A 57,671-nucleotide genomic window follows, 5' to 3' on the forward strand; every position below is an offset into this window, starting at 1 on the left:
GCGCCCCGCGTCATGCGCAGTACGGGGCGGCTCGCCGACGGCGGGGTCCGCCCCCGCGTCATACGCCCTACGGGGGCGGCACGCCGACGGCCGACGGCCCGTGCCCGTCCGGCGGGAGGCGCCGAGCGGCCGCGCCCGTCATCCGCGAGGGCCGTTCCGGCGGTCGCCGGCACTCACCGGTCACGCCCCGCGCCGCACCGCGCCCGGCGGCCCGGTCCGGGCCGCCGGTCAAGGCCGGTCAGGGCCGGTCAGGGCCGGTCGAACCGGGCGGCCACGGCGTCCAGGACCCACTCCAGACCGGTCGTGAAGGACGTCTCGGGGGTCACGTGCGTGCCGTCGTGCACCATCCTGGCCAGCGCCGGGAAACGGCCCGTGGCCAGCAGCTTCGTCACATACGGGCCGAAGGCGCGCTGCCACTCGCGCTCGTTCAGGCCCGTGGCGCGCTCGGCCCGCAGCCTCGCGATCTCGCGCCTGATCGCCCCGATGTAGTAGGAGCTGACGGTCTCCACGGCGCGCAGCGCCGTGTCGATGTCGGCGAGGCCGTCCAGGGCGGCCAGCGTGGCCTCGGCCACGGCGAGGCCGTTCGGACCCAGCGTCGGGCGGCCGCCGAGCAGGTCGGCCAGCCACTCGTGGCGCAGAGCGGCCCGCCTGGTGCCGTGGGCGAGGCCGCGCAGCGCCTCCCGCCAGTCACCGGGCGGCTCCGCGGGCAGGATCTCGGCCTGGACCTCGTCCACCATCAGGTCGAACAGTTCTTCCTTGGTGGAGATGTACCGGTACAGCCGCATCGGGCCGGCGTCCAGCCGGGCGGCGACCTTGCGCAGCGACACCGCCTCCAGCCCGCCCTCGTCGGCCAGCGCGACGGCGGCGGCGACGATCCGCTTCCGGTCCAGCGGCAGAGGGCGCGCCGGCGGCTCCGGCCGGTCCCAGACAGTCATGGTCACACCGTACCGTTGCGATACACCGTATCGACCAATACGGTGTATCGGCATGAGACAACGTATAGCCGTGGTCGGGGCCGGCCCCGGAGGCCTCGCCTTCGCCCGTGTCCTGCACCGGCACGGCCACCCCGTCACCGTTCTCGAACGCGATCCCGGCCCCGACGCGCGGCCCCCGGGCGGCACGCTGGACCTGCACGAGGGGCTGGGCCAGCTCGCGCTGGACAAGGCGGGGCTGCGGGCGGAGTTCCGCGCGTCGTCCCGCCCCGAGGGGCAGGCCATGCGCATCCTCGCCCCGGACGGGACCGTGCTGCGCGACTGGCGGCCCCGCCCGGACGAGCGGGCCCATCCCGAGATCGACCGCGGGCGCCTCCGCGATCTGCTGCTCGGCCCTCTCGACGTCCAGTGGGGCCGGGGCGTGACCCGGGTGACGCCGGGGACCCCGGACGGTGCGGTGGTCCATTTCGAGGACGGGCGGCAGGAGGCGTTCGACCTCGTGGTCGGCGCGGACGGCGCCTGGTCCCGGGTCCGCCCGGCCGTGTCGCCGGTGACGCCGCACTACACCGGCGTCACCTCGGTCGAGACCTCCCTCGACGACGTCGACACCCGCCACCCCGATCTCGCCGCGCTGATCGGCGACGGTTCCGTGGCCGTCTACGGCGCCAACCGCTCCCTCGTCGCCCAGCGCAACAGCGGCGGCCACGTCAAGGTGTACGCCAAGTTCCGCGCGCCGCTGGACTGGCACGCGGACCTGGACATGGCCGACGCCGAAGCCGTGCGGTCGGCCCTGCTGGCCCTGTTCGACGGCTGGGCCGCACCCGTCCTCGACCTCCTCCGCCACGGCGCCGCGTTCGTCCACCGCCCCTTCCACGTCCTGCCCGTGTCCCACACCTGGACCCACGTCCCCGGGGTGACGCTCCTGGGCGACGCCGCCCATCTGATGCCGCCGCTGGGAGCGGGCGCGAACCTCGCGATGCTGGACGGCGCCGAACTCGCCGAGTCCCTCGCCACCGGCACGGGAGAACCGGACGAGGCCGTGCGCGCCTTCGAGGAACGGATGTGGGCGCGGGCCGGCAAGTGGGCGAAGATCACGACGGCCGGCCTGGAACGCCTGGTGAGCCCGGACCCCGCCGAAGCCCTCGCCGTCTTCGACCAGGTCCAGCCGGCCTGACGGGACGGCGGGACCGACCTGGTCGGAGTGCCGCGTCCGGCGGGGGTGTCGCGTCCGGCGGCGCGCCTCACGCCGCGTGGCCGCCGTCCACCGCGAACTCGGCGCCGGTGACGTAGGCGGCGTCGGCGCTCGCGAGGTAGGCGACCATCGCCGCCACCTCCTCGGCGGTGCCGAACCGGCCGAGGGCCGTCAGCGCCGCCTGGCCGGCCGCGAACGGCCCGTCCGCCGGGTTCATGTCCGTGTCGATCGGGCCCGGGTGGACGATGTTCGCGGTGATCCCGCGCGGGCCCACCTCCCGGGCGAGCGCCCTGGTCAGACCGATCAGGGCGGACTTGCTCATCGTGTACAGGGTGCCGCCCGGTCCCGGCACCCGCTGCGCCATGCAGCTGCCCACGGTGATGATCCGGCCGCCGTCGCCCATCCGCCGCGCGGCCGCCCGGCAGGCCAGGAACACGGCGCGGACGTTCACCGCGAGGACCCGGTCGGCGTCCTCGGGCGACAGCGTCTCCACGGGGCCCAGCACGCCCACCCCGGCGTTGTTCACCAGCACGTCGAGCCGCCCCAGCTCGGCCACCGCGCGGTCCACCGCCCCCTCGGCCTCCCCCGGGTCCGCCGCGTCGGCGCGCAGGGCCACCGCCCACCGCCCGAGCCGTCGTACCTCCCGTACGACCTCCTCGGCCGCTTCCTTGCCGTTGACGTAGGTGATCGCCACGTCGTGGCCCGTGCGGGCCAGCCGTACCGCCGTCGCCGCACCGATCCCGCGACTGCCGCCGGTCACCAGGGCCACCGGGGCTCCGCCGCCCGCCGCGGACTCGGCGCTCTTCTCGTTCGTGTCGGTGTTCGTGACGGTGTTCGTGTGGATGCTCGTGTCGATGTTCGTGTTCGTCTCCGAAGTCATGCCCACCATCTCAGCGGCCGGGCCGCACGGACGCTGGCGGCGAACGGACACCGAGGTCGCGGCCCTCTCACTCCGCCTTCACGCGGTCGGCGACGACGAACAGCACCAGGGCCAGCACGAGCAGACCGACACCGGCCCAGACCTCGTGGCCGTGGAGGAAGGGAACCCGCCACACCAACCCCGCCCGCCAGTGGGCGAACCGATGCGCCAGAGCGAGCGCGCCCTGCACGAGAGCGAGGAATCCGGCCACTTCCAGTGCTTTCTTCATGGTCACGACCCTCGCCCCGCGCGCCCGCCGCGCACATCGGCCGCCGGCCGCCCGGCGCGCGCCGAAGGTATGCGGTCGCACCCGCGGACCGCGCCGGCCGTCGCCACCGCCGTACCCCAAGTCGCCGCCCCCGCACCGGAAGTCGCCGCCTTGGCGACTCAAGTAGCCAGTCCGCCGCCGAAGGTCGCCGATCCACCGAACGGGCGGCCGGGACGCGGAGGCGCGCGCGTAGATTCGTGGACCGTGACGTACGACGGGACGACGACCGGGGAGACGCCGCCCCGCACCGGGCGGCGGTGGTGGCTGCCGTCCGCCGTGGCCGACCAGCTCGACCTCGACCCGGACCGGGACACGGCCCCCGGCCCCGCCCCCGGCCGGCGGCCACGCCGCTCCCGCCGCACCGCGCGCGACTGGATCGTCGACGTCTTCTGCTTCCTGACGGCCGTCGTCCTCGCGCTCGTCGTCGTCAGCGACATGGACGACGCCCCGCACATACCGCCCGCCCTCGTCGTCGCCGACCTGGCACTCGGCGCGCTCGCCTGCTGCGCGCTGTGGCTGCGCCGCACGTACCCCTTGACCCTGGCCGCCGCGATGGTCACCGTCGGCCTCGTCTCCACCACCTCCGCCGTCGCCGGTCTGCTGACCCTCTTCACGCTCGCCGTGCACCGGCCCTTCCGGTACGTCGCCTGGGTCGGCGGGGCCTCCCTCGCGGTGCTCCCGCTGCTGTACTGGCTGCGTCCGGACCCCGGCCTCACGTACGCCGCCGGCATCGTCTTCACCGCGCTGCTGAACCTCTCCGCCATCGGCTGGGGCATGTTCGTCCGGGCCAAACGGCAGCTCATGCTCAGCCTGCGCGACCGCGCCCGGCGAGCCGAGACGGAGGCGCGGCTGCGCGCCGAGCAGGCCCAGCGGCTCGCCCGCGAGGCCATCGCCCGGGAGATGCACGACGTGCTCGCGCACCGGCTGACCCTGCTGAGCGTGCACGCGGGCGCACTGGAGTTCCGGCCCGACGCGCCCCCCGAGGAGACGGCGCGGGCCGCCGGGGTGATCCGGGAGAGCGCCCACGAGGCCCTTCAGGACCTGCGGGAGATCATCGGCGTGCTGCGTGCCGGCGACTCCGACGACGCGGGGCGGCCGCAGCCGACGCTCGCCGCGCTGGACGACCTGGTCGCCGAGTGCCGTGCGGCCGGGATGAAGGTCGTGGCGGCCGGGATGCCCGCCGCCGCGGACACCGTGCCCGCCTCCGTGGGCCGCACCGCCTACCGCATCGTCCAGGAGGCCCTGACCAACGCCCGCAAGCACGCCCCCGGCACGGAGGTCACCGTGACCGTCACCGGCGCCCCGGGCGAGGGGCTGGACGTGCGCGTGAGCAACCCGCCGCCCGACGGCGAGGTCCCGCACGTCCCCGGCTCCGGACAGGGCCTGATCGGCCTCACCGAACGGGCCGCCCTCACCGGCGGCACACTGCACCACGGCCCGACACCGGACGGCGGCTTCGAGGTCCGGTCCCGCCTGCCGTGGGGATGACCGCGCCCGGAACCGGCACGGTGCCGACACCGACCTGGCCGGCCACCGTCGTCGGCCGTCTGCGGTGCCATCGCGCGGTGGCGCAGGGCCGTAGCAGCGGCCGGTGGTCCACAGCCGGGTCACCACGCGGCGACGCACCGCCGTAGCAGCGGGCGGCGGTGAGTCGCCGGTGCCCTCGCAAGGCGCCTCCCGGCCGTGTCACCGTGCCTGGCGCCCCGCGTACGTCCCGCCGCGCGGCGCTACGGCGCTGCGCCGTAGCGCCGTGCGGCGTTCGTGTCCGGGGTGCCGCACGGTGGCCCGCGTCCGTGCCACCCCGCACCGGATCAAGGGCGTAGCACCGCGCGGCGGCCGTGCAGCTCGCCGCGCTCCATGCGGTCGTGCAGGCGTGCCGCCTCGCTCATCGGGTGCAGTTCCAGCGCGCGTGGCCGTAGTCCGCCCGCCGCCAGCCGTTCGTTGACCGCCTGCGCCGCGCCGGCGAGTTCGGCGACCGTGGCGTGGGAGATGACGAAGCCGCGTACCGAGCCGTCCTTCATGTAGAGCGGGCCCACCGGCAGGACCGGCTCGTCGTGGGCGCCGGACATCAGGACGATCCGGCCGCGCCGGGCCAGCAGGGCGACCGCGGTGCGCAGATCGTTGCGGCCGGAGGTGTCCACGTGCACGTCCACCCCGCCGGGCGCGAGCGCCGACAGCCGTCCGAAAAGGTCCGGCGCGCGGTAGTCCACGACCTCCGCCGCGCCCAGGGACCGGACGTGCGCGTGGTCGCGCGGCGCGGCCGTGGCCAGCACCCGCGCCCCGGCCCGCGCCGCGAACTCCACCAGCGCGCCGCCCACGTTCCCGCCCGCACCGGCGACGAACACCGTCTCGCCCGGCCGCAGTCCGCCGTGCGCGAAGAGGGCCAGATGGGCGCTGGCCGCGGGGTGCAGCACGGCCACGGCGTCCGCCGGGCGCACCCCGGACGGCAGCCGGTACAGACGGTCGGCCGGCACCGTGGCCCGTTCGGCGGTCGGCCCCTGCCGCCCGTCGTGGCCGAGGCTGTCGCACCACACGGCCTCGCCCGCCGCGAAACCGCACGCGGGGGAGGCCACGACCCCCACGAGATCGCGCCCGATGACGAAGGGGAAGGTCAGCGGCGTACGGAACACCCCGGACCGTACGAACGTGTCCACCGGGTCCACTGCGGTCGCGAGCACGTCCACCAGCACCTCGCCGGGACCGGGCACGGGCGCGGGCAGCTCGCCCCAGCGGATGACGCCGGGCGGGCCCAGTCGCTCGATGTACGCGGCACGCATCGCCGTCAGTCTTCCACGCGGACCGACCCGCCACCACGGCGGCGAGCCGGTGTGGCCCGGGCGCGGGCCGTTTGGTTGGCTGAGGGCCATGACGCCGATCCGACTGCTCCTCGTGGACGACGACCCCCTGGTACGCGCCGGGCTGTCCTTCATGCTGGGCGGCGCGGACGACATCGAGATCGTCGGCGAGGCGGCCGACGGCGCCGCCGCCGAGGACCAGGTCGAGCGCGTCCGGCCGGACGTGGTCCTGATGGACGTCCGCATGCCCGGCGTGGACGGGCTGACGGCGACGCAGCGGCTGCGCGCCCGGCCCGAGCCGCCGCAGATCGTGGTCCTCACGACCTTCCACGCCGACGAACAGGTGCTGCGGGCGCTGCGCGCCGGCGCCTCCGGTTTCCTGCTCAAGGACACCCCGCCCGCGCAGATCGTGGAGGCGGTGCGCCGGGTCGCGGCCGGCGACCCCGTGCTCTCGCCCGCCGTCACCCGCCAGCTGATGCGGCACGCGGCGGGCGGCGCGGCCGGGGACCGGCGCACCCGCGCGCGGGAGCGGGTCGCGGCGCTGGCCGAGCGGGAGCGCGAGGTCGCCCTGCGCGTGGGCCGGGGGCTGGCCAACGCGCAGATAGCGGCCGACCTGTTCATGAGCGTGCCCACCGTCAAGACGCACGTCTCGCGCATCCTCGCCAAGCTCTCCCTCGACAACCGCGTGCAGATCGCGCTCCTCGTCCACGACGCGGGCCTCCTCGACGAGGACGCGTACTGACTTCCCGCGACCTGACTTCCCGCGACCTGGCTCCCCGCGACCTGACTTCCCGCGGCCTGGCTCCCCGCGACGGGGACGCGTACCTCCTCGGCGGGGACAAGCACTGACCTCCCCCGGCGGGGACGCGGACCGCACCGACCCCTCGTGACAGGTACGCGTCCTACTCCGGAGCCGAGTCCGCCCGGCTGGGCCCGGTCTCCGGCCGGTCCGGGGCGTCCGGGATCTCCGCCAGGGACACCGGCCGGTGCTCGCGGCGGGAGAGCTCGCAGGCCTCCGCGATGCGCAGGGCCCGCAGCGCCTCGCGGCCGTCGCACGGGTTGGCCCGCTCGCCGCGCACCACCTCCACGAACGCGCACAGCTCGGCCTCGTACGCCGGCCCGAACCGCTCCAGGAACCCGGTCCACGGCTTGTCGGCGGCCGGCGGCCCGGTCGGTTCGGTGGACGCGATCGGCGTGCGGTCGTCCAGGCCGACGACGATCTGGTCCAGCTCCCCGGCCAGCTCCATGCGGACGTCGTAGCCCGCGCCGTTCAGCCGGGTCGCCGTGGCCGTGACCAGGGCGCCGTCGGCGAGGGTGAGCACCGCGGCGGCCGTGTCCAGGTCGCCGGCGTCGCGGAACATCGCCGGACCGGCGTCCGACCCGGCGGCGTACACGTCGACCACCTCGCGCCCGGTCACCCAGCGCACCATGTCGAAGTCGTGGATCAGGGTGTCCCGGAACAGTCCGCCGGACAGCGGCAGCCAGCCGGCCGGCGGCGGTTCCCGGTCGGAGGTGAGCGACCGGACGGTGTGCAGCCGGCCCAGCCGCCCCGCGAGCACGGCCTCCCGCGCACCCGCGTACCCCTTGTCGAAGCGGCGCTGGAAGCCCATCTGGAGGACCGTGCCCGCCCGGTCCACCTCGGCGAGCGCCTGGAGCGTGCCGGGCAGGTCCAGGGCGATCGGCTTCTCGCAGAACACCGGCAGTCCCGAGCGGGCCGCCCGGCCGATCAGTTCGGCGTGCGCCGACGTCGCCGTGGTGATCACGACCGCGTCCACGCCCCAGGCGAAGATCTCGTCCACTCCCGGCGCCGCCGTCTCGCCGAGCCGCAGCGCCAGCTCCTGCGCCCGTGCCGGATCGGCGTCCGTGAGGATCAAGGAGCCGACCTCGCGATGACGGCTGAGCGTCCTCGCATGGAAAGTGCCGATACGGCCCGTACCGATGACCCCGATGCGCATGGCAACAAGGTGGGGGCGAAGACCGGACGCTGTCAATCCTTATGTCAGGACAATCGGACTACACGACTTCCCGTCAACCTGCCACCGGACTACCCTCGGGGCCGTGCCGAAACCACAAGCGGACCCGACCGCCTCCCTCGGGCTCCGGGTCGACCGGGGCTCCCCGGTGCCGCTGTACTTCCAGCTGGCGCAGCAACTGGAGGCGGCGATCGAGGAGGGCGCCCTGAGCCCCGGCAGCCTGCTCGGCAACGAGATCGAGCTGGCCGCCCGCCTCGGTCTGTCCCGGCCCACCGTCCGCCAGGCCATCCAGTCGCTCGTGGACAAAGGGCTGCTGGTGCGCCGCCGCGGGGTCGGCACCCAGGTGGTGCACAGCCAGGTCAGACGCCCCCTGGAGCTGAGCAGCCTCTACGACGACCTGGAGGCCGCCGGGCAGCGGCCCACCAGCCTGGTCCTGGTGAACACGCTGGTGCCGGCCGACGCCGAGCTGGCGGCCGTGCTCGGAGTGGCCGAGGGCGACGACGTGCACCGCGTCGAACGGCTCCGGCTCGCGCACGGCGAACCGCTGGCGTACCTGGTCAACCATCTGCCGACCGGTCTGCTCGACCTGGACACGGGCCGGCTGGAGACCACCGGTCTGTACCGGCTGCTGCGCTCCGCCGGGATCACCCTGCACAGCGCCCGCCAGTCGATCGGCGCCCGCGCCGCCGCCCCCGCCGAGGCGGAGCGGCTCGACGAGCCGGAGGGCGCCCCGCTGCTCACCATGGAACGCGTCACCTACGACGACACCGGCCGCGCGGTCGAATCCGGCGCCCACACCTACCGGCCGTCGCGCTATTCCTTCGATTTTCAGCTCCTCGCGCGCTCCTGACCGGGGCGCGCCCGGTTCTCCGCGGGCACCTGGCCCGGGCCGCAACTCCTCGCGCGCTGCCGGACGTTGCGCACACCGAGCCGCGTGGCACCCGCCGCGCCCCATCGCCGTCCACGTCACGATGTCCTGACAAGCGAAGACGCCGCGGCTCCCCGCCGACGACCTCTTCCGCGTTCGTGTTCGATAATGGGAGGTTGGGGCCTGATGGATTTCCATCGGCCCCGCACGTACGTTCGAAGACGAGAAGGGCACGGCCTCGTGGCACGGTTTCCAACCTGGGCAGTCATCGCGCTCGCAGGGGCACTGTCGTTGTCCCTGGCGGGGTGCAGCAGCACCGGCGGCAAGCGGGCGGAGGACGCCCGCAAGGCCGCGGCCGCCCAGGGCAGGTCGGCGGTGAACACCCCCCGCTGGACCTTCGCGATGATCACCCACTCCGGTGACGGCGACACCTTCTGGGACATCGTGCAGAGCGGCGCCAAGCAGGCCGCGATCAAGGACAACATCAACTTCCTGTACTCGCACGACGACGAGGCCCAGCAGCAGGCGCAGCTCGTGGACGCGGCGGTGGACAAGAAGGTCGACGCCATCATCGTCACCCTCGCCAAGCCCGACGCGATGAAGGCCGCCGTCGCCCGCGCCGAGAAGGCCGGCATCCCGGTGATCACGGTGAACTCCGGCTCCGCCGAGTCCAAGGCCTTCGGCGCCCTCACCCACGTCGGCCAGGACGAGACCGTCGCCGGTGAGGCCGTCGGCGACGAGCTGACCAAGCGCGGCAAGAAGAAGGCCCTGTGCGTCCTGCACGAGCAGGGCAACGTCGGCCACGAGCAGCGCTGCGCCGGCGTCGCCAAGACCTTCGACGGCAAGGTGGAGAACCTGTACGTCAACGGCACCAACATGCCCGACGTGCAGTCCGCCATCGGGGCCAAGCTCCAGGCCGACAAGTCCGTCGACGCGGTCGTCACGCTCGGCGCCCCCTACGCCGACACCGCCGTGAAGGCGAAGACGGACGCGGGCAGCAAGGCCGAGATCGACACCTTCGACCTCAACGCCAAGGTCGCCGGCGAGCTGAAGGACGGCACCCTCGGCTTCGCCGTCGACCAGCAGCCCTACCTCCAGGGCTACGAGGCTGTCGACCTGCTGTGGCTCTACAAGTACAACGGCGACGTCCTCGGCGGCGGCCGGCCGGTGCTCACCGGCCCGCAGATCGTCACCAAGGACCAGGCGGCCGCCCTCCAGGAGTACGCGGAGCGGGGCACCCGATGAGCACCACCACCGGCAGCGCCGGGACCGGCGCCGACGAGCGCGCCCCGCACGGCTCGCCGCTGCACAAACTGCTGTCCAGACCCGAACTCGGCTCGGTCGTCGGCGCCGTCGCCGTCCTGGTCTTCTTCGCCTTCGCCGCCGACGGGTTCCTGCGCGCCTCCAGCCTGAGCACCGTCCTGTACGCGTCCTCCACCATCGGCATCATGGCCGTGCCGGTCGCGCTGCTGATGATCGGCGGCGAGTTCGACCTGTCCGCCGGCGTCATGGTGACGTCCTCCGCGCTGATCTCCTCGATGTTCAGCTACCAGATGACGGCCGACGTCTGGGTCGGCGTCGGCGTCTCCCTGCTCGTCACGCTGGCCATCGGCGCGTTCAACGGCTTCATGCTCACCCGCACCAAGCTCCCCAGCTTCATCATCACGCTGGGCACCTTCCTGATGCTGACCGGCATGAACCTCGGCTTCACCAAGCTGATCGACGGCACCGTCTCCACCAAGACGATCGGCGACATGGAGGGCTTCCCGGCCGCCCACGCCGTCTTCGCCTCCACCATCGGCATCGGCGGCGTCGACTTCAAGGTCACCATCCTGTGGTGGCTGGGCCTGGTCCTCCTCGCCTCCTGGATCCTGCTGCGCACCCGCACCGGCAACTGGATCTTCGCCGTCGGCGGCAACCAGGAGGCGGCCCGCGCGGTGGGCGTCCCGGTCGTCCGGACCAAGATCGGCCTCTACATGGGCGTGGCCTTCGGCGCCTGGATCTCCGGCCAGCACCTGCTGTTCTCCTTCGACGCCGTGCAGTCCGGCGAGGGCGTCGGCAACGAGCTGATCTACATCATCGCGGCCGTCATCGGCGGCTGCCTGATCACCGGCGGCTACGGCAGCGCCGTCGGCTCGGCCGTCGGCGCGCTCCTGTTCGGCATGGTCAGCAAGGGCATCGTCTTCGCCGAGTGGAACCCCGACTGGTTCAAGTTCTTCCTCGGAGCGATGCTGCTCCTCGCGACCCTGCTCAACGCCTGGGTCCGCAAGCGGGCGGAGGCCGCCAAGTGACGCAGACCGAAGCACGTACGGCGCTCGTGGAGCTGTCCGACGTCAGCAAGCACTACGGCACCGTCCGCGCCCTGGAGGGCGTCTCCCTGGAGGTGCACGCCGGGGAGATCACCTGCGTCCTGGGCGACAACGGCGCCGGCAAGTCCACCCTGATCAAGATCATCGCGGGACTGCACCGGCACGACGGCGGCACCCTGCGCATCGAGGGCGAGGAGACCCGGCTCTCCTCCCCGCGCGAGGCCCTGGACCGGGGCATCGCCACCGTCTACCAGGACCTGGCCGTCGTGGGTCTGATGCCGGTGTGGCGCAACTTCTTCCTCGGCTCCGAGCCCACCAAGGGCGCCGGGCCCTTCAAGCGCATGGACGTCGACCTCATGCGCCGCACCACGCACGAGGCGCTGCTGCGCATGGGCATCGACCTCAGGGACGTCGACCAGCCCATCGGCACCCTGTCCGGCGGCGAACGCCAGTGCGTGGCCATCGCCCGCGCCGTCCACTTCGGCGCCAGGGTCCTCGTCCTGGACGAGCCCACCGCCGCGCTCGGCGTCAAGCAGTCCGGCGTGGTCCTGAAGTACGTGGCCGCGGCCCGCGACCAGGGCCTCGGCGTCGTCCTCATCACCCACAACCCGCACCACGCGTACCTGGTGGGCGACCGCTTCGTCCTGCTGCGGCGGGGCGCGATGGCGGGCAACCACACCCGCGACGGCATCACCCTGGACGAGCTGACCAAGCAGATGGCGGGCGGCGCGGACCTGGACGCGCTGGTCCACGAACTGAAGCGCGGCTGAGGGACGCGGTCGCCGTCCGGCGGCTCACACGACGGCTCACACGACGGCTCACGCGTCGGCCCACTCGGCAGCCCGCGCGCGGGCGGCGTCGTGAGGCACGCGCGCGTGCGGGGCAGTGAGGCTTCGGGTACGCGCGCGTACGGCGCCGTGCGGCCGTCGGCACGCGTGCGTGCGGTGCCCCGGCGTACGGCGCCGGTCACGCGGCGTGTGCCCGTCCGGCGCCCGGCATGTGGCGTTCGGCACGCGGCGTGCCGTATTCCCGGCCGCGTCCGGCAACGATCGCGTCCCCTTTCCCGTCCCCGGCAACACCCCTACCGCCGGTGAGGCAGAATCGACCAACGATGAGCACCTACCGCGACCTCACGGCCCCCATCGGCTCCCGCAGAGCCACGGTCCTGCGCACCGTGGGCACCCGGGAGCGCCGTTCGCACCTCACGGCGCCCCGTGTGCCCACGGTCGGCATCGACATCGGCGGCACCAAGGTGATGGCGGGCGTCGTGGACGCCGACGGCAACATCCTGGAGCGGCTGCGCACGGAGACCCCGGACAAGTCCAAGAGCCCCAAGGTCGTCGAGGACACCATCGTCGAACTGGTCCTGGACCTCTCCGACCGGCACGACGTGCACGCGGTCGGCATCGGCGCGGCAGGCTGGGTCGACGCCGACCGCAACCGCGTCCTGTTCGCGCCCCACCTGTCCTGGCGCAACGAGCCGCTGCGCGACCGCATCGCCGGCCGCCTCGCGGTCCCCGTCCTGGTCGACAACGACGCCAACACCGCCGCCTGGGCCGAGTGGCGCTTCGGCGCCGGGCGCGGCGAGGACCACCTGGTCATGATCACGCTGGGTACGGGCATCGGCGGCGCGATCCTGGAGGACGGCCAGGTCAAGCGCGGCAAGTACGGCGTCGCCGGCGAGTTCGGCCATATGCAGGTGGTGCCCGGCGGCCACCGCTGCCCGTGCGGCAACCGCGGCTGCTGGGAGCAGTACAGCTCCGGCAACGCCCTGGTCCGCGAGGCCCGCGAGCTGGCCGCGGCCGACTCCCCGGTCGCCTACGGCATCATCGAGCACGTCAAGGGCAGCATCGGCGACATCACCGGCCCGATGATCACCGAGCTGGCCCGCGAGGGCGACGCCATGTGCGTCGAACTGCTCCAGGACATCGGCCAGTGGCTCGGCGTCGGCATCGCCAACCTCGCCGCCGCCCTCGACCCGTCCTGCTTCGTCATCGGCGGCGGCGTCTCGGCCGCCGACGACCTTCTGATCGGCCCCGCGCGGGACGCCTTCAAACGCCACCTCACCGGCCGCGGCTACCGCCCCGAGGCCCGGATCGTCCGCGCCCAGCTCGGCCCGGAGGCCGGCATGGTCGGCGCCGCCGACCTGGCCCGGCTGGTCGCCCGCCGGTTCCGGCGCGCCAACCGCCGCCGGGTGGAGCGTCACGAGCGCTACGAGCGGTACGCGGAGGCCCGGCGCACCGCCGGGGAGGCGCGATGACGATGTCGCTGCCGCGGCAGACGGCGTCCCCGCACCAGCCGGCGCCCCGGCGGGTCGAGACCCGCCGGCAGCGCAACCGGCGCCGGGCCATCACGCTGATCACCATCGTGCTGCTCATCGGCGTACCGGCCGGCTATCTGCTGTGGTGCGCCCACCAGAGCCGCAGCAGCGGCCGGGACAAGGCCGCCAAGTACGCGGCGACCGGACTCACCCCGACCTACCCGGCCAAGGTGCAGCGCCGCCTCTACCAGGTGCCGGTGCCGCACCCCGCCGACCGGCTCGCCTCCTACGAGACGAACAACTGGCGCACCAGCCGCCTCTACGTCCAGTTCCGCACCACCCAGGCCGGCCTCGACACCTTCCTGGACGCCATGGGCGTCAAGCGGAGCGATCTCAAGAAGGGCGCCGTCACCTTCAGCGCCCGCGACCGCCAGGTCACCGGCTGGAACTTCCAGGGCCCCGGTGCGTGGTGGGGCCTCAGCCACAGCCAGAAGAACCCCGCCCCCAGCCAGGACGTGATGGTCAACCTCGCCGACCCGGTCCTGCCGATGGTCTACGTCGTCTCGCGCACCGTGCCGTAGCCGGCGGCCCGCCGCGCGGGCCGTACGGCCGGCCGTGGACCGCCGCCGGAGCCGATTGTCAGACCCCGCCCGTAGAGTCGAAGACGACTGACTCGACCAGCGAGCGAGCGGAAGACGGCAGGAGGTGACAGGGGTGACGGCACGGATGAGCGGGACGGCGGCGGGGACGACCACGACCGGTGCGACGGCGACCGCGGACGCGGGGATGATCGGGGCGGCGCGTACCGCCGGCGCCGCACCGGCCGGTGCTGGGGCCGCCGGTGGCGCGGACGCGGTGTCCGTGCGGCTCGCCGCCGTCTTCCTGCCCGCGCCGCTGCCGCGCGACAGCCGCATCGCCTTCTGGGACCCGGACGGCGAGACGTTCCCGCACTCGGCGGGCACCGACGCCGCCGAGGGCGGCGGCCTCCCGCCGTGGAACGGCCCGGACGGCGAACCGCCCACGGAGACGGACCTCGCCGCCGCCGGCCCGCCCGCGCCCGGGGACCTCACGGGCGCCGACCGGTCCGAGGCGGGTGGCCTCCCGGCGGATGGCCGGTCCGCGGCGGATGCCCCCTCCAGCGGCGGTGCGCCCGCCGGGGGCGGCTCCCCGGACGCCGACCGGTCTGCGGCGGGTGGCCTTCTGGCGGACGGCCGGTCCGTGGCGGAGGACTCCTCCAGCGGCGGTGCGCCCGCGCCCGGGGACCTCACGGGCGACAACCGGTCCGCGGCGTTCGGCTCCCCGGACGACGGCCGGTTCGTGGCGGGCGGCTTCCCGGCAGACGGCCGATCCGTGGCGGAGGGCCTCGTCGGCGGCGGTGCGTCCGCGGCGGTCGGTTCCCCGGACGAGGGCCGGCTCGTACGCACCCGGCTCACCGTCGTCCGCCCGCACGGGACGGGAGTGCGCCGCAGGACCGCCCCGGCCCTCACCCTGCCCGTCGGCGACGCCCTGCCCCACCTCGTGCGCGCCCGACGCGACCCGGCGGCCCACCCCGCCACCGCCTGCTGGGGCGCCGCCGCCCTGCACGCGCTGCGGCTCACCGCCCGCGGCCGCCTGCTGCCCGGCCTGACCGCCACCGGGCACGACGCCTGGCGCGCCGGCCCCCTCGACCCGGACGACATCGCCCACCTGCGCGCCATCGCCGCCGCGCTGCCCCACGAGGGCCACGCGGTCCCGCTGCCCGGCCCCGGCCCCCTCCGGCTGCCCGAGCCCGAAGCGCTGCTGCGCGCCTTCCTCGACGCCGTCGCCGACACCCTGCCCCGCACCCCGGCCGCGCCGCACACCAGCGGGAAGCCCTTCGCGGACCGCCGCCCGCAGCACCTGCCGGGCGCCCGCGACTGGGCGGCCGAGGTCGCCGCCGGGATGGACGCGGGCGTACGGATCTCGCTGCGCCTGGACCTGTCGGCCTACGACCTGTTCGACGGCGACGAGGGACAGGCCCCGGGTGACGGCGCGCACCGCAGGGCGGGCGCGGCCGTCGTCCAGGTGCACAGCCTCGCCGACCCCACCCTCGTCGCCGACGCGGCGGCCCTGTGGGCGGGCGAGGCGGACGCCGCGTTCGGCCCCCGCGCGCGCGTGGACGCCGCCCTGGCCGTACGGCGCGCCGCGCGCGTGTGGCCGCCGCTGGACCGGCTCGCCGAACAGGAGACGCCGGACGTCCTCGCCCTGTCCGAGGACGAGGTGAGCGAACTGCTCGGCGTGGCCGCGACCAGGCTCGCCGCGGCCGGCGTCGCCGTGCACTGGCCGCGCGACCTGGCGCAGGACCTCACCGCCACCGCGGTGGTACGGCCCGCGCCCGGCTCCGCCACCGACGGCACCGGCTTCTTCGAGAGCGAGGAACTGCTCCGGTTCCGCTGGCAGCTCGCGCTCGGCGGCGATCCGCTCACCGACGCCGAGATGGACGCCCTCGCCGAGGCCCACCGCCCGGTCGTCCGCCTGCGGGACAGCTGGGTGCTCGTCGACCCCGCCCTGGTCCGCAAGGCCCGCAAACGGGACCTCGGGCTGCTCGACCCGGTCGACGCGCTCTCCGTGGCGCTCACCGGCACCGCCGAGGTGGACGGCGAGACCGTCGAGGCGGTGCCGACCGGCGCGCTGGCCGCGCTGCGGGACCGCATCACGGCCGGCGTACGGCCCGCCGAACCCCCGCCGGGCCTCGCGGCCACCCTGCGCGACTACCAGCTGCGCGGCCTGGCCTGGCTCGACCTCATGACCTCCCTCGGCCTCGGCGGCTGCCTCGCCGACGACATGGGCCTCGGCAAGACCGTCACCCTCATCGCCCTGCACCTGAAGCGGGCGCACGACGACCCCACCCTCGTCGTCTGCCCCGCCTCCCTGCTGGGCAACTGGCAGCGGGAGATCACCCGGTTCGCGCCCGGCGTCCCCGTCCGCCGCTTCCACGGCCCCGACCGCACGCTCGACGGCCTCACCGGCGGCTTCGTGCTCACCACGTACGGCACCATGCGCTCGGCCGCGGCCACCCTGGCCGAACACCGCTGGGGGATGGTCGTCGCGGACGAGGCACAGCACGTCAAGAACCCGTACTCGGCGACCGCGAAGGCCCTGCGCACGATCCCGTCGCCCGCGCGCGTGGCCCTCACCGGCACCCCCGTGGAGAACAACCTCTCCGAACTGTGGGCCCTCCTCGACTGGACCACCCCCGGACTCCTCGGCCCCCTGAAGTCCTTCCGCGCCCGCCACGCGCGCGCCGTCGAGAACGGCGAGGACACCGAGGCGGCGGAGCGGCTGGCCCGGCTGGTGCGCCCGTTCCTGCTGCGCCGCCGCAAGTCCGACCCCGGCATCGTCCCCGAGCTGCCGCCCAAGACCGAGACCGACCACCCGGTCCCGCTCACCCGCGAACAGGCCGCGCTGTACGAGGCGGTGGTGCGCGAGTCGATGCACGTCATCGAGACGGCCGAGGGGATGGCCCGGCGCGGCCTGGTCCTCAAGCTGCTCACCTCGCTCAAGCAGATCTGCGACCACCCGGCCCTGTACCTGAAGGACGGGCCGCCTCCGGAGGGCGGCGGCCGGCCGGGCGGCGACCCGGCGCGCCGCTCGGGCAAACTCGCCCTGCTGGACGAGCTGCTGGACACCGTCCTCGCCGAGGACGGCTCCGCCCTGGTCTTCACCCAGTACGTCGGCATGGCCCGCCTGATCACCGCGCACCTCGCCGACCGCGCGGTCCCGGTCGACCTGCTGCACGGCGGGACGCCCGTCCCGGAGCGCGAGCGCATGGTGGACCGCTTCCAGGCCGGCGAGACGCCCGTGCTGGTGCTGTCCCTGAAGGCGGCGGGCACCGGCCTGAACCTCACCCGCGCGGGCCACGTCGTCCACTTCGACCGCTGGTGGAACCCGGCGGTGGAGGAACAGGCCACCGACCGCGCCTACCGCATCGGCCAGACCCAGCCCGTGCAGGTGCACCGCCTCATCACCGAGGGCACCGTGGAGGACCGCATCGCCGAGATGCTCGCCGCGAAGCGGGCGCTGGCCGACGCGATCCTCGGCACCGGCGAGTCCGCCCTCACCGAGCTGACCGACCGTGAACTGTCCGACCTGGTCTCGCTGCGGAGGGAAGCCTGATGGAGACGCGGGTGCCTTTCGAGCGGCCGGGGCCGGGCGAGCGGTCGGCGCCCACTGAGCTGCCGTCCGCTGAGCCGCCGCCCGCCGAGCCGTCCGTGGCGGGGGCCGCCGCCTCGGGCACCGGACCATCGGGGCCGGACGCCGAGGGCCACCAGGAGCCGGGGGAGGCCGTGGAGAACGCGGAGGCCGTGGAGAACACGGAGGCTGGGGCGAACACGGAGGCTGGGGCGAACACGGAGGCTGCGGAGGCCGCGGAGGAGCGGGTACCGACGGGCTGGGCGTCCGGCCGCGCCTCGGCGGACGCGGACGGGCCGCTCGGGCCTGTCCGGGCGGAGGCCGATCAGGCGGCGGGTTCCGCGTCGGCGTCGGCGGGGGCGGACGATGCGGCCGGTTCCGCCTCGGCCGAGGCGGAGCGGGCATCCGGTTCTGTCCCGGCGGCGCGTCCCGGTGATGTGGCGCGTGAGGCCCTGCGCGCCGCCCGGGAGCAGCAGTCGCCGAGCGGTGCGGCGGGGGAGCGCGGACCGGCGGCGGGGACCGCCGCCGCACGCGAGGCCCGGCCCGGCGACGCCGCCCGCGCCGCCCTGCGCCGAGCCGTCTCGGCCCGCCGGGGTGAGGCCGTGGGCAGCGGCGACCCGGCGGTACCGGCCGAATCGGCCGCACCCGCCCCCGCCGAACGGGCGGCTCCCGCCCCCACCGAACCGGCGGCCACCTCCCGGTCCCGTGGCCGGGCCGCCCGTCCGGCCGACGTGGCCCGCGAGGCCCTGCGCGCGGCCCGCGCCCGGAACGAGGCACAGACCGAGCGACCGGCCGAGGAACGGACCGAGGCGCGGCCCCCGACACGCACCCCGGCGGCGCAGGCCGCCGGGGCGGCCACCACCGACGCCGCCCGTCCGCGCCGCTCCGCGCCCCGCGTCGGCCGCCCCCGAGGCGACGCCTCGGGCACCGACGCTGCCGGTGCCCGCCGCCCGGGCACTGTGGGCGAACTGCTCGCGGGCGCCTTCCGCACGCCGTCCACACCGAGAGGGACGGCCGAGCGGGGGAGCAACGAGCGCGGGGATCACGAGCGCGGGGACCACGAGGGAGGCGCATCCTCCGGCCCCGGACGGTCGTCGGCCGGCACGACCGACACCACCCGGCCCGCCGCACGCACCACGGACACGGACCGCCACAGCGGCACGGGCGCCGCACCCCGCCGGGCCGCGGCGGTGGACTCGGTCGGGGGAGTGTCCGACACGGGCTATGACTCCGGTGCCGAGCACCGCCGTGCCGCTGTGGCGGACACGGCCGAGGGAACCTCCGTCCCCGGTGACGGCTCGGACGCAGTGCATCGCTGGGCCACGGCGGCAGGCTCGGCCGACGAGGCCCCCGTCCCCGGCGACGATTCGGATGCCGTGCATCGCCGGGCCACGGCGACAGGCTCGGCCGATGAGGCCTCCGTCCCCGGCGACGGCTCGGATGCCGTGCATCGCTGGGCCACGGCGGCAGGCTCGGCCGATGAGGCCTCCGTCCCCGGCGACGGCTCGGATGCCGTGCGTCGACGGGCCATGGCAGCGGACCTGGCTGGGGGAGCCTTCGGCCTTGGCGGCGGTTCCGTTGCCGTGCCCAGCCGGGCCAGGGCGGCAGGCTCGGCCGGGGGAGCGTCCGTCCTCGGTGACGGCTCCGACGCCGTGCGCCGCCCCGCCGTGGCGGCAGCAGACCCGGCCGACGAAGCCTCCGTCCCCGGCGACGACACCGCCGCCGCCCGCCCCGGCGCTCACCCGAGCACGTTCCGCACCGCGTCCGACCCCGCCCCCGGCGCGCGCCCCGCGCCCGCCCCCGCTTCCGACCCGGGCACCTCCGCCGCGCACCCCGCCCACGCCCCCCGGACGCCGCCGGTCCCCCGGACCATGGCCTCCCCGCACAGGGACGGCGAGCTGCGCCGTACCTTCCCGGCGCTTCCCGCCCGGCCCACCGCCGAGGCCGAGGGAGCGGGCTTCGCCGAGACCTGGTGGGGCGAGGCGTGGCTCACCGCGCTGGAGGAGGGCGCGCTGGACGCGGCGCGGCTGGCCCGCGGGCGCGGTTACGCCGAGCGGGGCCACGTGGACGCCATCACCGTGACGCCCGGCCTGGTCCTGGCGTACGTACAGGGCAGCCGCCCGCGCCCGTACCGGGTCCAGGTGCGGGTGCGGACGCTGGGCGACGCGCAGTGGGCCCGCTTCCTGGACGCGGCGGCCGACCGCCCCGGACACATCGCCGCGCTCCTCGACAAGGAGATGCCGCAGACCCTCGCGGACTGCGGGGTGCCGCTGCTGCCCGGCCCCGGCGATCTCGAACCGCACTGCAGCTGCCCCGACCGTGGCCACCCCTGCAAGCACGCGGCGGCCCTCTGCTACCAGACGGCACGGCTGCTGGACGCCGACCCGTTCGTCCTGCTGCTGCTCCGCGGCCGGGGCGAACGGGAACTGCTGGACGCCCTGTCCCGGCTGAGCGCGGCCCGTGCGGCCCGCGCGGCGGGGGACCGGCGCCCGGACGACCTGCCGGGCGTACGGGCCACCGAGGCCCTCGCGCCCCGCACGCTTCCTCCGCTGCCCGCCCCCCTGCCGCCCCCGCCGCACCCCGAGCAGCCGCCGGCGTATCCGGCGGCGCCGGGCGGCCCGGACCCGTTCGCGCTGGACCAATTGGCCACCGACGCGGCCGCCCGCGCCCACGCCCTGCTCACCACCGGCCGCGACCCCGTGGGCGGGCTGACGCTGTGGCAGGACGCGGTACGCCTCGCCGCCGCCCGCCCCGGTTCCGGACTGACCGCGGCGACCCGCGCCCTGTACGCCTCGCTCGCCGCGGCCACCGGACGCACGCCGAACGAACTGGCGCGCGCCGTGGCCGCCTGGCGGCAGGGCGGCCTTGCGGGACTCGCCGTCCTCGAAGAGCCGTGGGACCCGCCGGCCGGCCGCTTCGACCGGGCCCGCCCGCTGCTCCTCGCCGCCGACCTGCCCGCCTTCCGCCCGCACCGCAACCGGCTCACCCACCCCGGCGGCCACCTCCAGCTCCGGCTGGGCCGGGACGGCCTGTGGTACGCGTACGAGTCCGAGCCCGGCCGCGAGGACTGGTGGCCGCGCGGCACCCCCGACCTGGACCCGGTGGGCGCCCTGACCGCCCTGGCCACGCCCGCCGGCCTCTGACACCTCGGCCGCCACCCGGCGGCCCGCCCGGCTCCTGTTCACGGTTCGCGCGTAGTCCTCCGGCTGGTGCGCATGGTCCGCCGGGGTGATGTGCGGTTCCCCCGGCGCCGGACGAGGCGTACCCGGGGGCGGCGCAGGCGCTCCTCGCGGTCATGGGTGGCGTGGCCGCGGTCGCGCGCCTGGTACCCGCCCGGACGGGAAGGCGTTTATTGGATCGATCCATTCAAAACCTGCTACGCTCGTTCCATGGCCCGACCGAGGACGTTCGACGAGGAACGGGCCCTGGACGCGGCGATGCGCACGTTCTGGGAGAAGGGCTACGAGGCCACCTCCACACAGGATCTGTGCGACGCCACGGGGCTGGGGCGCAGCAGCATCTACAACACCTTCAAGAGCAAGCACGATCTCTTCGAGCGTGCGCTGGCCCGCTACATCGACTCCATGACGAGCACCCAACTGGCCGTCCTGGAGGAGCGGCGGCTCACCGCCGCCGAGCGCATCCGCACCCTGCTGGCGATGGTGGTCGACGGCGAGACGGAACACCGGGCGGGCGGGCGCAGCCTCGGCTGTCTGACCGTGAACACCACGGTGGAACTGGCCGCCCGGGACTCCCGGGCGGCGGGGATGCTGGAGCGGGACACCGCGCGCCGGCTGGCCGCCCTGCGCGCGGTGCTCGAAGAGGGCCGGCGGGACGGGAGCATCACGTCCCGCCGGGACGCCGGAGCGCTGGCCCGCTTCGTCAACGCGGCGATCGGCGGCATGCGGATCTCCAGTCAGGGCGGCGCCGACCGGTCCGCGCTGGAGTCGATCGCCGACGTCACCCTGGACGCCTTGACCGCCTGACCGTGAGCGCTGCCCGGCCCGGGCGGCGCCTTCCCGTACCCAAGTTTTGAACTGATCGATACATAACGAAAGCGCCACACCGTCCGGCCGTGCGGCCGGACGGCCCGACCGAAGGAGACGGACACCGTGCCTCGCGCCGTATACGTCCTGGCACTCGGCATCTTCGCCATGGTGACCAGTGAGTTCGTGGTCGCCGGGCTGATGCCGCAGATGGCCGACGGCCTGAACGCGACCATCCCGCAGATCGGATACCTCATCACCGCCTTCGCGGTGGCCATGGCGGCCGGCGGGCCGTTCCTGACCGTGGCCGTCATGAAGCTGCCGCCCCGCACGGCGCTGATGGCGCTGTTCGCGATCTTCCTGGCGGGCAACGTGCTGGCCGCCACCGCGAGCGGCTACGCCACGATGATGGCCGCGCGCATCGTCACCGGCATCGCCTCGCAGGCCTTCTTCGGAGTGGGCATCTCCCTGTGCGCCCAGATCACCCGGCCCGAGGTCCGCGGCCGCGCGATCGCGGTGGCGATGAACGGCCTGATGCTCGGCACCCTGCTGGGTCTGCCCATCTCCACGCTCGTCGGCGAGCACTTCGGCTGGCGTGCCGCCTTCTGGACCATCACCCTGATCACCGTGATCGCCGCGGTGGCCACCCTGTTCGGCGTGCCCCGCATCGAGCGGGCCCAGGGCGGCGGCGGCTTCCGCGAGGAGGTCGGCGTCTTCCGCAAGCCCAGGCTGTGGCTGGTGCTGTCCACCAGCACGCTCATCATCGGCGCCACCTTCTCGGCCTTCAGCTACTTCAACCCGATCCTCACCGACCTCGCCGGCTTCTCGGCCGGCACCGTCCCCGTCCTGCTGATCGCCTACGGCGCCGCCACGGTCGTCGGCAACAATGTCGTCGGCCGCTTCGCCGACAAGCACACCGTGCCCGTGCTCGCCGTCGGCCTGGTGCTCAACACCGTCTTCCTGGCCGGCTTCGCCCTCCTGGCCGACCTGCCCGTCCCGGCGATCATCTGCATGATGGGCATCGGCCTGGTCGGCGTCACCATGAACCCGGCCATGGCCACCCGTGTGCAGCGCACCGGCAACGCGGGCCCGCTGGTCAACACCGTCCACTCCTCCTTCATCACCCTCGGCATCATCCTGGGCTCCTCCATCGGCGCCGTGGTGATCGACGTCTGGGGCCTGCGCGCGCCGCTCTGGCTGGGGGCGATCATGGCCGTCGCCGGCCTGGCCACCGTCCTGCCCGACCTGGCCCGGCGCCCCGCTCCGGAGCCGGCCCCGGTGGCCCCGGCCGCCGGGGCCCCCGCCAAGCAGGCCGAGCAGGTCTGAGCGGGTCCGCGTCCCCACGGGAAAGGGCGGCCGGCATCCAGCCGGCCGCCCCGTCGCGCCCGTTCGGCGCGGGCGACGCCGCGGGAAGCCTGCTCGCAGAGGCCGCCGCCCTGGCGGAGGAGGCCGGCCTGACGGTGCTGCGCGGCCTGCGGGAGGACGCCGACGTCCACGACCGTCCCGTCGTCGTCCTGCTGGACGACACCCACTGCTCGGACGAGTCGGATGTCAGGGCACTGACGCGGACGACCCTGAGGGGCGCGGGACAGCCCGTGATCTGGTGCACGACCCGGCGCTGGGGGCGGCCCGACAGCCCGCTGGACATCGCCCTGGGCTCCCTGGACCTGCCCCACCGGCTGTTCCGGCTGCGACCGCTGGACGAGGACGCGATCCGGCGGATGGCCTGCGACCTCCTGGGCGCCGAACCGGACGAGGAACTGGCCCGGTTGGTGTCGTCGGTCTCCGGCCATCCCCAGGCGCTGCGCACCCTCCTCGAAGGGCTCATGGACGAGTGCGGCGTGGACATCGACGTGAACGCCCGGCTCCGGACCGCCTGCCTGCCGGAGAAGTTCAAGGGACTCGTACGGCTCCGCCTCCAGGACTGCTCCCCGTCCTCCACCCAGCTGCTCCTCGTCGCTTCGGTCCTGGGGACGCATCTGATCTTCGGAGAGCTGATCGAGGTCCTCGGCCAGACGGCGTCACAGCTACTGCCGGAGAACTACCACCTCCGCAAGATCTTCCAGGCCCTGTCGATCCGCTCCCGGACCGATCTCGTACGACTCGTCCACACGGCCGTCACCGGCGGCCCCGGCCCCTCGCACCGGGCGGCGGACACCCTGACGACCGCGCCGACCGGGCCCGGGACACGGTGACCGGTCACATGGAGACCGGGTCCTCGCCCGACCGAGGGGTGACGAACCCCGGCCGCGAACGCCCGCCCGAGCGGCCGACCCGCCGCACGAAGGAACCCTTCGGTGGGCCATACTTCCCCGATGAGTTCACGGACCTCCCCGATCAGCCGGCCGGTCAGGATACGGAGGGCCGTCGCGCGGGATGCCAGACGGCTGACGCGGCTCGTGCGTGGCTCAGGCGCCTACCAGGGCAAGTACGCATCCGCGGTCGCGGGCTACCGGGTCGGCCCTGACTACCTCGAGGCCCACCGCGCCTTCGTAGCCGTCGGCGCCGACGACCAGGGCGACCGGGTCCTCGGGTTCTACTCGCTCGTTCTCGCTCCGCCGGAGCTCGACCTGCTGTTCGTCGCCGACGAAGCACAAGGACGGGGCATCGGACGACTGCTCGTCGCGCACATGCGGGGCGAGGCCCGTGCCGCCGGGCTCGACCGTGTCAGGGTCGTGTCGCATGTCACCGCCGAGGACTTCTACCACCGCGTCGGCGCAGTGCGGATCGGGACCGCGTTCGCGAACCCGCCCGCCGTGCCGTGGGATCGTCCCGAACTCGAGTTCCGCATTCCGTCGGAATGACGCGGTGTGCCGGCCGGAGAGGCGCCGGCCTCGCCTGCGGGGCGGCTTGCGGGGGCCCGCCGCCCCGCCCGGCACCCCGCTCGTCCGGCCCGATGCGTGGCTCGACAGCTCGCCCGTGGAGCGGGGCCGTTCGTCAAGGAGAACGGTCGTTCCAGGCCGACCCGCCTCCGGCGCCCGTACGCAGAGGCGATCGATACCGGCGGCCGATACCGGCGGCGCGAGAGTGCGCCCTGTGTTAGTGTCATGCGTTTGCGTGGTCGTCGCGGTGGGCGATCCTTCCTGTTCGGTTCCGCTTGCGTGCGGGCTGTTCCGTCCCGCCGGGCCTTCCTCGGTACGTTCCCCTGCGGAAGGCTGTTCATGAAGCACCCCGATGACCGCGGCATGGCCCGCGGCGGTCCCGCCCAGCCCGGGGCCACGACCCCGGTGGCGCCCCCGGCCGTCTCCTTCGCCGGTCTGGAACTGCCGGTGGAGGTGCTGCGGACACTGAGCGACCTCGGGGTGCGCGAACCCTTCCCGATCCAGGCCGCCACCTTGCCGGACGCCCTGAAGGGGCGCGACGTGCTGGGACGCGGGCGCACCGGATCGGGCAAGACGCTCGCCTTCGGCCTGCCGCTGCTGACCCGTACGGCAGGAAGGCGCGCCGAACCGAAGCAGCCCCTCGCCCTGATCCTGGTGCCCACCCGCGAGCTGGCCCAACAGGTCGCCCAGGCGCTCGCGCCGTACGCCGAGGCACTGCGGCTGCGGATGGCCACGGTCGTCGGCGGAACGTCGATCGGCCGGCAGGTCGCCGCGCTGCGCCAGGGAGCCGAGGTGGTCGTCGCCACCCCCGGACGCCTGCACGACCTGATCGAGCGCAATGCCTGCCGCCTGGGACGGGTCGGAATCACCGTGCTGGACGAGGCCGACCAGATGTGCGACCTGGGGTTCCTGCCGCAGGTCGCCGACGTGCTCGACCAGGTGCACCCCGACGGTCAGCGGATGCTCTTCTCGGCCACCCTGGATCGCGACGTCGATCAGCTGGTCCGCCGCTACCTCCACGACCCCGTCGTCCATTCGGTCGACCCGTCCACGGGCACGGTCACGACGATGGAGCACCACGTTCTGGTCGTCCACGACCCTGACCGCTACGCCGTCATCACGGAGATCGCCGCCCGCGACGGCCGCGTCCTGCTGTTCCTCGACACCAAGCACGCCGTCGACCAGCTCACCCGGCATCTGCGGGCCAGCGGGGTGCACGCCGGGGCCCTGCACAGCGGCAAGTCCCAGCCGCAGCGCACCCGGACCCTGGCGCAGTTCAAGAACGGCCAGATCACCGTTCTGGTGGCGACCGACGTCGCGGCCCGTGGCCTGCACGTCGACGACCTCGATCTCGTGGTCAACGTCGACCCGCCCACCGATCCCAAGGACTATGTGCACCGGGCGGGCCGCACCGCCCGCGCCGGCGAGTCCGGCAGCGTGGTCACGCTCGTGTCGGCGGGCCGGCGCCGCGAGACGAGCCGCATGATGGCCGGGGCCGGCATCGAGCCGACCGTCACCAAGGTGCGCTCGGGCGAGGCGGAGCTGAGCCGGATCACCGGCGCCAGGGCTCCCTCCGGGATCCCGCTCGACGGTGGGCCCGCCGTCCCCCGGCCCAAGAACACCAACGCCCCCTTCCGCGGCCTCGGCACCAGCAAGGACGCCTCCCGCGGCGCCGGCGGCAAGTCCCGGAAGGCCGGCGAGGCCCGCAAGCTCGCCGAGGCCCGCAAGGCCGCCCTGGTGCGTCGCAACCGAGCGGGATGACCTTGCCGGCCCCTCGCGCCCGCCCGGCATGACAAGCTGTGCCTGCCCACCCCCGAACCCAGGAGGTCACCATGACCGCAGAGCCCGAATCCACGGAAGGCTCGGAGCCGATCGCCCCCGAGACGTCCTCTCTGACGCCGGACGGCAACGGCGACTACGACCTCAAGCGCAAGTTCCGCGAAGCCCTGGCGCGCAAGCGCGGTGCGCAGGCGGACGCCGCTGATGTCGCCGCCAAGTCCGATGCGTCGAAGGTGCGTTCGGCGCACGGCCCGGCTGCCGGCCAGCGGTCGTTCAGGCGCAAGAGCGGCGGCTGAGCACGCGGCCGGTGCCGCGCACCCGGCGCGCCCCGGTACCGCTGTGAGGATCGACCGCGGCTGTCCGGCGTGACGGTGGGCGGCCGCGTGGCGAGGACGTTCGTTCCCCGCCCCGCTGTGCCGGATCGACCCACAGTCGGTCGCGTTCCCGGCCGCGGTCGCCTTCGTACCCAGCCGCGACGCGCAGGTGGCGGCCTGCCCCGAGCGGACGCTGTCCGATCCGGTGCGCCCTCTGTGGGCGGGGTGCACCGCTGTGTCGCCGTTTCCCCTGCGGCCCGGTCCGGGCGTGCCCGGCCCCGACGCCCGCGGTCCGCCGGCGGACCGCGGGCATCGAGGCCGGAGTCGGCTCAGGCGTCGATGATGACGGGGATGATGAGGGGCTTGCGGCGGTGGGCGCGGAACGCCCAGTTCGCCACCGCGCGGGCGATGAGCTGTTCGAGCTGGCGCGCGTCCCCGACGCCCTCCTCGGCCGCGGTGGCCAGGGTCTTCTCGATGACGGGGACGACCGGCTCGAAGGTGCTCTCGTCGTGGACGAAGCCGCGGGCCAGGAAGTCCGGCGCCTCGGCGAGGGCGCCGGTGTCCGCGTCGACGATCGCCACCACCGTGACCACGCCCTCGGCGGCGAGGGCGAGGCGGTCCTTGAGGGACGCCTCGGTGGCGCCGCCGACCTCCATGCCGTCCACGTAGACGTTGCCGGCGGGGACCTTGCCGGTGATCGACGCGCGCCCGTCGACGAGGTCGACGACGACGCCGTCCTCGGCGATGACGACCCGGTCGGGGTCGACACCGGTACGGATGGCGAGGTCGGCGTTGGCCCGCAGGTGGCGCCATTCGCCGTGCACGGGCATGACGTTGCGGGGTTTGACGATGTTGTAGCAGTAGACGAGTTCGCCGGCGCTGGCGTGCCCGGAGACGTGCACCTTGGCGTTGCCCTTGTGGACCACGTGGGCGCCCCACCGCGTGAGTCCGTTGATCACTCGGTAGATGGCGTTCTCGTTGCCGGGGATGAGGGAGCTGGCGAGCAGGACGGTGTCGCCCTTGCCGATACGGATCATGTGGTCGCGATTGGCCATCCGGGACAGCGCGGCCATCGGTTCGCCCTGGGAACCGGTGCACACCAGAGTGATCTTGTGGTCCGGGAGCTTCTCCAGCTCCTTCGTGGTCACGACCAGACCGGAGGGGACCTTCAGATAGCCGAGGTCACGGGCGATGCCCATGTTGCGGACCATCGACCGGCCGACGAAGGCGACCTTGCGGCCGTACTGGTGGGCGGCGTCCAGGACCTGCTGGATGCGGTGCACATGGCTGGCGAAGCTGGAGACGATGACCCGGCGCGGCGCGGTGCGCATCACCTGCTCGATCGCCGGATTCAGCTCACGCTCGGAGGTGGTGAAGCCGGGGACTTCCGCGTTGGTGGAGTCGGTGAGGAACAGGTCCACACCCTCCTCGCCGAGGCGGGCGAAGGCGCGCAGATCGGTGATGCGGTCGTCGAGCGGGAACTGGTCCATCTTGAAGTCGCCGGTGTGCAGCACCATCCCGGCCCGGGTGCGGATCGCGACCGCGAGGCTGTCGGGGATGGAGTGGTTGACCGCCACGAACTCGCAGTCGAAGGGTCCGAAGCCGCGCCGGTCGCCCTCCCGCACCCGCACCGTGCGCGGCCGGATTCCGTGTTCCTTGAGCTTGGCCTCCAGGAACGCCAGCGTCAGTCTGGAGCCGACGACGGGAATGTCGGACCGCTCGCGCAGCAGGTACGGCACGCCGCCGATGTGGTCCTCGTGGCCGTGGGTGAGGACCATGGCCACGATGTCGTCCAGCCGGTCCCGGATCGAGGTGAAGTCCGGCAGGATCACGTCCACGCCGGGCTGGGTCTCCTCGGGGAACAGCACGCCGCAGTCGACGATGAGCAGCTTGCCGGCGTGCTCGAAGACGGTCATGTTGCGGCCGATCTCCCCCAGGCCGCCCAGGGCCGTGACCCGCAGCCCTCCTTCGGGAAGGGGCGGCGCGGCTTTCAGCTCGGGGTGCGGATGACTCATACCTTGACGGTACCTGGAGAACGGGGCCCGTGATCCACTCGGAGTAGTCGAGACGGGGGCGACGCCCAGGAGCGAGTGGCTGCGTTCGCGCCGCCGGCGCCCGGCCGCAGGCTTCCCCGATCCGGCCGTGTCCTGGCCGAACCGGGTGATCCGGCTCCCTGACGAACCCTGTCCGACGGGCGCCGTTCAGGCGACGGCGGGCCCGCCCGGCCGCGCCCGGTCATCGGGATCGCCCGGTCATCGGGATCGCCCGGGTGGTGGGGAGCCCGTGGCAGGGGAGAGGCCTCGCCACCGAAGCAGCCCGAGGACTCAAGGGCGATGCCCCGCCGGCCGCGGCGAGCCCACGCCGCGTTGCGACCGTACCGTCATCGCGCCGCGAGCGTCAGGCGGCCGCCGGGTTCCCCCGGCCGTGTCAGACCTCGTGAGACGTGAGAGGGTCTACGGCGTGAGTGAGACACCGTCGAACACCCTGCAATACCGCTTTGACGGGCCGGAAGAGGCTCCCGTCCTGATCCTCGGTCCCTCACTGGGCACCACATGGCACATGTGGGACCGGCAGGTCCCGGAGCTGACGCAGCAGTGGCGCGTCTTCCGGTTCGACCTGCCGGGCCACGGCGGCGCTCCCGCGCACCCGGCCGGCTCGGTGACCGAGCTGACCGCGCGGCTGCTGGCCACCCTGGACGCGCTCGGCGTGCAGCGCTTCGGGTACGCCGGCTGCGCGCTCGGCGGTGCGGTCGGCGTGGAACTGGCCCTGCGCCACCCCGAGCGGCTGGCCTCGCTGGCGCTGATCGCCGCCTCGCCCCGGTTCGGGACCGCGGACGAGTTCCGCCAGCGCGGGGTGATCGTCCGCACCAACGGCCTCGACCCCATCGCCCGCACCTCCCCGGACCGCTGGTTCACCAGCGGCTACGCCGCCGCGCAGCCCGCGATCACCGACTGGGCCGTGCAGATGGTGCGCACCACCGACCCCGGCTGCTACATCGCCGCCTGCGAGGCGCTGGCCTCCTTCGACGTGCGCGCCGAACTCGGGCGGGTCGGCGTGCCGACGCTCGTCCTGGTCGGCTCCGAGGACCAGGTCACCGGACCGGCGGAGGCGCGCACACTGGTGGCCGGCATCCCCGACGCCCGCCTCGCGGTGGTGCCCGGCGCCTCCCACCTGGTCCCGGTGGTGCAGCCCGCCGCCGTCACCGACCTGCTGGTGCGGCACTTCTCGACCGCCTGGCAGCCCGCGTTCGGATCGAGCACGGGCCAGCTCGCCGTCGTGGCGCCCCCGCCCCGGCCCGTCCCCGTCGCGCCGCCGCAGGCCCCGCAGACCGCGCCCATCGCCGAGATCGCCCCGATCGCGGCGCCGCCCCGGCCCACGGCCGGCGCGGACCCGTACGAGACGGGGCTCAAGATCCGCCGTGAGGTGCTCGGCGACGCGCACGTGGACCGGGAACTGGCCCGCGCCGACGAGTTCTCCGGCGACTACCAGGAACTGCTCACCCGCTCCACCTGGGGCGGCGTCTGGGACCGGCCCGGACTGGACCGGCGCACCCGCAGCTGCGTCGCCCTCGCCGCCCTGGTCGCCGGCGGCCACGCCGAGGAGCTGGCCGCCCACACGAGGGCCGCCCTGCGCACCGGGCTCACCCCGGACGAGATCAAGGAGGTGCTGCTCCAGACGGCCGTCTACTGCGGGATGCCCGCCGCCGGTACCGCCTTCCGGGTGGCGCAGCAGGTCATCCAGGAGGAGACCACCCCCACGGAGTGATCCCCACCTGAGCCCCATGGAGTCCCACAGAGCGATCCGCCTCCGGCGCTCCCGTCCGATGGCTGAGCCCCTTCCGCCTCCCGTAACCGGGTACCCGGACCACCAGGTCGACGTGCCCGCGCCGCGGGGAGCGCGGGGGAGGATGGGAAGCATGAAGCTCACGAAGAAGTCGCACTCCTGTGTGGTCCTCGACAAGGACGGGCGCCGGCTCGTCATCGACCCCGGCGGGTTCAGCGAGGAGGACGCTGCGGCCGGCGCGGACGTCCTCCTGATCACGCACGAGCACCCGGACCACTTCGACGAGGGCCGGGTGCGCGCGGCCCTGGAGGCCCGGCCGGACGCCGAGGTGTGGACCCTGAAGTCCGTCGCGGACCAGCTCGCCCCGGCCTTCCCGGGCCGCGTCCACACCGTCGGCCACGGCGACGCCTTCACCGCCGCGGGCTTCGACGTGCAGGTCCACGGCGAGCTGCACGCGGTGATCCACCCGGACATCCCGCGCATCACCAACGTCGGCTACCTGATCGACGGCGGCGAGGTCTTCCACCCCGGCGACGCGCTCACCGTGCCCGACCGGCCCGTCGACACGCTGATGCTCCCGGTGATGGCCCCGTGGAACAAGATCTCCGAGGTGATCGACTACGTCCGCGAGGTCAAGCCGCGGCGCGCCTACGACATCCACGACGCCCTCCTCACCGACCTCGCCCGCCCGATCTACGACCGCCAGATCGGCGGCCTGGGCGGCGCGGAGCACCTGCGGCTGACCCCGGGGGCCTCGGCGGAGCTGTGAGGGCGCCGGGCGCGCCCGGCGGCTGACCGTACCGGCCGGGCGGCGTACCGGGCGGTGGGCGCACCGGCGGCGGGCGTACTGGGCCGACCGGGCCGGGCGGCGTACCGGGGAGGGCGGGCCGGCCGGGCTGAGCCGCGTACCGGCGGCGTTGTCGGTGCCGCCCGGTAGGTTGGTGGGCATGCGCATCGCCACCTGGAACGTGAACTCGATCACCGCCCGACTCCCGAGGCTGCTGGCCTGGCTGGAGAGCAGCGGCACCGACGTGCTGTGCCTCCAGGAGGCCAAGGTCGCCGAGGACCAGTTCCCGGCCGAACAGCTGCGCGAGCTGGGCTACGAGTCGGCGGTCCACGCCACCGGCCGGTGGAACGGTGTGGCGGTGCTCTCCCGGGTGGGCCTCGCGGACGTGGTCAAGGGCCTGCCCGGCGACCCCGGTTACGACGGCGTCCAGGAGCCCCGCGCCGTCTCCGCGACCTGCGGCCCGGTCCGCGTCTGGTCCGTCTACGTGCCCAACGGCCGGGAGGTGGACCACCCGCACTACGCCTACAAGCTCGAATGGTTCGAGGCGCTGAAGGCGGCCGTCGCGGGCGACGCGGCCGGCAGCCGCCCGTTCGCCGTCCTCGGCGACTACAACGTCGCGCCGACCGACGATGACGTGTACGACCGGGCCGCCTTCGAGGGCGCCACCCATGTCACCCCCGCCGAGCGCGCCGCGCTGGCCTCCCTGCGCGAGGCGGGCCTCGCCGACGTGGTCCCGCGGCCGCTGAAGTACGAACACCCGTTCACCTACTGGGACTACCGCCAGCTCTGCTTCCCCAAGAACCGCGGCATGCGCATCGACCTGGTGTACGGCAACGAGCCGTTCGCCAAGGCGGTCACCGACGCCTACGTCGACCGCGAGGAGCGCAAGGGCAAGGGCGCCTCGGACCACGCGCCCGTGGTCGTGGACCTCGACGTCTGAGAGCGACACCGGCGTCCGGCCTGTGGTGTCCGCGGCCGCTCCGGTGTCACGCTGGGTCCATGAACATCCCGTTTATGGGCAACTGGCGCAAGAAACGCGGTCCGTCCCTCGGCGTCGCGGTGCTCGTCGCGGGTGACGAGCACCCCGGCCCGGAGCACCTCGCCGACCTCCTGGGCGCCTGCGAACTGCTGCGCGCGCAGGCCGCCGAGGCGGGCGTACGGCTGGACGAGTCGGCGGCCTCGCTGGAGGCGCTCGACCAGATCATGCCGGCCTGGCGCGACGACCCCGAGAAGGTCTCGGACCTCGGCAACGACGCGGGCCTGTACCTCGGGACGGTCGTCGTGCGCACCGTACCCGGCGCGGTCTGGGCGCTGTGGCCGAACGGCCACCCCGTCGTACGGCTCGCCTCCGGACGGGAGTTCGACGTGGTCGAGGCAGGTCTGGCCTGGGCGGACAGCGGCGTCCCCGAACTCTCCCAGCTCTACGCGGAGGTGGCCGAAAGCTGATCTGGGGACCCGAATCGCCGACCGGCGGGTCCGGCGGATGCATCCTCGACTACGATATGCCGTTCACGGCCGTCGCAGGGGCAGCGGTCCACAAGAGCCATACCCGGCCGGCGGCAGCCGGAGATCACTGCTCGGGCGGCGGAGACACGGTCCAGTGCCGTCCGTCCACGAGGAGAAGGTCAGCTGCGCGCCGGGCGGGATGTGCTCGTCGTCGCGTCGGCCGAGGGTTCCGGTTCCGGCAGCGGAGTCCGGGCCGCCCGGGTCACGTCCGCCACCAGTTCGACCACGTCCGGGCCGTACGCCTGGGAGTTGACCACCTTCAGCAGCAGTACGAACGAACCGCCGCCGTACTTGCGCGCCAGCCGCTCGTGATGGCGGGCGAGATAGCGGGTGGCGGCCTGGTTGTCGATGGCGCGCTGGCCGCAGAACAGGAAGACGGGGCGGTTGCCGAAGCGGCGTTCCCCGGCGACGAGCCGGGCCAGGATGACGTACTCGCTGCGGCCCGCCTCCACCCGGTAGCGCTCCCCGCCGATGACGAACGCGCCCCGGTCCGGCCCGGCTTCGGCCTCCACGTTCACCCGCACCCCGGGCAGCAGGGAGGACAGGTGCGCGGCCATGCGGCGGTTGGAGGCCGGTCCGCCCACGCAGAACTCGGTCCGCTCACCGAAGCCCTGCTGGGCCGCGTCGTGCGCGACGACCTGCACGCCGGCGTTGCACTCCTTGACGAGCGCCGACAACTCCAGGAGCGCGAAGACGTCGTGGCGCATCACCGTCAGTTCGGTGCCGCCCGCGTCCCGGTTGACCACCAGCAGCGACTCGGAGTTGTCGGGCAGTCCGAAGAAGGCCTGCTTGCGGCGGAGTCTGCGCCGCCACAGGAAGGCGCGGGCCAGCCAGCCGAGCGAGGCGCTGACGCCGGCGGCGATCACACCCAGGACGATGTTGCGCACGTCGTCGTTCATGGGCGCGCATGGTAGCGCCTCGCCAACGGGTCGCGCCGTACCGGTGTTCGAGCCAGGTGCCGTACCGGTGTTCGATCCGGTTGACCCGATCGGACGCGTCCCTGATGCGCCTGACGGGATCATGGCAATGAATTAAGCTGCGCGCACGGTCAGGCAACCGAGCTGCGAACCAGCGTGGAGGTGCGGATGCGTCGCCCTGTCGCACGGAAACTGACGGTCCTGGCGGTCTCGGCCGCCGTGGTGTCGGTGGGGGCGGCGGCGCCGCCCGCCGCGCACCCGGGCGGCGGACCGGCGCCGGCCCCCAAGGCGCCGGTGGCCACCGGGTACGGCGGAGCCGTCGCCAGCGTCGACGCGGACGCCACCGCGGCCGGCATCGAGGTGCTGAGGAACGGCGGCAACGCCGTCGACGCGGCCGTCGCCACCGCCGCCGCCCTTGGCGTCACCGAGCCCTACTCCGCCGGCATCGGGGGCGGCGGCTACTTCGTCTACTACGACGCCCGCACCCGCACCGTCCACACCGTCGACGGCCGCGAGACCGCCCCGCTGAGCGCCGACTCCGGCCTGTTCCTGGAGAACGGCAAGCCGCTGTCCTTCGACACCGCCGTCACCAGCGGCCTGAGCGTCGGCACGCCCGGCACCGCCGCCACCTGGCAGACCGCCCTCGACCAGTGGGGCACCCGGCGGCTCGGCACGGTCCTGAAACCCGCCGAACGGCTCGCCCGCGACGGCTTCACCGTGGACGACACCTTCCGCTCCCAGACCGCCGCCAACGAGACCCGCTTCCGCTACTTCCCCGACACCGCCAAGCTGTTCCTGCCGGGCGGTCGACTCCCCGCCGTCGGCTCGACGTTCAAGAACCCCGACCTCGCCCGCACCTACGACGAGCTGGCCCGCAAGGGAGTCGGGGCCGTCTACCGCGGCGACCTCGGCGACGACATCGTCAAGACCGTCAACCACCCGCCCGTCGCCCCGGGTTCGGGCTGGGACGCGCGCCCCGGCAAGCTCAGCCGGAAGGACCTCGCCGCCTACCGCGCCAAACTCCAGGCGCCCACCCGGGTCTCCTACCGCGGTCTGAACGTGTACTCCATAGCGCCTTCGTCCTCCGGCGGCACCACCGTCGGCGAGGCGCTCAACATCCTGGAGCGCACCGACCTGACGAAGGCGAGCGAGGTCCAGTATCTGCACCACTACCTGGAGGCCAGCCGGATCGCCTTCGCCGACCGCGGCCGCTGGGTCGGCGACCCCGCCTTCGAGAACGTCCCCACCAAGCAACTGCTCTCCCAGAAGTACGCCGACTCGCGCGCCTGCCTCGTCCAGGACGACGCCGTCCTCACCAGCCCCCTCGCCCCCGGCGACCCGCGCCACCCGAAGGCCTGCGGCACCGGCGACAAGGCGGCCCCGACGACCTACGAGGGCGACGACACCACGCATCTGACGGTCGCCGACCGGTGGGGCAACGTCGTCTCCTACACCCTCACCATCGAGCAGACCGGCGGCAGCGGCATCACCGTCCCCGGCCGCGGCTTCCTGCTCAACAACGAGCTGACGGACTTCTCCTTCAGCCCCGCCGACCCGGCCGTGCACGACCCCAACCTGCCCGGCCCGGGCAAGCGGCCGCGCTCCTCCATCTCGCCGACGATCGTCCTGGACGCCCACAACAAGCCCGTGGTGGCGCTGGGTTCGCCCGGCGGCGCGACCATCATCACCACGGTGCTGCAGACCCTGACCAACTTCCTCGACCGGCGCATGCCGCTGGTCGACGCCATCGCCGCACCCCGCGCCAGCCAGCGCAACGCCGCCCAGACCGAACTCGAACCCGCCCTCTACGACAGCGCGTTGCGGGGCAAGCTGGAGGCGATCGGCCACTCCTTCAAACTCAACCCCGAGATCGGCGCGGCCACCGGCGTCCAGCGCCTGCCGGACGGCCGCTGGCTCGCGGCGGCCGAGAAGGTCCGCCGTGGCGGCGGCTCGGCGATGGTGGTCCGCCCGGCGCCGTGACGCGCGGACGGTCGTGCCCGGCGGCGCAGTCTCCGGACGGCCGCGCCCGGCGCCGTACCACCGTGCGGTACCCCGGACAAGCCACGTGCCCGCCTTCCTCGAAGGAGGCGGGCACGTGGTCCGTCCGTACGTCACTCACCGGGCGCCGGCGCGGGGGCCGCTGCGGGCGCCGGCTCCGGCGGCTCGTCCTGGGCGAGGAAGACGAGCTGCCCGTCCTCCACGTCCACCGTGACCCGGCTGCCCTCGCCGAGCCGCCCGTCCAGCAGCAGCCGGGACATCCGGTTGTCCACCTCGCGCTGGATGGTGCGGCGCAGCGGACGCGCGCCGTACTCGGGCTGGTAGCCACGCTGCGCCAGCCAGTCCACGGCCGGATCGGTGAACTCCACGGAGACGCCCTGCGCGTGCAGCAGCCGCCGCGTCTTGTCCAGCAGCAGGTTCGTGATCTGCCGCAACTGCTCGGCGGTGAGCTGGCGGAAGACGACGATCTCGTCGATGCGGTTCAGGAACTCCGGCCGGAAGTGCTCGCGCAGCGGCCTGAGGATCTGCTCCCGCCGCGCCTCCTCGTCCGCGTCCGCGCCGCCCGCGCCGAACCCGATGCCGGCGCCGCGCCGGGTGATCGCCTCCGAGCCGAGGTTGCTGGTCATCACGATCACGGTGTTGGTGAAGTCCACCGTGCGGCCCTGCGCGTCGGTGAGCCGGCCGTCGTCCAGCACCTGGAGCAGGATGTTGAAGACGTCCGGGTGGGCCTTCTCCACCTCGTCCAGCAGGAGCAGCGAGTACGGGTGCCGGCGCACCACCTCGGTGAGCTGACCGGCCTCCTCGTGGCCGACGTACCCGGGCGGGGCGCCCACCAGGCGGCTGACGGTGTGCCGCTCCTGGTACTCGCTCATGTCCAGGCGGACCATCCGCTCCTCGCTGCCGAACAGCGCCTCGGCCAGCGCCCGGGCCAGCTCGGTCTTGCCGACGCCGGTCGGGCCGAGGAACAGGAAGCTGCCGATCGGCCGGTCCGGGCTGGCCAGCCCCGCGCGGGAGCGCAGCACCGCCTCGGCGACCACGCTCACCGCCTCGTCCTGGCCGACCACCCGCTCGTGCAGATGCTCCTCCAGGCCGAGCAGCCGCTCCTTCTCCTCCTGGGTGAGGCTGCTGACCGGGATGCCGGTCTGCCGGGACACCACCTCGGCGATGGCCTCCGCGGTCACCACCAGGTTCATGCCCTCGTCCGCCTCGCCGTCCCCGCCGGCCTCGGCGATCCGCTGCTTCAGCTCCACGATCCGGTCCCGCAACTGCGTGGCCTGCTCGTACTGCTCGTCCGCGACCGCCTGGTCCTTGTCCAGGGTGAGCTGCTCGACCTCACGTTCCATGGCCCGTACGTCCGTGCCCTTGGTCCGCGCCCGCAGCCGTACCCGCGCGCCGGCCTGGTCGATCAGGTCGATCGCCTTGTCCGGCAGCCGCCGGTCGGTGAGATACCGGTCGGACAGCTCCACGGCCGCCACCAGCGCCTCGTCGGTGTAGCGGACCTGGTGGTGGGCCTCGTAGCGGTCGCGCAGGCCGCGCAGGATCTCCAGGGCGTCCGCGACGGTCGGCTCGGGCACCAGGATCGGCTGGAACCGGCGGGCCAGCGCCGCGTCCTTCTCGATCCGCCGGTACTCCTCCAGCGTGGTCGCGCCCACGATGTGCAGCTCGCCGCGGGCCAGGGCCGGCTTGAGGATGTTGCCGGCGTCCATGGAGCCGCCCTCGCCGCCGCCCCCGGCGCCCACCACCGTGTGCAGCTCGTCGATGAAGACGATCAGCCGGTCGGAGTTGGTGCGGATCTCGGTGACGATGTTGTTCAGCCGCTCCTCGAAGTCGCCCCGGTAACGGGTGCCGGCGACCACTCCGGTCAGGTCCAGGGCGACCACGCGGCGGCCGAGCAGTATGTCGGGCACGTCGCCGTCGGCGATCCGCTGGGCGAGGCCCTCCACGATGGCGGTCTTGCCCACGCCCGCGTCGCCGATCAGCACCGGGTTGTTCTTCCCGCGCCGGGACAGCACCTCGATCGTCTGCTCGATCTCCTGGTCCCGCCCGATCACCGGGTCGATACGGCCCTGCCCGGCCAGGTCGGTCAGATCACGGCCGTACTTGTCCAGGGTGGGCGTGGCGCTGGTGCGCTGCCGTTCCGCCCCCGGCGGAGCGGCGGTCTCCGTCGTCTCCGGCGGCAGGCCCGAGGCGGCGAACCGGGCCGCGTTCAGGATGTGCCCGGCCGCCGAGTCGGGGTTCGCGGCGAGCGCGCTCAGCACGTGCTCGGGGCCGATGTAGCCCGCTCCGCTGGCCCGCGCCATGTCGTGCGCGTCCAGCAGGGCGCGCTTGACGGCCGGGGTCAGGGACAGCGTCGAGGGCGGTGGCGGATCGCCCGGCTGCTGCTGGACGGGGCCGGACCGCTCGTCGATCTGGTCGGCCATCGAGTCCGGGTCCGCGCCGGCCCGGCTGAGCAGGCTGCGGGTGGGCTCGGTGGCGAGCGCCGCCCGCAGCAGGTGCTCGGTGTCCAGGTCCCGGCTGCCGTGGTCGGCGGCGTACTGGGCCGCGCCCTTGACGAGTTCCCGGGCGGGCTGACTGAGCAGCCTGCCGATGTCGACGTGCCGGGGACCCGGGCGGGGTCCGCCGAAGAACCGGGCGAAGAATTCGCCGAAGGGGTCGCCCTCCGGGCCGACGTAGCCGCTGGTCATCGCTTTCCGTTCCTTCGCTGACGGGTGGCTCCCGCCGGGTAACCGGGTCGGGGGTCGGTCATGCAACGCTGACACGTTCCGTTTCGGTCGGCATGTCGAGCGGCCGCGGGGGCGGAGGGTGCGCGAGAGCGCGAGCGCGGCGCGTGGCTCGGCCGGCTGCTGCACGCGGCGCGCGGCACGCGGCGGCATGACGGAGACCATCGCGCGCGGGCAGCTCGGCGCAGACGCAGCGCGAGATCGAGACGGGGCGCGCCCCGACCCCGGCCCTGTCCACCGTCGCCGCGGTGGCGGCCCGCCGGGGCCGTCGATGGACGAGCCGGCGGGGCGGGGCGTCCCGGCCGGGGCGCCCGGCTGGGACGCCCGCCCTGGGGGCAGCCGGGCGCCCCGCCGCGGGGGCGCCCGCCGTCGAGGCCCCCGCACCGGCCCGGCGCGGCTCCCGTCAGGAGGCGCCCGCCGGGTCCTGGCGCGTGGGGCCCCCCGGCCTGGGGACCTTCGCGTCGGCCGCGTCGGCTGAGTCGCTCGCGTCGGCTGCGCCGGCCGTGTGGGCGGTGTCGGACCTGTCGGCCGGCGAGGCGTCGGCACGGCCGGGCTCCGGCCGCGCCGCCGTGGGACGGCTCTCGGCCCAGGCCATCAGGGCCGGGTCGTCGAGGGAGGCCACCCACAGATCGGCCAGTGCGGCGTCCTTTGGGGCGGGGCGCGGTCCCACGCCCACGACCCGCAGGCCCGCGGCGACCGCGGCCTTCATCCCGTTGACCGAGTCCTCGACGGCGAGGGCCCGGCCGCCGGGGACGCCGAGGCGGCGCGCGGCCTCCGCGTACGTGTCGGGGTGCGGTTTGGGGCGGATCCGGTCGTCCGGTACGACGATGTGCCGGAAGTGCCGGCGTAAGTTCACCGACTCCAGGGAGAACCGGACCACGTCCTCGGGGCAGTTGCTGGCGACGGCCAGCGGCGCCACCCGCTCCAGCGTGCGCACCAGCTCCCGTGCGCCGCGCGTGCTGACCGGCTCGCGGGCGACCAGGGCGCGGAAGGTGTTGAGCAGTTGCTGCGTCATGTCCTGGGCGTGGTCCGGTGCGCCCACGAGTTCGGCCATCAGGACTCCGCAGTCCCGGTAGTGCAGGCCCTTCGCGCGTTCCGCGAACTCCTCGTCGGGGGCGTGGCCGAAGCCGCGCAGCACGATCGCGCGGGCGCGCTGCCAGTGCTGCTCGGAGTCGATCAGGGTGCCGTCGCAGTCGAAGACGACGGCTTCGGGGGTCCAGTCGGGGTCCAGCGTGGGGGGTCGGGTCATGTGCTTGCCGTTCTGGCGCGGGGCGGAACCGCCGGGCAGGCCGACAGGATCCACCGGTCATGGATGAGGTCACGCCTGCTGAGGGGTCCTTCACTTCGGGGAAGTGGGAATCCGCAGGCGAAGAGGTCCGGTTGCCGGACACGGTGGTCACACGCGGTCGACCGCGGTGTTCCTGCACGCATCCGGAACCGTAAACACCATGAACGGTACGCTCCGCTTAGCCCGCGATGTCCGTTTGCCAGCGCAATACGCACGTGTGGGTGACCCCGCCCGGCGCGGCCCTGGGGCCGACGGCCCGCGCGGGGCGCGTACCCCGTCCGGCCGCGCGCGGGCACACCTCCGGCGCACGGCCGGACGTGAGCGGCACGGGGCTCGGACGGTGGTACTCCGCGCCGCGGGCGTGACGGTGTACGACCCTGTGGCCGCCCCTCGCGGAAGCGTGCCGCGCGGGCGTCGCGGTGCGCGGAGCGCGCGACGGCCCGGCGATGTGCGCGGAGGGCACGGCCCGGTCCGGCTCGGGCGCGGTGGTACTGCGGGGCGCGGAGGCGCGGTGTCAGCGCTCCGGGCGCCGGACAGCGTGCCGGGCGCGGGGCAGCGTGCCCGTCGCCCGCGACCGTGCCCCACCCGCTCGACGCGCGCCCCCACCGCGCCCCCAGTCCGCCCCCGCCCCCGGCCCGTGAGGGCCACCCCCGCCAACCCGCCGGAGGCCACCCCCGCTAACCCACCGGAGTGTGAAACACGATCGACTTCGCGGGTTCACGGCGTTGGTCTTGGCAAGGCCGCCCGGGAGGCTTACGTTCGTGCCTCTAGGCCTGTTCTACGGGCGTAGAGGCTCTGACGTACGCCGAAGGAGCAGCTCATGGCCAACGTCGTCCGTGCGGCCCTGGTCCAGGCCACCTGGACCGGCGACACCGAGTCCATGGTCGCCAAGCACGAGCGGCACGCCCGCGAGGCCGCCCGGCAGGGCGCGCGGATCATCGGGTTCCAGGAGGTCTTCAACGCGCCGTACTTCTGCCAGGTCCAGGAGCCCGGGCACTACCGGTGGGCCGAGCCCGTGCCGGACGGGCCGACCGTCCGCCGGATGCGGGACCTCGCCCGCGAGACCGGCATGGTGATCGTCGTCCCGGTCTTCGAGGTGGAGCAGCCCGGCTTCTACTACAACACCGCCGCCGTGATCGACGCCGACGGCGGCTACCTCGGCAAGTACCGCAAGCACCACATCCCGCAGCTTGAGGGCTTCTGGGAGAAGTACTACTTCAGGCCGGGCAACCTCGGCTGGCCCGTGTTCGACACCGCCGTCGGCAAGGTCGGCGTCTCCATCTGCTACGACCGCCACTTCCCCGAGGGCTGGCGGCAACTCGGCCTCAACGGCGCCCAGCTCGTATACAACCCGTCCGCCACCCACCGCGGTCTGTCCTCCCATCTGTGGCGGCTGGAGCAGCCGGCCGCGGCCGTCGCCAACGCCTACTTCGTCGCCGCGATCAACCGCGTCGGCCAAGAGGAGTACGGCGACAACGACTTCTACGGGACGAGCTACTTCGCCGACCCCCGCGGCAGGTTCGTCGGCGACACCGCGAGCGACACCGCCGAGGAACTCCTCGTCCGCGACCTCGACTTCGACCTCATCGAAGCGGTGCGGCAGCAGTGGGCCTTCTACCGCGACCGCCGTCCCGACGCCTACGAAGGGCTGGTGCAGCCGTGAACGACCTCTACGACCGCCACCGGGCCGTCCTGCCCGACTGGCTCGCGCTCTACTACGAGGACCCGATCGAGATCACGCACGGCGAGGGCCGCCACGTCTGGGACAGCACGGGCCGGCGCTACCTCGACTTCTTCGGCGGCATCCTCACCACCATGACCGCCCACGCGCTGCCCGAGGTCACCAAGGCGGTCAGCGAGCAGGCCGGCCGCATCATCCACTCCTCCACCCTCTACCTCAACCGGCCGATGGTGGAACTCGCCGAGCGCATCGCCCAGTTGAGCGGCATCCCGGACGCCCGGGTGTTCTTCACCACCTCCGGCACCGAGGCCAACGACACCGCGCTGCTGCTGGCGACGACGTACCGGCGCAGCAACACCGTGCTGGCCATGCGCAACAGCTACCACGGCCGCTCCTTCAGCACGGTCGGCGTCACCGGCAACCGCTCCTGGTCCCCGAGTTCCCTCTCCCCGCTCCAGACCCTCTACGTCCACGGCGGCGTCCGCACCCGCGGTCCCTTCGCCCACCTCGACGACGAGGCCTTCATCGCCGCCTGCGTCGAGGACCTGAAGGACCTCCTCGGCCACACCCGCCCGCCCGCCGCCCTCATCGCCGAACCCGTCCAGGGCGTCGGCGGGTTCACCTCCCCGCCCGACGGCCTGTACGCCGCCTTCCGCGAGGTGCTGCGCGAGCACGGCGTCCTGTGGATCGCCGACGAGGTGCAGACCGGCTGGGGCCGCACCGGAGAGCACTTCTGGGGCTGGCAGGCGCACGGCCGCAGCGGGCCGCCCGACATCCTCACCTTCGCCAAGGGCATCGGCAACGGCATGTCCATCGGCGGCGTCGTCGCCCGCGGCGAGATCATGAACTGCCTGGACGCCAACAGCATCTCCACCTTCGGCGGCACTCAGATCACCATGGCCGCCGGTCTCGCCAACCTCAACTACCTCCTGGAACACGACCTCCAGGGCAACGCCCGCCGGGTCGGCGGCCTGCTCATCGAACGCCTGCGCGCCGTCGCCGCCGCCCTGCCCGGCGTCCGCGAGGTGCGCGGGCGCGGACTGATGGTCGGCGTCGAACTCGCCCGGCCGGGCACCGACGAGGCCGACCCGCGAGCGGCCGCCGCCGTGCTGGAGGCGGCCCGCGAGGGCGGCCTGCTCATCGGCAAGGGCGGCGGCCACGACACCAGCGCCCTGCGCATCGCCCCGCCGCTGTCCCTGACCGTGGCGGAGGCCGAGGAGGGCGCCGCGATCCTGGAGCGCGCGCTGGGCGCCGCGTACTGAGGCGCCCGCGTCGAGCACCGACACCACCGAGCACCGAGAACACAGAGAGCACCGAGCACCGAGCACCGAGCAAAAGGGGAACGTCGCCATGACCATCTCCTCGGACCGCCCCCTGACCGCCCCGCAACTCCCCGCCGCCGTCCCGCGCCTGCCCGAACCCGCCCTGTCCGTACGGCAGGTGCTCGCCCTGGAACGGGTGCTCGCCGGCGAACCCGAGGTGGTGGCCGGAGCCGGCCGGCTCGACCAGCCGGTGCGCTGGGTGCACGTCGCCGAGGCGGCCGACGTCGGCGTGATGCTCAGCGGCGGCGAGATGGTGCTCACCACCGGGGTGCTGCTCGCCGGCGACGAGGAGAAGCAGGCCGAGTACATCCGCTCCCTGCACCGGGCGGAGGCCGCGGCCGTCGTCCTCGGACTCGGCCGGGCCTTCCCCACCCCGCCGGAGGTGATGCGCCGGGCCGCCGAACGCTGCGGACTGCCCCTGGTGGTGCTGCACCGGCCGTTCCCCTTCGCGGAGTTGACCGAGGAGGTGCAGTCCCGGCTGGTGCGCCGCAAGTACGCCGCCGTCAGCCTGTCGGAGGCCGTACGCACCGCGCTCACCGCCCTCATCACTGCGGGCGCCCCGCTGCAGGCGCTGCTGGACGAGATCGCCCAGCACACCGCCTGCCCCGTCGTCGTCACCAACCTCGCCCACCGCGTCCTGGCCACGGCGGGGGAGCGGTCGGCGGTGGAGGACGTGCTGCGCGACTGGGAGCGCATCGCCCGGCAGGCCGGCGGCAGCGAGGGCGACGGCTGGATCCGCGCCGAACTCGGCGGGCGCGGCGAGCGATGGGGCCGGCTCGTGCTGTGCGGCCACCGCGGCGACACCGCCACCGGACGGCTGCTCGCCGACCGGGCCGCCGAGGCCCTCGTCCTGCACCGCATGCTCGGCGGCGCCGCCGGCCGCACCTGGGAGGAGCAGTCCGCGCAGAGCCTGCTCACCGACCTGGCCGGGGGCGCCGTACCGGCCCGGCAACTGCTGCCGAGGGCGCGGGCCGCCGGACTCCCGGTCAACCGGCGGGCGTTCGTGCCGCTGGTCGTCCACGACGCCGACCCCGCCGAAGTCGACCGGCTGCTGCGCCTGCTGGGACTGACCGGACTGGTCGCCGAACTCACCGAGGGCGTCACCGCCGTCCTGCTCAGCCTCGCCCGCGACCAGGACGCCGACGCCCTCGCCGGGCACTTCGCCGTCCGGCTGCGCGAGGCGCCCGCGGCGGCCGGGACGGTCGTCGCCGCCGCGGACGCCCGCACCTGCTGGGACGACGTGCCCGCCGGGCTGCGCGAGGCCCGGCACGTCGCCGACGCCGTCGCCGGGTCCGCCGCCGCCCTCGACCTGCCGCCCGTGGTCCGCCTCAGGGACGTCCATCTGCGCGGGCTGATCCGGCTGCTGCGCGAGAACCCGCATGTGCAGTCCTTCGCCGAACGGGAGCTGGACGGGCTGCTGTGCGACGCCGGACAGGACCTGCTGGACGTCCTGCGCACCTATCTCGCCACCGGCCGCAACAAGTCCCGCACCGCGCAGCTCCACCATGTCTCCCGGCCCGCGCTCTACCGCCGTCTGGAGGCCATACAGGGCCGCCTCAACGTGGACCTCGACGACTTCGAACAGGCCGCCTCCGTGCACATAGCCCTCCTCGCGCACGACGCGCAACAGCAGTGAAACCCGCGACCACCTGGCGAAACACCGGTGACACAGGGGACGGGGCCGCAGTGACACGGTGACACGCCGCACCCCGGCGGACGTGACACCGTGCACCTCGAAGCGGCCCCCACGCCTTCCCTACGCTCACCGCACACCGATCGAGCAGCGGAGGTCCCGATGAGCCGAGTGATCCGAGCCGCCGTCTTCCAGACCGCCTGGACCGGCGACAAGGAGTCCATGATCCGCCGCCATGAGCAGGCGGTCCGCGACGCCGCCGCCCAGGGCGCCCAAGTCCTCTGCTTCCAGGAGCTCTTCTACGGCCCCTACTTCTGCCAGGTGCAGGACCCCGCCTTCTACGAGTACGCCGAGCAGATCCCCGAGGGCCCGATCACCCGGCGCTTCCAGGCCCTCGCCCGCGAACTGGGGATCGTCCTCGTACTGCCGATGTACGAGGAGGAGCAGCCCGGCGTCCTCTACAACACCGCCGCCGTCATCGACGCCGACGGCAGCTACCTCGGCAAGTACCGCAAGACCCACATCCCCCAAGTGCGGGGATTCTGGGAGAAGTTCTACTTCCGCCCCGGCAACAGCGGCTGGCCCGTCTTCGACACCGCCGTCGGCAAGGTCGGCGTCTACATCTGCTACGACCGCCACTTCCCCGAGGGCTGGCGGGCGTTGGGCCTGGCCGGCGCCGAGATCGTCTTCAACCCGTCGGCCACCAGCCGGGGCCTGTCCGGCTACCTGTGGCAGCTGGAGCAGCCGGCCGCGGCCGCCGCCAACGAGTACTTCGTCGGCGCGATCAACCGCGTCGGCGTCGAGGACCTCGGCGACAACGACTTCTACGGCACGTCGTACTTCGTGGACCCGGAGGCGCAGTTCGTCGGCGAGGTGGCCGGCGACAAGGAGAGCGAACTGGTGGTGCGCGACCTGGACCTCGCCAAGCTCCGCGAGGTCCGCGACCGCTGGCAGTTCTACCGCGACCGCGCCCCGGGCACGTACGGCCCGCTGACCGCGCCGTAACGGAACCCCGGCCACCGACGACTCCCAGCCGACGACGAACGAGAGGCCCTCATGAGCCGCCGTACAGCCATCCGCGGCGGTCTCGTCATCACCGCATCCGACGAGATCCACGCCGACATCCTCATCGAGGACGGCCGCATCGCCGCCCTCGCCGCCACCGGCACACCCGCCGCCGAGGCCTTCACCGCCGAGCACACCATCGACGCCACCGGGAAGTACGTGATCCCGGGCGGCGTGGACGGACACACCCACATGGAGATGCCGTTCGGCGGCACCTACGCCTCCGACACCTTCGAGACCGGCACCCGCGCCGCCGCCTGGGGCGGCACGACCACCATCGTGGACTTCGCCATCCAGTCCAAGGGCGGGGCCCTGCGCGAGGGCCTGGACGCCTGGCACGCCAAGGCCGAGGGCAACTGCGCCATCGACTACGGCTTCCACATGATCGTCTCCGACGTCACCGAGGAGACGCTGAAGGAGATGGACCTCCTGGTGGAGGAGGGGGTGACCTCCTTCAAACAGTTCATGGCGTACCCGGGCGTGTTCTACTCCGACGACGGGCAGATCCTGCGCGCCATGCAGCAGGCCGCCGGCAACGGCGGGCTGATCATGATGCACGCCGAGAACGGCATCGCCATCGACGTCCTGGTCGAGCAGGCCCTCGCCCGCGGCGAGACCGACCCGCGTTACCACGGCGAGGTCCGCAAGGCCCTGCTGGAGGCCGAGGCCACCCACCGGGCGATCCGGCTCGCGCAGGTGGCGGGCGCGCCGCTGTACGTGGTGCACGTCTCGGCCCGCGAGGCGGTGGCCGAACTGGCCAGGGCGCGCGACGACGGGCTGCCCGTCTTCGGCGAGACCTGTCCGCAGTACCTGTTCCTGTCCACCGACAACCTCGCCGAACCCGGCTTCGAGGGCGCGAAATACGTGTGCAGCACACCCCTGCGCCCACAGGACCACCAGGCGGCCCTGTGGCAGGGGCTGAGGACCAACGACCTCCAGGTGGTCTCCACCGACCACTGCCCCTTCTGCTTCAGCGGCCAGAAGGAGCTGGGCCGCGGCGACTTCTCCAAGATCCCCAACGGGCTGCCGGGGGTGGAGAACCGTATGGACCTGCTCCACCAGGCCGTCGTGGACGGCCACATCTCGCGCCGCCGCTGGATCGAGATCGCCTGCGCCACCCCGGCCCGGATGTTCGGCCTCTACCCGAAGAAGGGCACCATCGCCCCCGGCGCCGACGCCGACGTGGTCGTCTACGACCCGCACGCCGAGCAGATCCTGTCCGCCGAGACCCACCACATGAACGTCGACTACTCGGCCTACGAGGGCCGGCGGATCACCGGCCGGGTGGAGACCGTGCTCTCGCGCGGCGAGGCCGTCGTCACCGAGCGGGAGTACACCGGACGCGCCGGCCACGGCGTCTACACCCCCCGCGCCACCTGCCAGTACCTCGACTAGGAGCGCCGCCCATGGACTTCGGACTCGTCCTGCAGACCGACCCGCCGGCCTCGCGCGTCGTCGAGCTGATGCAGCGCGCCGAACGCAACGGCTTCCGCTACGGCTGGACCTTCGACTCCGCCGTGCTGTGGCAGGAACCGTTCGTCATCTACAGCCAGATCCTCGCCCAGACCGAGCGCCTGACGGTCGGCCCGATGGTCACCAACCCGGGCACCCGCACCTGGGAGGTCACCGCCTCCACCTTCGCCACCCTCAACGACATGTTCGGCAACCGCACCGTCTGCGGCATCGGCCGCGGCGACTCCGCCATGCGCGTGGCCGGCCGCAAACCCAACACGCTCGCCCGGATCAGCGAGGCCATGAAGGTCATCCGGGCCCTCGGCCGGGGCGAGGAGGCCGACCTCGGCGGCGGCGCGGTGGTGAAGTTCCCCTGGGTGCGGCCGGGCGCCCACCTCCCCGTCTGGATGGCCGCGTACGGGCCCAAGGCGCTGAAGATGACCGGCGAGGAGGCCGACGGTTTCATCCTCCAGCTCGCCGACCTCTATCTCACCGAGTACATGGTCAAGGCGGTCAAGGACGCCGCCGCGCAGGCCGGACGGGACCCGGCCGAGGTGACGATCTGCGTCGCCGCGCCCGCCTACGTCACCGCCGACGACTCGCCCGAGGCGCTCGCCCACGCCCGCGAGCAGTGCCGCTGGTTCGGCGGCATGGTCGGCAACCACGTCGCCGACCTCGTCTCCCGCTACGGCGAGCACTCGGCCGCCGTGCCCGACGAACTGACCGCGTACATCAAGGCCCGCCAGGGCTACGACTACGCCCACCACGGGCGCAGCGGCAACCCGGACACCCAGTTCGTGCCCGACGAGATCGTCGACCGGTTCTGCCTGATCGGACCGGTCGAGGCGCACATCGAGAAGCTGACCGCGCTGCGCGAGCTGGGTGTGGACCAGTTCGCCGTGTACGCCATGCACGACGCGCGCGAAGCAGTGATCGACGCGTACGGCCGCGAGGTCATTCCCGTCGTCAACCCCTGAACCACCGGTCCCGATCCGATTGGGCTGCCCATGACCGACACCGCACCCCCGGGCATACCGCCGTCCGCTCAGGTCACCCTCGCCGACGGGCGGGTGGAGATCGCCCCCGGCACCGAACCGCCCAGCGGCCCCTACGCCAACGCGGACCTGCTGCCGGTCCCCGTCGCCAAGCGCACCTGGACGACGTACAACTTCTCCGCGCTGTGGGTCGGCATGGCCCACAACACGGCCTCCTGGACCCTGGCCTCCGGACTGATCGCCGTCGGCATGGACTGGAAGCAGGCGGTGTTCACCATCGCCCTGGCCAATCTGATCGTGCTCGTCCCGATGCTGCTCACCGGGCACGCCGGACCGAAGTACGGCATCCCCTTCCCCGTCTTCGCCCGCGCCTCCTTCGGGGTGCGCGGGGCCAACCTCCCCGCCGTCGTACGGGCGTTGGTGGCGTGCGGCTGGTTCGGCATCCAGACCTGGATCGGCGGCGAGGCGATCTACTTCCTGGCCGGGAAGCTGATCGGCGACAGCTGGTCGAAGGCCGGCGAGGTGGGCGGGTACGCCTGGACGATGTGGCTGTCGTTCGCGATCTTCTGGGTGATCCAGGTGGCCGTCATCTACCGGGGCATGGAGACCATCCGCCGGTTCGAGAACTGGGCGGCGCCGTTCGTCATCGTCGGCGCGTTCGTGATGCTGGGCTGGATGAGCGACAAGGCCGGCGGCTTCGGCCCGCTCTTCGACCAGCCGTCCAGGCTGGGCTGGGGAGCGGACTTCTGGAAGCTGTTCGCGCCGTCCCTGATGGGCATGATCGGCTTCTGGTCCACGCTCTCGCTGAACATCCCGGACTTCACCCGTTACGGCCGCAGCCAGCGCGCGCAGACCCGGGGCCAGGCGCTCGGCCTGCCCACCACGATGACCCTGTTCGCGTTCCTGTCGGTGCTGGTCACCTCCGGCTCCCAGGCCGTGTACGGCGAACCGGTGTGGGACCCGGTGCAGTTGGCGGCGAAGACGGACAACGTCGCGGGACTGCTGTACGCGTTGGTGACGGTGCTGGTGGCGACCCTGTCGGTGAACATCGCCGCGAATCTGGTCTCCCCGGCGTTCGACTTCTCCAACATCGCCCCGCGCAAGGTGAGTTTCCGCTCCGGCGCGCTGATCACCGCCGTGCTCGCCGTGGTGATCTGCCCGTGGAAGCTCTACTCCGACCCGCAGGGCTACATCTTCACCTGGCTCGGCCTGGTCGGCGGGCTGCTCGGCACGGTGGCCGGCATCCTCGTCGCGGACTACTGGATCGTGCGGCGCACCCGGCTCGACCTGGCCGACCTGTACCGGGCCGGCGGGCGCTACTGGTACGCGGGCGGCTGGAACTGGCGGGCGGTCACGGCGTTCGTGGTGGGCGGCGTCCTCGCCATCGGCGGCGCGGACTTCCATCCGCTGATCGACGGCCGCCCGATCCCGGCCCTCAAGCCGCTCGCGGACTACGGCTGGGCGGTGGGCCTCGGCACCTCGCTGGTGCTGTATCTGCTGTTCACGCTCGCCGCCGGCCGGGACCGGAGCCCGGCCCCGGCCTGACCGGCGGACTCGGCGAAGCGCGGCCGGAGGAGGCGGTGACCCTGAGGACGGAGGGCCACCGCCTCCCCGCACGTCCCGCCCGGCCCGGGGCCGCACGGCCGAGCCCCGTGCCGGGCCGTACGGCCGACACAGGTCCCGTACCGGAACCTCAGCCCTGGCCCTCAGCCCTGGGTCTGCCCCAGCGCGGCCACGGCCTCCTTGGCGGCCTTGATGGCGCCCTTGTTGATCTCGTCGGTGTCCGGCGCCTTCTTCGTCTCGAAGTCGCTGCCGTTGTACGTGACCACCACCAGCGCGTTCGCGACGCGCGCCAGCACCACGCCCTCCCGGGTCTGCTGCTTGTCCTCGGTGGTCAGGTTCACCACCGAGTACGCCTCGTCGCCGAGCCCGGGGACCGCCCCGCCGCCGCTCTTCTCGGCGGTGCGCTGCTGATAGGAGGTGCGCGCCGCGTCCGTGGTCCGCATGATCTCGAACGACACGTCGAGCCAGCGGTAGTCGTAGCCCTTGAGCGCGTTCCACGAGCAGGTGCGGCGCACCTTCTCGTCGGTCGACGGGATCTCCTTGCCCGCCGACTTCGCCCCCGGCACCAGGGAGGTGACGGTCTTGGCGGCGACGGCCGCGCACGGCTGCGGCGCGGACGCGTAGACCGGGGCCGCCGCGCTCGCCGAGGGCGCGCCGCTGGGACCGGCGCCGGCCGACGACGAGGCGTCGGCCGTCCGGGTCTCCTGCGCGGCGGCCCGCCCGCCGTCGGCCGGCGACGCCGCGAACGGCCCGGACGTCAGCGCCCACCCCGTGCAGGCGAGGACGAGGACCGGGCTGAGCCGCGCGGTGAGCGCGAGCGGCAGGGGGAATTCACGCACGGCGCACTTCTCGTGTGGGGGACGGACGAAGCGGAGGGCGTCCACACTGTGGACGGTGGACGCCAGTGTCACACGAGTACCTGTGGGGCGGAAGTGCCAACTCGCTCCGTACCCGGACGATCACGCGCCCCCGCCGCCGAAGCGAAGTTCGTCCCCCTGTGTCCGGCGGGCGGACCCGTCCCGCGCGCTCGCGGCGGGGCGCGGACCTCGATGTCCTCAGCAACGGTGCCATCGGCACCGAGGACTCGGCCGACGCCTTCCTCGGCAGCTACACCGCCAAGGGGCGGATCGAGTCGATCGACAAGAAGGAAGGGACGGTGACACTGCATTTCACCGCCCAGAACCAGTCCGACTGGAATTCCGCGACGCACCTCATTCCGCGTTCGATCAACCCCTTCGTCGAAAGCACCTTCGGCGCCGCCGTGCACGAGAGTTTCTCCTGGGAAGAGAAATGGCCGCTCTACAAATGCGTGAGCTATTCGGAATGGCTCCAGTAACCGCTTGACCGGGGTTCGGGGGGAGCCCCGCCACGGGCTCCCCCCGATTCGTCAGTAGTGTGAGGGCGTGTTGAAAAACATCCTTGGATTCTGCCGGAGAGCCGGCGCGATCGTTGTTCCGCTTCTCCTGCTGGCCGCCTGTGCCGGGGAGCAGACCTCGAAGGCGACGGTCGCGGACGTCGTCGGCGACTGGCGGGCTTCGGACGGGGAGCAGATCTCCCTGACCGGCGACCACCGCTTCACCTCGCGCAACCTGGGGGAGAAGAGCGCCGAGTGCCCTTCCGGTGAGAACAGCGGCACCTGGGGTTTCTACGTAGAAGACGGCAAGAGCGATGCCGTGGTGTCGCAGAAGGCGACTTCCGGCGACTGGATCGGGCTGTCGTTCAAGAGCGATGACCGGCAGGAGTTCTCCTGCTTCGTGGATCTGGTCGTCGTGGACGGAGGCAAGACCCTGTGCGAGACCGAGGATCCGGACAGCCTCTGCGGCCTCGGCGTCCGCCTCACCCGGAAGGAATGAGGCGGCAGGCTTCGCGATCCTCGACCGAGCCGGCCGGACGCAGGGCGGGGACGACGGCTGCTGCGCGGCCGGGTGTATGGCTGTAACCACGACGACACCCATCCTGGTCCAGTGCCGCACCAGACTAGAGGTACGCCGCGCTCGTGGGCGGCCCGCTGGACGGGCTGCTGCTCGACATCACCGGCTGGCGGCCGGAAGAGACAGACGACGGCGTCGCCTTGCTGACCGAGCTGGGCCGGTGGCCGGGCGGTCGGGCACTGTACGACCCGGCCCCAGGCGAACCGTGTCCTGTCGGCCCTGGGTGTGCGGACGGGCCGACCGGTCAGGAGAAGCGGGCGGCCACCGCCGACGCCCGCTGCAAGCAGCGCACCGGCTACGTCCGCGCGGTGCACGCCGTCGACGTACGCGTCCAGACCCGTCTCGTCGCCGGGCACCGAGGGGAGCTGGAGCGACAGCGCGCACGCGTCCGGGAAGCGGTCCGCACCGCGCGCGCAGTCCTGGAGTCGCGGTGACCGACGGCGCGCACCGCGCGCACCGCGGACCGCCCGGAGCGTCGGCGTCCGCTCCCCGGACCTGGGTAGGTACGTGCGCACCGGGCGAGACACGCGGACACCCGGCCGCGGCCACGACACGCGAACCCCGAGGTGACAGATGCAGTTCACCACCCGCCCCACCCTCCAGGGCACCTTCGGCATGGTGTCCTCCACCCACTGGCTCGCCTCCCAGTCGGCGATGGCCGTGCTGGAGGACGGCGGCAACGCCTACGACGCCGCCGTGGCCGGCGCCTTCGTGCTGCACGTGGTCGAACCGCACCTCAACGGCCCGGCCGGCGAGGCGCCGATCCTGCTCGCCCCGGCCGGCGGCGAGGTGCGGGTGCTGTGCGGGCAGGGCGTCGCCCCGGCCGGGGCGACCGTCGCCCACTACCGGGGCCTCGGCCTGGACCTCGTGCCCGGCACCGGACCGCTGGCCGCCGCCGTCCCGGGCGCCTTCGACGCCTGGCTGCTCCTGCTGCGCGACCACGGCACCAAGTCCCTGGACGAGGTCCTCAAGTACGCCATCGGCTACGCCGAGCACGGCCACGCGCCCGTCGAAGGCGTCGGCGCGACCGTCGAGACCGTACGGGAACTGTTCGAGACCGAGTGGACCTCGTCCGCCGAGGTCTACCTGCCCGGCGGGCGCGCCCCCGAGCCCGGCCGGCTGCTGCGCAACCCCGCGCTCGCCGCCACCTGGAGACGGCTGCTCGCCGAGACCGCCGGCACGGGCGGCCGGGAGGCGCGGATCGACGCCGCGCGCGAGGTGTGGCGCACCGGCTTCATCGCCGAGGCCCTGGTCCGCCAGGCCGGGCGGCCCACCCTGGACACCAGCGGCGAGCACCACACCGGCACCCTCACCGCCGCCGACCTCGCCGCCTGGTCCGCGGGTTACGAGACGCCCGCGACGTACGACTGGAACGGCTGGACCGTGTGCAAGCCGCGCCCCTGGAGCCAGGGCCCCGTCCTGCTCCAGCAACTCGCCCTGCTGCCGGATGAGTTGCCCGAGTATGGATCGGCCGACTGCCTCCATCTGCTGATCGAGGGCTGCAAACTGGCCATGGCCGACCGGGAGGCCTGGTACGGCGACGCCGCCGAAGTGCCGCTGGCCGACCTGCTGTCGGCCGAGTACAACGCCGGACGCCGCCGACTCGTCGGCGAGCAGGCCTCGTTGGAGCTGCGGCCCGGCAGCCCCGGCGGACGCGCCCCGCGGCTCGGCGCGCACGCCCGCCGGGCCGCCACGCGCGCGGCGCGGCACGGCGTCCCGGGCGTGGGCGAGCCCACCGTCGCCAAGCCGCCCACCTCCCCGGTGCCGGGCGAGCCCGTCGTCACCGGCGACGGTCACACCCGCGGCGACACCTGCCACCTCGACGTGGCCGACCGCTGGGGCAACCTGGTCGCCGCCACACCCAGCGGGGGCTGGCTCCAGTCCAACCCCGTCGTGCCCGAACTCGGCTTCCCGCTCGGCACCCGGCTGCAGATGACCTGGCTGGAGGAGGGCCTGCCCAACTCGCTGACGCCCGGCCGCCGTCCGCGCACCACCCTCAGCCCGTCGATCGCCCTGCGCGGCGGCGAGCCCGTCCTCGCCTTCGGCACACCCGGCGGCGACCAGCAGGACCAGTGGCAACTGCACTTCTTCCTGGCCCTCGCCCTGCGCCCCGCCGTCCGCGGCGGCCTCGACCTCCAGGGCGCCGTGGACGCCCCGAACTGGCACCAGGACGGCCTGGTCGGGTCGTTCTTCCCGCGCGGGATGCGGCCCGGCAGCGTCACCGTCGAGTCCCGCACCGACCCCGCCACCGTCGCCGGACTGCGCCGCCGGGGCCATGACGTGACCGTCGGCGGCCCGTGGTCCGAGGGCCGGCTGTGCGCGGTCGCCCGGGACCCGGAGTCCGGCGTCCTGTCGGCGGCGGCGAACCCGCGCGGCATGCAGGGGTACGCGGTCGGCCGCTGAGGCGGGATCGGCCGGGCCGGGCGGTGCGCGGTGTCCCCACGCCGCGGTGCCTCGGGGAGAGGCGCCGCGGGGCATCGAGGAGAGGCACCCCGGCGCATCGAGGAGACGCCCGCAGCGCCCCGGGGAGGCACCGCAGCGCCCCGGGGAGACGCACCGCAGCGCCCCCGGGAGACGCGCCGTGGGCCCGCCCCTCGCGACGCCGGGTGTTCACGCCGATTCCATCGGGTGTGCACCCAGGAGGCGGGCGTTGTCACAGGTCCGTGCTCTCATGGAGGCATGATCGAAGAGACGGAAACCATCGAAGAGTTTCTCGTGCGCCACTCGGCCGACGTGGAGGAGGCGGTCCGCACGGCCGCCGCGGCCGAGATCATGCCCCGCTTCCGCCGCCTGGCCGAGCACGAGATCGACCAGAAGTCCGGCCCGCACGACCTGGTGACGGACGCCGACCGGCTCGCCGAGCGGTACCTCACCGACCGGCTCGGCGCGCTGCTGCCCGGCTCGGTCGTGGTCGGCGAGGAGGCGGTGCACGCCGACCCCGCGGTCTACGACGCGCTGCACGGCGACGCGCCGGTCTGGATCGTGGACCCCGTGGACGGCACCCGCCAGTTCGTGCACGGCGACCCCGACTTCTGCACGCTGGTCGCCCTCGCCCGCGGCGGGGTCCTGCTGGGCTCGTGGACCTACGCCCCCGCGCTCGACCTGATCGCCACCGCCGTACGCGGCCGGGGCGCCCTCCTCGACGGGCAGCCGCTGCGCTCGGGCACGCCCGACGCCGGCCGGGCCCTGCGCGTGGCCCACTCGCACCCCGACTACACCACCGACGAACAGAAGCGCAGCCTGCTCGGCCTGTACCGGGACGGCGTCGAACCCCGCGCCTGCGGCTCGGCCGGCCTGGAGTACCTGGCCGTCGCCCGGGGCGAGCTGGACGCCACCGCCTTCAGCTGGGAGGCGGCCTGGGACCACGCGGCGGGCCTGCTGCTGGTCGAGGAGGCGGGCGGCGCCCACCTGACCCGCACCGGCGCACCGTTCCGCATCACCGGGGGCAACGCCCTCCCCTTCACGGCGGCCCGCGACGAGCGGACGGCCCACCGTATCGCCGCCCTCCTGACGGAACCGGCGGGGGAGCCGCGGGTCCCGTCGGCGGGGTGAGGCACCCTCCCCACGGCCCGGCTGCTGCGCGCCGCGGGGAGGCGCCTGGCCAGGCCGGCGGCCGGCACGGGCACGTAGGCCGCCGGGACACGCAGGCCCGGCCGAACCAGACTCCCGAGGCCGCGTGCGGCCCGCCGGGGCACGGAGGTCGGCCACGCCCGTACGGCGTGGCCGTAGCGCCCGGGTGTCCGGCCCGCCGGGGCGAGGCCAGGCTCGGGACGGGGGACGAAGGCCGGGCCTGCGCGTGGCCGCCGAGCCCGGGTGAGCGGGCCGCCGGGCGCGAGGCCAGGCTCGGGACGAAGGCCGGGCCTGCGCGTGGCCGTAGCGCCCGGGTATCCGGCCCGCCGGGGGCGAGACCAGGCTCGGGACTAAGGCGAGGCCTGCGCATGGCCGCCGAGCCCAGGTGCGTCGGGCCGCTGGCCGCGAGACCAGGCCGGGGGCGGGGGCCGGGCTCGGGCACCAAGGTCGGGCATGGGCGCCGGGCACCAAGGTCGGGCACGGAGGCCGGGCACCAAGGTCGGGCACGCAGGCCGGGCACCAAGGCCGGGCACGCAGGCCGGGCTCGGGCTGACGCCGGGCTCCCCGCCCCCCGGCGGGCGGCCGGCCCCGGCCGCCCGTCGCCGCCCCAGGACCAGGTCCCCCCGTGTCAGTCCCGCGGCATATCCTGAGCGGCAGTGGCCATCGGCTGACGAAGGGGTCCCAAGGTGGCGTCGATGCTCGATGCGGTCGTGGTGGGTGCGGGGCCGAACGGGCTGACCGCGGCCGTGGAGCTGGCCCGGCGCGGCTTCTCCGTGGCCGTCTTCGAGGCCCGCGACACCGTCGGCGGCGGCGCCCGCACCGAGGAACTCACCCTGCCCGGCTTCCGCCACGACCCCTGCTCCGCCGCCCACCCCCTCGGCGTCAACTCGCCCGCCTTCCGCGCCCTGCCCCTGGAGCGCCACGGCCTGCGCTGGCTCCACCCCGAGCTGCCCATGGCGCACCCCTTCCCGGACGGCACCGCGGCCGTCCTGGCCCGCTCTGTCGCCGAGACGGCGGCCTCCTTCGGACCGCGCGACGCGGGCGCGTACCGCAGACTGGTCGAGCCGTTCCTGCCCCGCTGGGACACCCTGGCCCGCGACTTCATGTCGCTGCCGCTCACCGCGCTGCCGCGCGACCCCGTCACCCTCGCCCGCTTCGGCCTCGCCGGACTGCCGCCCGCCACCTGGCTGATGCGCCGCTTCCACGACGAGCGGGCCAAGACCCTCCTCGCCGGCCTGGTCGCCCACGTCATGTCCCCGCTGAACGGCCTCGCCACCGGCGCCATCGGCCTGGTCTTCGCGCTGGCCGCGCACGCCCGCGGCTGGCCGCTGGCCCGCGGCGGCTCCCAGGCGATCTCCGACGCCCTCGCCGGGTACCTGACGGAACTCGGCGGCGCGATCCACACCGACTACGAGGTCAAGCGGCTGGACGACCTGCCGCCCGCCCGCGCGTACGTCTTCGACACCTCGCCCACCGCCCTGGCCCGCATCGCCGGCCTCGGCCGGTACTACGAGGGCTACCGCTACGGACCCGGCGTCTTCAAGATCGACTACGCGCTGGACGGCCCCGTCCCGTGGACCGCCGAGGCGCCCCGCGTCGCCGGCACCGTGCAGATCGGCGCGGACAGCGCGGAGATCGGCGCCGCGCTGAACGCCGCAGCGCGCGAGGGCCGCGCACCCGACCGGCCCTTCCTCATCACGGTCCAGCCCAGCGTCGTGGACCCCAGCCGCGCCCCGGCCGGCCGGCATGTCTTCTGGGCGTACGGTCACGTGCCCAACGGCTGGACCGGCGACCTCACCGACGCCGTCGAACGCCAACTGGAGCGCTACGCCCCCGGCTTCCGCGACCGCGTCCTCGCCCGCGCCACCGCGGGCCCGCCCGAACTCGCCGCCCGCGACGCCAACTACGTCGGCGGCGACATCGCCACCGGATCGGTCGCCGGACTCCGCCTGCTGCTGCGCCCCAGACCGACCCTGTTCCCGTACCACACCCGGCACCCGGCGGTGTTCATCTGCTCCTCGGCCACCCCGCCGGGCCCCGGAGTGCACGGCATGTCGGGGCACAACGCGGCCAAGGCGGTCTGGCGGAGGCTGAGACAGACATGAGCACCACGATCACCCTCGTCCAGGGCGACATCACCCGCCAGCGCGCCGACGCCCTCGTCAACGCCGCCAACTCCTCCCTGCTCGGCGGCGGAGGAGTGGACGGCGCGATCCACCGCCGCGGCGGCCCCGCCATCCTGGCGGAGTGCCGCGCCCTGCGGGCCTCCCGCTACGGCAAGGGCCTGCCCACCGGCCGGGCGGTCGCCACCACGGCCGGCGACCTGGACGCCCGCTGGGTGATCCACACGGTCGGCCCGGTCTGGTCGGCGAGCGAGGACCGCTCCGAGCTGCTGGCCTCCTGCCACCGCGAGTCGCTACGGGTCGCCGACGAACTCGGCGCGCGCACCATCGCCTTCCCGGCGATCTCCACCGGCGTCTACCGCTGGCCGATGGACGACGCCGCCCGCATCGCCGTCGAGACGGTACGGAACACGCCGACGGCCGTCGAGGAGGTCCGCTTCGTCCTGTTCGACGAGCGGGCCCACGCCGCCTTCGCCGCCCGCCTCGGCTGATCGGGACAGCCCCAGGCAGGCCGACGTCCATGTCGGATTCCCGCCAGCCCGGGGGCCCGCCGGTGCCCGATGCTGGACGCATGCAGAACGGGATGCACACCGACCGGGACCGCTGCGTACGCGCCGTCCGGTCCAAGGACGCCCGCTTCGACGGCTGGTTCTTCACCGCCGTCCTGACCACCGGCATCTACTGCCGGCCGAGCTGCCCCGCGGTGCCGCCCAAGCCGGAGAACATGGTCTTCCACCCCAGCGCCGCCGCCTGCCAGCAGGCCGGGTTCCG

The 57,671-nt window shown here is 74.0% G+C and carries 46 protein-coding genes and 1 pseudogene (1 of these 47 running past the window's edge); 37 read left to right on the forward strand and 10 right to left on the reverse strand.

Annotation, left to right across the window (positions count from 1 at the left end; all coding sequences use genetic code 11):
* Positions 1-248 precede the first annotated feature (248 nt).
* Complete coding sequence (locus tag K7787_RS07340) at positions 249-935, reverse strand: TetR/AcrR family transcriptional regulator (RefSeq protein ID WP_223000892.1); 687 nt, start codon at positions 933-935, stop codon at positions 249-251.
* A 52-nt stretch (positions 936-987) separates the two neighbouring features.
* On the opposite strand from K7787_RS07340, the gene K7787_RS07345 reads away from it, so the two are divergent.
* Complete coding sequence (locus K7787_RS07345) at positions 988-2,106, forward strand: FAD-dependent oxidoreductase (protein ID WP_223000893.1); 1,119 nt, start codon at positions 988-990, stop codon at positions 2,104-2,106.
* A gap of 67 nt (positions 2,107-2,173) precedes the next feature.
* Here the strand turns inward: K7787_RS07345 and K7787_RS07350 are convergent, their stop codons facing one another.
* Positions 2,174-3,004, reverse strand: a complete 831-nt coding sequence (locus tag K7787_RS07350) for a 3-oxoacyl-ACP reductase family protein (protein WP_247720649.1) — start codon at positions 3,002-3,004, stop codon at positions 2,174-2,176.
* A gap of 67 nt (positions 3,005-3,071) precedes the next feature.
* Complete coding sequence (locus K7787_RS07355) at positions 3,072-3,272, reverse strand: hypothetical protein (protein ID WP_043261483.1); 201 nt, start codon at positions 3,270-3,272, stop codon at positions 3,072-3,074.
* A gap of 243 nt (positions 3,273-3,515) precedes the next feature.
* Here K7787_RS07355 and K7787_RS07360 point away from each other — a divergent pair, with 243 nt between their 5' ends.
* A complete protein-coding gene (locus K7787_RS07360; protein ID WP_372456618.1) occupies positions 3,516-4,799 on the forward strand; it encodes a sensor histidine kinase in 1,284 nt (427 codons plus the stop codon).
* 323 nt (positions 4,800-5,122) lie between these two features.
* Here the strand turns inward: K7787_RS07360 and K7787_RS07365 are convergent, their stop codons facing one another.
* Positions 5,123-6,088: an NADPH:quinone reductase gene (locus K7787_RS07365; RefSeq protein WP_223000895.1), complete on the reverse strand. Its 966-nt coding sequence runs from the start codon at positions 6,086-6,088 to the stop codon at positions 5,123-5,125.
* Positions 6,089-6,176: 88 nt separating this feature from the next.
* Here K7787_RS07365 and K7787_RS07370 point away from each other — a divergent pair, with 88 nt between their 5' ends.
* Complete coding sequence (locus K7787_RS07370) at positions 6,177-6,848, forward strand: response regulator (RefSeq protein WP_223000896.1); 672 nt, start codon at positions 6,177-6,179, stop codon at positions 6,846-6,848.
* 160 nt (positions 6,849-7,008) lie between these two features.
* On the opposite strand, the gene K7787_RS07375 is transcribed toward K7787_RS07370, so the two are convergent.
* The gene (locus K7787_RS07375; RefSeq protein WP_223000897.1) at positions 7,009-8,061 is read right to left on the reverse strand and encodes a Gfo/Idh/MocA family protein; all 1,053 of its coding nucleotides are present in this window, start codon (positions 8,059-8,061) and stop codon (positions 7,009-7,011) included.
* A 103-nt stretch (positions 8,062-8,164) separates the two neighbouring features.
* Between K7787_RS07375 and K7787_RS07380 the strand changes: the two genes are divergently transcribed.
* The 14 genes from K7787_RS07380 to K7787_RS07445 all read left to right on the forward strand — a co-directional run bounded on the left by K7787_RS07380 (position 8,165) and on the right by K7787_RS07445 (position 26,548).
* Positions 8,165-8,929, forward strand: coding sequence for a GntR family transcriptional regulator (locus tag K7787_RS07380; protein WP_009191400.1), 765 nt, complete (start codon positions 8,165-8,167; stop codon positions 8,927-8,929).
* Between the two features lie 258 nt (positions 8,930-9,187).
* On the forward strand, positions 9,188-10,192 hold the full coding sequence (locus K7787_RS07385; protein WP_009191401.1) for a sugar ABC transporter substrate-binding protein: 1,005 nt from the start codon (positions 9,188-9,190) through the stop codon (positions 10,190-10,192).
* Positions 10,189-11,238, forward strand: coding sequence for an ABC transporter permease (locus K7787_RS07390; protein ID WP_009191402.1), 1,050 nt, complete (start codon positions 10,189-10,191; stop codon positions 11,236-11,238). The genes K7787_RS07385 and K7787_RS07390 overlap by 4 nt, the downstream gene beginning before the upstream one ends.
* Positions 11,235-12,026 carry an ATP-binding cassette domain-containing protein gene (locus K7787_RS07395; protein ID WP_043261485.1) on the forward strand — a complete coding sequence of 264 codons (792 nt, stop codon included), beginning with the start codon at positions 11,235-11,237 and terminating at the stop codon, positions 12,024-12,026. The genes K7787_RS07390 and K7787_RS07395 overlap by 4 nt, the downstream gene beginning before the upstream one ends.
* 341 nt (positions 12,027-12,367) lie before the next feature.
* A complete protein-coding gene (locus K7787_RS07400; RefSeq protein WP_019985080.1) occupies positions 12,368-13,516 on the forward strand; it encodes an ROK family glucokinase in 1,149 nt (382 codons plus the stop codon).
* Positions 13,513-14,097, forward strand: a complete 585-nt coding sequence (locus K7787_RS07405) for a hypothetical protein (RefSeq protein ID WP_009191405.1) — start codon at positions 13,513-13,515, stop codon at positions 14,095-14,097. The genes K7787_RS07400 and K7787_RS07405 overlap by 4 nt, the downstream gene beginning before the upstream one ends.
* 145 nt (positions 14,098-14,242) lie before the next feature.
* Positions 14,243-17,650 carry an SCO1167/SCO6262 family helicase gene (locus K7787_RS07410; protein WP_223000940.1) on the forward strand — a complete coding sequence of 1,136 codons (3,408 nt, stop codon included), beginning with the start codon at positions 14,243-14,245 and terminating at the stop codon, positions 17,648-17,650.
* Positions 17,651-19,194: 1,544 nt separating this feature from the next.
* Entirely contained in the window at positions 19,195-20,808 is a 1,614-nt protein-coding gene (locus tag K7787_RS31640) for an SWIM zinc finger family protein (protein ID WP_372456619.1), read from the forward strand.
* Between the two features lie 246 nt (positions 20,809-21,054).
* Positions 21,055-21,651 (forward strand): TetR/AcrR family transcriptional regulator, encoded by a 597-nt coding sequence (locus K7787_RS07420; RefSeq protein WP_223000898.1) that lies wholly within the window; start codon positions 21,055-21,057, stop codon positions 21,649-21,651.
* A gap of 126 nt (positions 21,652-21,777) precedes the next feature.
* A complete protein-coding gene (locus K7787_RS07425) occupies positions 21,778-22,977 on the forward strand; it encodes an MFS transporter (RefSeq protein ID WP_223000899.1) in 1,200 nt (399 codons plus the stop codon).
* 134 nt (positions 22,978-23,111) lie between these two features.
* A complete protein-coding gene (locus tag K7787_RS07430) occupies positions 23,112-23,846 on the forward strand; it encodes a hypothetical protein (RefSeq protein ID WP_223000900.1) in 735 nt (244 codons plus the stop codon).
* Positions 23,847-23,966: 120 nt separating this feature from the next.
* Positions 23,967-24,455: a GNAT family N-acetyltransferase gene (locus K7787_RS07435; protein ID WP_223000901.1), complete on the forward strand. Its 489-nt coding sequence runs from the start codon at positions 23,967-23,969 to the stop codon at positions 24,453-24,455.
* Between the two features lie 357 nt (positions 24,456-24,812).
* Positions 24,813-26,234, forward strand: coding sequence for a DEAD/DEAH box helicase (locus tag K7787_RS07440; RefSeq protein WP_223000902.1), 1,422 nt, complete (start codon positions 24,813-24,815; stop codon positions 26,232-26,234).
* Between the two features lie 71 nt (positions 26,235-26,305).
* Positions 26,306-26,548: a DUF5302 domain-containing protein gene (locus K7787_RS07445; RefSeq protein ID WP_164389295.1), complete on the forward strand. Its 243-nt coding sequence runs from the start codon at positions 26,306-26,308 to the stop codon at positions 26,546-26,548.
* 347 nt (positions 26,549-26,895) lie between these two features.
* Here the strand turns inward: K7787_RS07445 and K7787_RS07450 are convergent, their stop codons facing one another.
* The gene (locus K7787_RS07450) at positions 26,896-28,581 is read right to left on the reverse strand and encodes a ribonuclease J (protein ID WP_043261489.1); all 1,686 of its coding nucleotides are present in this window, start codon (positions 28,579-28,581) and stop codon (positions 26,896-26,898) included.
* A gap of 445 nt (positions 28,582-29,026) precedes the next feature.
* On the opposite strand from K7787_RS07450, the gene pcaDC reads away from it, so the two are divergent.
* The 4 genes from pcaDC to K7787_RS07470 all read left to right on the forward strand — a co-directional run bounded on the left by pcaDC (position 29,027) and on the right by K7787_RS07470 (position 32,582).
* The gene (gene pcaDC, locus K7787_RS07455; protein WP_223000903.1) at positions 29,027-30,331 is read left to right on the forward strand and encodes a bifunctional 3-oxoadipate enol-lactonase/4-carboxymuconolactone decarboxylase PcaDC; all 1,305 of its coding nucleotides are present in this window, start codon (positions 29,027-29,029) and stop codon (positions 30,329-30,331) included.
* A 151-nt stretch (positions 30,332-30,482) separates the two neighbouring features.
* A complete protein-coding gene (locus tag K7787_RS07460) occupies positions 30,483-31,118 on the forward strand; it encodes an MBL fold metallo-hydrolase (RefSeq protein WP_223000904.1) in 636 nt (211 codons plus the stop codon).
* Between the two features lie 178 nt (positions 31,119-31,296).
* Positions 31,297-32,076: an exodeoxyribonuclease III gene (locus K7787_RS07465; protein WP_043261491.1), complete on the forward strand. Its 780-nt coding sequence runs from the start codon at positions 31,297-31,299 to the stop codon at positions 32,074-32,076.
* Positions 32,077-32,135: 59 nt separating this feature from the next.
* The gene (locus K7787_RS07470; protein WP_027758632.1) at positions 32,136-32,582 is read left to right on the forward strand and encodes a DUF6278 family protein; all 447 of its coding nucleotides are present in this window, start codon (positions 32,136-32,138) and stop codon (positions 32,580-32,582) included.
* A 179-nt stretch (positions 32,583-32,761) separates the two neighbouring features.
* On the opposite strand, the gene K7787_RS07475 is transcribed toward K7787_RS07470, so the two are convergent.
* A complete protein-coding gene (locus K7787_RS07475) occupies positions 32,762-33,541 on the reverse strand; it encodes a hypothetical protein (protein WP_009191419.1) in 780 nt (259 codons plus the stop codon).
* 186 nt (positions 33,542-33,727) lie between these two features.
* Here K7787_RS07475 and ggt point away from each other — a divergent pair, with 186 nt between their 5' ends.
* Entirely contained in the window at positions 33,728-35,539 is a 1,812-nt protein-coding gene (ggt, locus tag K7787_RS07480; RefSeq protein ID WP_223000905.1) for a gamma-glutamyltransferase, read from the forward strand.
* Positions 35,540-35,670: 131 nt separating this feature from the next.
* Here the strand turns inward: ggt and K7787_RS07485 are convergent, their stop codons facing one another.
* Entirely contained in the window at positions 35,671-38,241 is a 2,571-nt protein-coding gene (locus K7787_RS07485) for an ATP-dependent Clp protease ATP-binding subunit (protein ID WP_169439192.1), read from the reverse strand.
* 439 nt (positions 38,242-38,680) lie between these two features.
* Complete coding sequence (locus K7787_RS07490; RefSeq protein ID WP_223000906.1) at positions 38,681-39,526, reverse strand: HAD family hydrolase; 846 nt, start codon at positions 39,524-39,526, stop codon at positions 38,681-38,683.
* 859 nt (positions 39,527-40,385) lie between these two features.
* Here K7787_RS07490 and K7787_RS07495 point away from each other — a divergent pair.
* The 7 genes from K7787_RS07495 to K7787_RS07525 all read left to right on the forward strand — a co-directional run bounded on the left by K7787_RS07495 (position 40,386) and on the right by K7787_RS07525 (position 49,258).
* Positions 40,386-41,228, forward strand: a complete 843-nt coding sequence (locus K7787_RS07495; RefSeq protein ID WP_169439190.1) for a nitrilase-related carbon-nitrogen hydrolase — start codon at positions 40,386-40,388, stop codon at positions 41,226-41,228.
* On the forward strand, positions 41,225-42,508 hold the full coding sequence (locus K7787_RS07500) for an aspartate aminotransferase family protein (RefSeq protein WP_223000907.1): 1,284 nt from the start codon (positions 41,225-41,227) through the stop codon (positions 42,506-42,508). Before K7787_RS07495 ends, K7787_RS07500 begins: the two co-directional genes overlap by 4 nt.
* A gap of 88 nt (positions 42,509-42,596) precedes the next feature.
* On the forward strand, positions 42,597-44,204 hold the full coding sequence (locus K7787_RS07505) for a PucR family transcriptional regulator (RefSeq protein ID WP_247720650.1): 1,608 nt from the start codon (positions 42,597-42,599) through the stop codon (positions 44,202-44,204).
* A 159-nt stretch (positions 44,205-44,363) separates the two neighbouring features.
* Positions 44,364-45,206, forward strand: coding sequence for a nitrilase-related carbon-nitrogen hydrolase (locus K7787_RS07510; protein WP_164388595.1), 843 nt, complete (start codon positions 44,364-44,366; stop codon positions 45,204-45,206).
* Between the two features lie 51 nt (positions 45,207-45,257).
* Positions 45,258-46,661: a dihydropyrimidinase gene (hydA, locus tag K7787_RS07515; RefSeq protein ID WP_223000908.1), complete on the forward strand. Its 1,404-nt coding sequence runs from the start codon at positions 45,258-45,260 to the stop codon at positions 46,659-46,661.
* Between the two features lie 11 nt (positions 46,662-46,672).
* The gene (locus K7787_RS07520) at positions 46,673-47,695 is read left to right on the forward strand and encodes a TIGR03842 family LLM class F420-dependent oxidoreductase (protein ID WP_223000909.1); all 1,023 of its coding nucleotides are present in this window, start codon (positions 46,673-46,675) and stop codon (positions 47,693-47,695) included.
* Positions 47,696-47,725: 30 nt separating this feature from the next.
* Entirely contained in the window at positions 47,726-49,258 is a 1,533-nt protein-coding gene (locus K7787_RS07525; RefSeq protein ID WP_223000910.1) for an NCS1 family nucleobase:cation symporter-1, read from the forward strand.
* 161 nt (positions 49,259-49,419) lie between these two features.
* On the opposite strand, the gene K7787_RS07530 is transcribed toward K7787_RS07525, so the two are convergent.
* Positions 49,420-50,115, reverse strand: a complete 696-nt coding sequence (locus tag K7787_RS07530; RefSeq protein WP_223000911.1) for a hypothetical protein — start codon at positions 50,113-50,115, stop codon at positions 49,420-49,422.
* A gap of 158 nt (positions 50,116-50,273) precedes the next feature.
* On the opposite strand from K7787_RS07530, the gene K7787_RS07535 reads away from it, so the two are divergent.
* The 8 genes and pseudogenes from K7787_RS07535 to K7787_RS07570 form a co-directional block, all read left to right on the forward strand.
* A complete protein-coding gene (locus K7787_RS07535) occupies positions 50,274-50,612 on the forward strand; it encodes a hypothetical protein (protein ID WP_223000912.1) in 339 nt (112 codons plus the stop codon).
* A gap of 67 nt (positions 50,613-50,679) precedes the next feature.
* Positions 50,680-51,129: a hypothetical protein gene (locus K7787_RS07540; RefSeq protein WP_009191434.1), complete on the forward strand. Its 450-nt coding sequence runs from the start codon at positions 50,680-50,682 to the stop codon at positions 51,127-51,129.
* A gap of 57 nt (positions 51,130-51,186) precedes the next feature.
* A pseudogene (locus K7787_RS07545) lies at positions 51,187-51,431 on the forward strand (hypothetical protein); the annotation flags it as partial.
* 349 nt (positions 51,432-51,780) lie between these two features.
* A complete protein-coding gene (locus K7787_RS07550) occupies positions 51,781-53,610 on the forward strand; it encodes a gamma-glutamyltransferase family protein (protein ID WP_223000913.1) in 1,830 nt (609 codons plus the stop codon).
* Positions 53,611-53,886: 276 nt separating this feature from the next.
* Positions 53,887-54,759: an inositol monophosphatase family protein gene (locus K7787_RS07555; protein WP_223000914.1), complete on the forward strand. Its 873-nt coding sequence runs from the start codon at positions 53,887-53,889 to the stop codon at positions 54,757-54,759.
* 713 nt (positions 54,760-55,472) lie between these two features.
* Positions 55,473-56,882, forward strand: a complete 1,410-nt coding sequence (locus K7787_RS07560; RefSeq protein ID WP_223000915.1) for a phytoene desaturase family protein — start codon at positions 55,473-55,475, stop codon at positions 56,880-56,882.
* On the forward strand, positions 56,879-57,391 hold the full coding sequence (locus K7787_RS07565) for an O-acetyl-ADP-ribose deacetylase (protein ID WP_223000916.1): 513 nt from the start codon (positions 56,879-56,881) through the stop codon (positions 57,389-57,391). The genes K7787_RS07560 and K7787_RS07565 overlap by 4 nt, the downstream gene beginning before the upstream one ends.
* Before the next feature lie 80 nt (positions 57,392-57,471).
* Positions 57,472-57,671, forward strand: the 5' portion of a protein-coding gene (locus K7787_RS07570; RefSeq protein WP_282107233.1) for an AlkA N-terminal domain-containing protein. Its footprint extends 1,348 nt past the window's final position; only the first 200 of its 1,548 coding nucleotides appear in the window; its start codon is at positions 57,472-57,474; its stop codon lies off the right edge, out of view.

It is taken from the genome of Streptomyces sennicomposti (genome assembly GCF_019890635.1).
Taxonomy (GTDB): Bacteria; Actinomycetota; Actinomycetes; order Streptomycetales; family Streptomycetaceae; genus Streptomyces; species Streptomyces sennicomposti.

What these genes read in the sequence shown, in the direction of transcription:
- K7787_RS07340 (WP_223000892.1), bottom strand. Translation starts at nt 935, where the DNA reads ATGACTGTCTGGGACCGGCCGGAGCCGCCGGCGCGCCCTCTGCCGCTG.
- K7787_RS07345 (WP_223000893.1), top strand. Translation starts at nt 988, where the DNA reads ATGAGACAACGTATAGCCGTGGTCGGGGCCGGCCCCGGAGGCCTCGCC.
- K7787_RS07350 (WP_247720649.1), bottom strand. Translation starts at nt 3,004, where the DNA reads ATGACTTCGGAGACGAACACGAACATCGACACGAGCATCCACACGAAC.
- K7787_RS07355 (WP_043261483.1), bottom strand. Translation starts at nt 3,272, where the DNA reads ATGAAGAAAGCACTGGAAGTGGCCGGATTCCTCGCTCTCGTGCAGGGC.
- K7787_RS07365 (WP_223000895.1), bottom strand. Translation starts at nt 6,088, where the DNA reads ATGCGTGCCGCGTACATCGAGCGACTGGGCCCGCCCGGCGTCATCCGC.
- K7787_RS07370 (WP_223000896.1), top strand. Translation starts at nt 6,177, where the DNA reads ATGACGCCGATCCGACTGCTCCTCGTGGACGACGACCCCCTGGTACGC.
- K7787_RS07375 (WP_223000897.1), bottom strand. Translation starts at nt 8,061, where the DNA reads ATGCGCATCGGGGTCATCGGTACGGGCCGTATCGGCACTTTCCATGCG.
- K7787_RS07390 (WP_009191402.1), top strand. Translation starts at nt 10,189, where the DNA reads ATGAGCACCACCACCGGCAGCGCCGGGACCGGCGCCGACGAGCGCGCC.
- K7787_RS07400 (WP_019985080.1), top strand. Translation starts at nt 12,368, where the DNA reads ATGAGCACCTACCGCGACCTCACGGCCCCCATCGGCTCCCGCAGAGCC.
- K7787_RS07405 (WP_009191405.1), top strand. Translation starts at nt 13,513, where the DNA reads ATGACGATGTCGCTGCCGCGGCAGACGGCGTCCCCGCACCAGCCGGCG.
- K7787_RS07410 (WP_223000940.1), top strand. Translation starts at nt 14,243, where the DNA reads ATGAGCGGGACGGCGGCGGGGACGACCACGACCGGTGCGACGGCGACC.
- K7787_RS31640 (WP_372456619.1), top strand. Translation starts at nt 19,195, where the DNA reads ATGGCAGCGGACCTGGCTGGGGGAGCCTTCGGCCTTGGCGGCGGTTCC.
- K7787_RS07420 (WP_223000898.1), top strand. Translation starts at nt 21,055, where the DNA reads ATGGCCCGACCGAGGACGTTCGACGAGGAACGGGCCCTGGACGCGGCG.
- K7787_RS07435 (WP_223000901.1), top strand. Translation starts at nt 23,967, where the DNA reads ATGAGTTCACGGACCTCCCCGATCAGCCGGCCGGTCAGGATACGGAGG.
- K7787_RS07440 (WP_223000902.1), top strand. Translation starts at nt 24,813, where the DNA reads ATGAAGCACCCCGATGACCGCGGCATGGCCCGCGGCGGTCCCGCCCAG.
- K7787_RS07445 (WP_164389295.1), top strand. Translation starts at nt 26,306, where the DNA reads ATGACCGCAGAGCCCGAATCCACGGAAGGCTCGGAGCCGATCGCCCCC.
- K7787_RS07450 (WP_043261489.1), bottom strand. Translation starts at nt 28,581, where the DNA reads ATGAGTCATCCGCACCCCGAGCTGAAAGCCGCGCCGCCCCTTCCCGAA.
- K7787_RS07460 (WP_223000904.1), top strand. Translation starts at nt 30,483, where the DNA reads ATGAAGCTCACGAAGAAGTCGCACTCCTGTGTGGTCCTCGACAAGGAC.
- K7787_RS07465 (WP_043261491.1), top strand. Translation starts at nt 31,297, where the DNA reads ATGCGCATCGCCACCTGGAACGTGAACTCGATCACCGCCCGACTCCCG.
- K7787_RS07470 (WP_027758632.1), top strand. Translation starts at nt 32,136, where the DNA reads ATGAACATCCCGTTTATGGGCAACTGGCGCAAGAAACGCGGTCCGTCC.
- K7787_RS07475 (WP_009191419.1), bottom strand. Translation starts at nt 33,541, where the DNA reads ATGAACGACGACGTGCGCAACATCGTCCTGGGTGTGATCGCCGCCGGC.
- ggt (WP_223000905.1), top strand. Translation starts at nt 33,728, where the DNA reads ATGCGTCGCCCTGTCGCACGGAAACTGACGGTCCTGGCGGTCTCGGCC.
- K7787_RS07485 (WP_169439192.1), bottom strand. Translation starts at nt 38,241, where the DNA reads ATGACCAGCGGCTACGTCGGCCCGGAGGGCGACCCCTTCGGCGAATTC.
- K7787_RS07490 (WP_223000906.1), bottom strand. Translation starts at nt 39,526, where the DNA reads ATGACCCGACCCCCCACGCTGGACCCCGACTGGACCCCCGAAGCCGTC.
- K7787_RS07495 (WP_169439190.1), top strand. Translation starts at nt 40,386, where the DNA reads ATGGCCAACGTCGTCCGTGCGGCCCTGGTCCAGGCCACCTGGACCGGC.
- K7787_RS07505 (WP_247720650.1), top strand. Translation starts at nt 42,597, where the DNA reads ATGACCATCTCCTCGGACCGCCCCCTGACCGCCCCGCAACTCCCCGCC.
- K7787_RS07510 (WP_164388595.1), top strand. Translation starts at nt 44,364, where the DNA reads ATGAGCCGAGTGATCCGAGCCGCCGTCTTCCAGACCGCCTGGACCGGC.
- hydA (WP_223000908.1), top strand. Translation starts at nt 45,258, where the DNA reads ATGAGCCGCCGTACAGCCATCCGCGGCGGTCTCGTCATCACCGCATCC.
- K7787_RS07520 (WP_223000909.1), top strand. Translation starts at nt 46,673, where the DNA reads ATGGACTTCGGACTCGTCCTGCAGACCGACCCGCCGGCCTCGCGCGTC.
- K7787_RS07525 (WP_223000910.1), top strand. Translation starts at nt 47,726, where the DNA reads ATGACCGACACCGCACCCCCGGGCATACCGCCGTCCGCTCAGGTCACC.
- K7787_RS07550 (WP_223000913.1), top strand. Translation starts at nt 51,781, where the DNA reads ATGCAGTTCACCACCCGCCCCACCCTCCAGGGCACCTTCGGCATGGTG.
- K7787_RS07555 (WP_223000914.1), top strand. Translation starts at nt 53,887, where the DNA reads ATGATCGAAGAGACGGAAACCATCGAAGAGTTTCTCGTGCGCCACTCG.
- K7787_RS07560 (WP_223000915.1), top strand. Translation starts at nt 55,473, where the DNA reads ATGCTCGATGCGGTCGTGGTGGGTGCGGGGCCGAACGGGCTGACCGCG.
- K7787_RS07565 (WP_223000916.1), top strand. Translation starts at nt 56,879, where the DNA reads ATGAGCACCACGATCACCCTCGTCCAGGGCGACATCACCCGCCAGCGC.